Source organism: Nocardioides astragali (assembly GCF_024436375.1).
Taxonomy (GTDB): domain Bacteria; phylum Actinomycetota; class Actinomycetes; order Propionibacteriales; family Nocardioidaceae; genus Nocardioides; species Nocardioides astragali.
The window spans coordinates 224,451-282,121 of the sequence record NZ_JAFMZM010000002.1 but is presented as its reverse complement, the minus strand read 5'-3'; the positions used below and the strand labels follow the sequence as shown (position 1 = coordinate 282,121).

The window sequence follows — 57,671 nt, the reverse complement described above, 5'->3', positions numbered from 1 at the left end:
CGCACCCGGAATCGCGGAGTCCTGGGAGTACTCAGAGGGCAACACCGTCTTCACGATGACGATCAGGGAAGGTGTGAAGTTCGCCGACGGGACCGACCTGACCGCTCAGTCGGTCGTGGACACCCTGAACTACTACAAGTCCACCCCTGGCCTGAATGACGGCTACCTCAAGCCCATGACGGTGAAGGCCTTGGGCGAGGGCCAGGTGCAGGTGACCTACGAGGAGCCGTTCCGAGGCTTCGAGTCTCTCTTCTCGAGCACGCAGTGCAACAACGGCCTTGTCATCAGCGCAGCCGGACTGAAGGATCCCGAGAAGCTCAAGACGGACATGTTTGGCGCCGGGCCGTACATCTACGTTGCGGACGAGAGCGAGCCCGGGGACCACTACACCTTCACTCCCAACCCGAACTACTTCGAAAAGTCCCGCCAGAACTGGAAGAAGATCGTTCTCCGAGTCATCGGGGACCCCAACACCGCGTTCAACGCACTGGCGACCGGTGAGGTCCAGGTCGACTGGACGGGCGGGGAGGCGCTTCTCGCGCAGGCGGAGTCCAAGGGTTTCGACGTCACCGAAATGGCCCCGTGGGGTGCTGGGATCTTTGTCTGGGACCGCGACGGCGAGGTGTCCGAGCCGCTCGCCGACGTTCGCGTGCGAACCGCTATGGCGCTCGCTCTGGACCGGGAGAACCTCGCCAAGGCGGTCGGGCCGGCGACCGAGCCGCTCGACCAGTTCGGACTGCCCGGCTACGTAGGTGCCGACCCGGATCTGCCGTCGAAGTACACCTATGACGTGGAGCAAGCCAAGAAGCTGATGGCCGAGGCGGGGTACGCGGACGGCTTCTCGGTCACGATGCTGGTGAACTCCGATGACGTCGAGTCAAAGAACGCCTTGATCGCATCCGTCGACCAGTTCGCCCAGATCGGCGTGAACGTGGAGCTCAAGAATGCACCCGAGACCACCTTCTTCACCGACATCGCATCGAAGAAGTACCCCTTGGGCGCAGCGTCGTGGGCGATCCTGGGGGACGTGCCGCTCAACTCCAACCGCCTCTACAAGCTCCCGTTCTCCGCGGTTCTCAACCCCTTCCTGTCGGAGGACCCCGACCTCGAGAAGGCCTACGCCGAGCTGCAGTCCGCCGACGACGCGACATACGAGGAAGCTGCGCGACAGTTCAACGAGGTCATGACCGAGAAGGCGTGGTACATCCCGCTCACCTACTCGCCGCGCTTCCTCTACTCCAAGGGCGTCGACATCGGCGAGTCCGACGCGAACGGAAACTTCGACGTACCTTCGTGGAAGCCCGCTGATTGAGGTCCCGACACTGCCGGGGCGGGGCGGGGTCCACGCCCCGCCCCGGCGGTCTTCACGAGAAGCAGTGCCATGTTGACAAGCCAGGCCGCGAGATTGACACCTAGGAGAGTCGAATGCTCGGAGTGATAGTGCGTCGGCTCCTGCTTGCTGCTCCCCTGATGGTGATCATCTCGCTCATCGTTTTCGTGCTCGGCTCCTTGGCTCCCGGAAGCGTCGCCGAGTCGATGCTGGGGTCGAGCGCGACACCTGAGGCGGTCCGCGAGTTGAACCGCCAGCTCGGAGCTGATCAACCCGTGCTCGTCCAGTACTGGTCGTGGCTTCAGCGCGCCGTCGCCGGCGACCTCAGCAGCTCGATCGTCAGCGGTCGACCGGTCACCGAGCTTCTGGCCGCACGACTCCCGGTGACGCTGTCCCTGGCAGTGGGAGCACTCCTCCTCGTCATCGTGATCGGCGTCTGCAGCGGGATGGTCGCCGCCGTCCGTGGCGGTTTCGCCGGCCGCGTCGTCGAGGTGCTCGCCGTCCTGGTCCGAGGCCTGCCGACGTTCTGGCTGGCCATGATCGCCGGCGTGATCTTCGGGGTGAACCTGATGTGGGTCCCGGTGTCGGGCTACGTGCCGTTCGGAGACTCGCCGAGCGATTGGGCGCTTTCGCTCGCCCTCCCCGTTGGCGTGCTGGCCTTCGGCGAGGCCGCGCTGGTCGCCATCGTGACGCGGGCGGAGATGCTCGCTGCGATGCGCAGCGACTACGTGCGCAGTCTGCGGGCCAACGGCTATCCGTGGAAGCGGATCGTGTTCAAGCACATCGCCAAGAACGCCGCCGGTCCGGTGCTGACCATGATCAGTCTCGTCTTCGTCGGCTTGCTCGGGGGCACCATCCTCATGGAGCAGATCTTCGCCATGCCGGGGTTGGGCTCGCAGATGGTGACCTCGACGGCAAACCACGACCTGCCTGTCATCCAGGGGTTGGCGGTCTTCTACACAGCCATGGTCGTGGTGGTCTTTCTGCTCACGGATGTCGCTCATGGACTCCTCAACCCGAAGGTGATGGCCAGATGAGCGCGGTCATCGAGGGCGCCTCCGCCGACGCGGAACTGCGCGCCGCAGCCGAACGGGATGCCGGTTTCCTGCGCCGACTCGCGAGGCAGCCCTTGACGGTCGGGTCCGCGGCCGTCCTGTTCCTCGTGGTGCTGGCCGTGGTTTTCGCGCCGCTGCTGTCGCCCTCCGGGCCGATGGAGCAGGACCTGCTCAACATCTATGCCCTGCCCTCCGCGGACCATCTACTCGGCACGGACCAGCTGGGACGCGACATCCTCAGCCGCATGCTCCACGGCGGCCGCGTGACGCTACTCGGTGTCGTCCAGGCCACTACCGTCTGCACCCTGATCGGGATGACGCTGGGTCTATTGGCCGGGACCCTGCAGGGTGGGGTCGAGGTTCTTGTGATGCGGGTATGCGACGTGCTGCTCGCCGTCCCGGGGCTCGTTCTCCTGCTGGTCGTGCTGGCAATCTTCGGCCAGAACGAGACCGCGGCCATGATCACCCTGGGCATCATCATGTCGCCGACGCTGATCCGTGTCGTCTACTCGGCCACGGTCGCCGTGCGCGAAGAACCGTACGTCGCAGGAGCTCGGGTGGCCGGACTGAACAGCCGGCAGATCATCATGAGACACATCCTGCCTGCCGTCGCCGGTCCGGCGCTCACGCAGATCAGTCTCGTCGCTGCCCTCGCGTGCCTCGTCGAGGCCGCGATCGGTTTCCTGGGTCTGGGCGTCGTCCCGCCGAACCCGAGCTGGGGGAACATGGTCACGGACGCGCAGCAGGCGATCGTCCTTGCGCCGTGGATGCTCGTTCCGAGCGGCGGGATCATTGCCGTCGTCGCCTTGTCGCTGACCCTGATCGGCAACGGCATCCGGGACGCCTACGCCGGCCGCGCGAGTGGTTCGGTCAGTGCCTACAGCTGGCGCGCGTTGACCCCTGTGGTCGAGCGCGAGGACCGGCGCCCGGCGCCCGCCGAGGTGAAGGGCGTCGAGTTGGAGACCGACAGACCCGCGCCGGTGCTGAGCGTGAAGCGCCTGTCGCTCGACCTGCCCCGAGGGAGGTCCCACGTGCGCATCGTCGACGGCGTGAGCTTCGACGTCGGTCCGGGGGAAGCGCTGGGGATCGTCGGAGAATCCGGCTGCGGCAAGTCCATGACGATCTCCGGGGTCCTGCGGGTGGTGCCCATGGGCGCGCGTGTCGTCGCCGAGTCAATCGGTTTCCGCGGGGTCGAGCTGACGACCCTCGGGGAGAGCGAGATGAACGCCGTCCGCGGAACCGGGATCGCCTTCATCTCCCAGGAGCCGATCTCGAGCCTCAACCCTGCATTCACGGTCGGACACCAGCTGCAGGAGGCCGTACGACTGCACCGCGGGACCGGACGCGCGGAGTCCAAGGCGGTGGCGCACGACCTGATGAGCCGCGTACGTCTGCCCGAAGCCGAGGTGGTCGGCCGCAAGTACCCGCATGAATTGTCCGGCGGGATGGCGCAGCGCATCGCCATCGCGCGGGCACTCGCTGGGGAACCCGACCTGCTCGTCGCCGACGAGCCAACGACCGCGCTCGACGTGTCGGTCCAAGCGGAGATCCTCGACCTCCTCCGCGACCTGCGCGAGCAGAGCGGCATGGCGCTCATCCTGGTGACCCACGACTGGGGTGTGGTGGCGGAGGCGTGCGATCGCGCCATGGTGATGTACGCCGGGGAAGTCGTCGAGACAGCACCCGTCCGTGACCTCGTGAGCAACCCGCACCACCCCTACACGCAAGCACTGTTGAGGTCGTCCTCGGTCGGCGCGGAGCCGCGACAGCTCCTCCCGGTCATCTCAGGCAGCGTTCCGGCCCCCGGCTCCTGGCCCACCGGGTGCCGGTTCGCCGCACGGTGCGGCCTGGTGCAGGACCGCTGCCTCACCGCGCCGGTGCCACTGGTGCCTACGACCGGCGGTGTGTCCGCACGGTGTGTCCTCGTTCCGTCAACGCTGGAGGCCGTCCGGTGAACAAGCTCCTGCTCGAGGTCAATGATCTCGGCGTCGTCTACCGCGGACGGGGCCGGCGCAAGGACAAGGTTGCACTGGACGGGGTCTCTGTCGCGATCGGCGCTGGCGAGACGCTGGGCCTGGTCGGCGAGTCCGGTTCCGGCAAGTCGACACTGGGGGGTTGTGTGCTCGGGTTGGTCCGACCGGAGCACGGTTCGATCACGTTCGACGGCCGCGACATCACTCGCCTCGCGGCCCGGGACCGTCGCACGCTCAGCACGCAGATTCAAGCGGTGTTCCAGGATCCCTACAGCTCATTCAACCCGCACCGCACCATTGAGCAGACAGTCAGCGAGACGCTGACGAACCTCCCCCGCATGTCGCGCCAGGACCGACGTACCCGCGTCGTGGCGATGCTGGAACGGGTCGGCCTGGACGGTTCGGCGCTCGAGAGGTTCCCCGCGCAGTTCTCTGGCGGCCAACGGCAGCGGATCGCGATCGCCCGTGCGCTCCTGCCCGAACCACGGCTGGTCGTGTGCGACGAGTCCGTGTCAGCTCTGGATCTCTCAGTCCAGGCGCAGGTTCTGAACCTGCTCCTCGAACTGCAGGCTGACAGTGGTGTGACATACCTCTTCATCACCCACGACCTGTCCGTAGTGCGTCACATGAGCACCCGGGTCGCCGTCCTCGAGCACGGCCACCTGGTGGAGGAGGGTGGGGCCCGAGAGGTGACCGACCACCCCACGCATCCCTACACCCGCAAGCTGATTGCGGCGTCGCCGGGCTCAGACGCTGAGGTACAGGAGGCCAGGCGAGAAACGCGTCGGGCGATGGCGCGACTGGAGGCAGGTGGGACGGATGCGGACGTGCACGCGCTGCACGCGCTGGAGATCCAAGCCGTCATCGAAGCGCTTGCCGAACCGCTCAGTGGCGCGACGGGAGGCTTTGCCCGTGTCCTCAACGAGTTCACACACGAGCCTGTCGCGCTCGACAAGCTCGTTCGGTTGCGTGCCGCAATCCTGGACTTGGCTCCCCGCACATCGGCCGCGATGACGTCCGAGGTCGTGAATCGCCGCGTGGCCGACGCACGAGAGCGGCTCTGTCGATCGCTAGCGGAGAACGATCGCGCATTGCACTTCGCCGCCCAGTGCCGAGAGATCCTGGTGGCCATCGACAGCCGCCAACGCGAACGTGCGGTCTCCGTCGTGGCGTCTTTCGACGACACACGTGTTGCCGAGCACCGCGCCACGACCGGACGACCGTGAGGGAGCAGGACGCGGCTCCGGTCATGCTGGTGGCCGACACGAGGGATGCACATACGCGCGACGAAGAAGGGTACGCAGCATCCTTCGCGCTCAAGAGCTCCGGCGGGGACAAGGCGGGCCCACACTCGACCTGACGTCGCTTCGCCGCGTCCCGCGATGGTGGGTACGGGTTTGACGTCGAGTCATCAGGGATCTCTGCGAGCAGGAGCGTGCTCGGTGGGTCCACCCCGTTCACGTCCGCGAGCACTTCGGCTTGCTTCACGGCCATGAGGTTCGGCTTCATGACGGACAGTTGCCGGGCTCCTCTGAGCCCTCGGATGCCGCCTTCTCGTAGCAGGGGGACACGACAGAGCACCGACGATGACCGTCTCGGCGCTCGTCTCGCTCAGTACTCGTCGACTGGACGCGTAGCGCCTCGAGCGACCTCAGCCGGGACCGGCGGTCACTCGGCCTCGGCGACCTCCATGAGCGACTCGAGAGCATCGCCGTACTCGTTCAGCATGCGCTCGATCTCGCGGCGCACAGTGGTCGTCCCCTTCATGTCGCCGACGACCTGCCCGACGGCGTAAGTCCAGTAGTCCAGGTTGCGTCCGCGCTCGGCGCGCTTGTAGGAGTAGCCGTTCAGGATCGACTGCATGGGCCACGTGAGCGGTGCCGGAGCGTCTGGCGCATTCCAGTTCTTGACGTACTCGGTCGACAACATGCGTCCTTGCTTGCCGGTCATCACTCGCGCAATGACGGCGTCCTCCGACTCTGCCCTGTACAGACGTTCGCGCATCTCCTCGCTGAGCTCGCCTTCGACGGTTCCGAGCCAGAGCGACCCGAGCCACACGCCCTGGCATCCGAGAGAGAGCGCGGCCAGGAGGTGGGACCCTCGACTGACGCCGCCGGCAGCGAGCACCGGCACCCCTCGAGCGGCTTCGACGACCTGAGGCCACAGGACCATGGAGGCGACGGACCCCACGCTGCCGCCGGCTTCAGTCCCTTGTGCCACCAGCAGGTCGACGCCTGCATCGCGTTGCTTCGCCGCATGGCGACCGCTGCCAACCAGAGCGCCCACCTGCACACCCTTGGCGTGCGCCTCGTTCACGACGTACGACGGCGTGACGCCGAGGGCGCCGACGATCAGCTTGACCGACGAACGCCCCAGCGAGACGTCGAGCTGGTCACGACTCTTCTTGTTCGTCATGGCCATCTTCTGGGCGTTCTCGATCATGAAGTCGCGGCGGTCCTGCTCGGACAGGTCGGCCACGCCGGCTTGGTCGAGCATGCCGGACACAAAGGACATGTAGTCCTCAGGGATGGCGGCCAGGTACTCGTCCGGGCTCTTCTCGACGTCGATCGACGTTCCAGGGAAGACGAGATCGACCCCGAAGGGCTTGTCGCCGACTTCGTTCTCGATCCACTCGATGGACATCTCGAGCTCTTCGGGGGTCATCCAGGCAGCACCTAGCACTCCCACTCCCCCAGCCTTCGTGACGGCCGCGATGACGTCCCGGCAGTGGGAGAAGGCAAAGATGGGGAGATCGGCCCCGAGCGCGGCGACGGCAGCGGTCTTCATGTGGTGTCACTTTCTCGATGTTTTGGGCGCCAGCGTCACTCTGGGCTGCGCGACAGCAGGACGACCCAGAGACCTTCTTGGCACACGACGCCGTTCTGGTTGACCACCTGGACCTTCGTGGTGACGATGCCCCTGTCCGGCTTCGAAGACGATGGCCGCACCTCAACGACTTCCTCGCGGACACTGAGGGTGTCTCCGATGCGCACCGGACCCAGAAGGTTCCACTCCTTGATGCCCAGGAACGCGATCGCCGAGCCCATCTTCCAGCCCAGGCTCATCTCGAGCCCGAAGGCGATGGCAAGGGCACCTGGCCCTTGGAAGATGCGGCCTCCGAACTCGGTCCGACGCGCGTACTCCTCGTCGGTGTGCAGCGGGTGCATGTCCCCGGACCACGTGCCAAACGTGACGAGGTCGCTCTCCGTGATGGTCCTTCCGCCTGTCCGCCAAGCGTCCCCGACCGAGATCTGGTCAAGGTAGCGGACCGCGGGGTGGCGCTCGATGGTGTCAGTCACTGGCGTCCTTTTCGTAGCTGTCGGGCCGGCTTTGCTGAGACGAGCCGCCACGGCGATTTCGGCAATGAAGGTGTGCCCACCACTTTCCGGTGCGCAACCCTCAGGGGCCACTGTGAGGATCACGAAGAGAACGGCGAGGCTTGGGATCGAGGACAAGGACCGGCTGGCCGGCTGGCCGGCTACAAGCTGACGCACACTGCCAGCGAACTCGGTCCTGTTGCGCTTCCTCCGAGGTCGGCCGTGCGAGGTTGCGCCACTTCGCCCATGCAGGACACGGCGGCTGGCATCACTTCCTGCCCGATGCCCCAGAGATGACGTCGATCGAGTAGGTGCGGGTCATGTGCGAGCCCTCCAGTCGACGGGAGAGATCGAGAGCAGCAACCGCGTTCCCACGGCTCCGCCGTATCGAACGGTTGAGCCCTTGGGGAGAACGATGAGTTCCCCTGGCGCTGCGCGGAGCTCCTTCTCGTGACCGCCATCGTCGACGTAGAGAAGGGCTTGTCCCTCGATGACGAAGATGGTCTCCTCGTACTGCAGCGTCCACGGCTCAGAGTGATGGTCGGCGTTGAAGACCATGAAGTAGGTGCCCAGCTCGTGCAAGCCTGCGTGGGCGGTTCGGTGCTCGATCGTGGCCGGCCCGAACTCCTTGTCGTTCGCGGCGTCGTACGTGGGCATGGATGCGGGTGCAGGACTCACAGGTCTCTCCTGAGTGATGGTCTGGTTGGACGCCAGTGGCGTGCGGGTTCGGGAGGAGGGCCTACTGGTTCTGCGCAGCGTGCAGCGTCTCGTAGAGATCCATACGACGCAGATCCAGTCCGGGGGCCTCAGGGTTGGCCCGTGAGGCCAGGAGGAGGTCGTGGTCGAGCTCCGCCACAAGAACTTGTTCCGAGTCGTCCGGCGCGACGGCCAGGATGCCGTCGTTGATCCCGATCGTCTTGTCGACCGGAGTGCAGATGAGAGCACGACCCACTGCGTGCATCGGTGCATCCAGCGGCAGTCCGCTGTGGCCCACCAGCGGAGACATGACGACGAACAGCTGGTTCTCGATGGCTCGAGCCGCACAGCCCGTCTTCACGCGATGGATCCCCCGCCGGTTCCACGTCAGCGAGGGGCAGAAGATCAACTCGACTCCGTTGTGCACAAGGTGTCGCGACAGCTCCGGAAACTGGATGTCGGCACAGATGAGCACACCCGCCGTAAAGGGCCCGATCTTGGTCACGAGCAGCTCGTCCCCGCCGCGCGCACCGAGCGCATGCTCCTGCGGCGTCAGGTGGATCTTGTCTTGGGTCTCGACGCGACCGTCGGGGTGGATGACGTAGGCCGTGTTTCGAAGCGTCCCGTCCTCCGCTAGACGGTTGTGACTGCCCCCAACGATGACGACCTGAAAGCGGGCTGCCATGTCGATGAGCGCGTTGACGATGGCTTCGGTGTGCTGCGGGAGGCTCTCCCAATAGTCCGCGGCGATGGTCGACGTCGTGACGTCATGATCGTCGATCGCACCCAACAGCCCGGTGCTGGCCAACTCGGGGAAGAGGACGACTTCAGCTCCCGCGTCGACTGCCTGTCGCAACAGGACCTCAAAGTGTGCGGTGTACGCCTCGAGCGTGCCCTCTGCCCGTAGGGCGAACTGGACGCTTGCGACCGTGAGAGTAGCCATGGAGTTCCCCTTCGAAGTGCCGGCGGCCGCCACGCTAGTGCTCGGCCGGGAGCCGCCCCATTGGTGAGTTAACGCAGATGGCGGCACTTCGTCGTGGCTTCTACAGGGCAACGATCAGACGCGATCCCCCAGTGTGGGTCGGTCGGGACTCAGCCCTGCGGCGAACGGGTTCGACTCGCCTGCGACGACTGCAGCGATGACTTCCCCGCAGACGGGGCCGCTCGCGACTCCCCATGTGTGGCCGACGTTGACATAGGCCCCGTCGATGCTTCCGACGATGGGCAAGTCGTCGGGCGTCTCGCTGCCCAGCCCTGCCCACAGACCCGTCACGCCGAAGTTCTTGTACCGGGCATACCGATCACGGGCGAGATCGACCATCACCTGCGTGGCATCCAGGCTGATGTGTGGGTTCAGCGACCCGCGCCCATCGACGCTGTTGCCGATGTAGAGGGAGCCGCCCCGGTTCAGCACTGCAGTGTCAGCGAACTGCAGACCCTCCTCCTCGTCACCTCCATGGCGGGCGGGACCCTCGAAGAAGGTGGGGTCGAACGAGGGGAGGTCGGTCAGGGCGCCGCACCCGTAGACGCCACGGGGACCGTGCAAGGCTGGACTCTCGCCGCTCTCGACCGGTTGCATCATCAGTTGTCCGACGCGTGCAGTCTCGACGGGAACGTCGATGCCCTCGGCCCGAAGTGTCGTGGCCCAAGCGCCGGTCGCCCACACCACACCCGACGCCGAGATCTCGCCGCGTACGGTGCGCACCCCGGTGACCCGATCGCCCACGCGGCTGGTGGACAACACCGCGGTGTTTCGGAAGAACTGGACCCCGGCTCTGACGCACGCGGACTCCATGGCAGAGACAAATGCCAAGCAATCGACCTGTGCGTCGTCCTTGCAGTAGGCCGCCCCGATGGCGCTGTCGGGGAGGATGGGCGACAGGCTGGCGGCGTCCTTGAGGCTGACCATCTCGATGTCGAGGCCAGCCTGTTGACGCTCCTTGACGTAGGCGTCGATGATCGAGCCCTGCTCCTCCGACTCGAAGTAGAACAGACCACCAGCCGCGTGGTAGTCGAACACGTCTCCGAGGACGTCCAGGTAGTCGCCGAACTTGGACTTGCCGGCTCGGGCGAGGTCGAGCTCCAGACCAGTGCGCCGGGTCTGTAGCCACAGGGCGCCGGGGTTGCGGCCGGAGGCGCCGTAAGCAGCGAACCGTTGCTCGACGAGAGCGACACCGAATCCCCGCTTGCGCAGCTCCCAGGCGGTGCAGAAGCCGGCGATACCAGCTCCGACGACGACCACATCCGCTGTGGCAAGGGTGTCCGCGTGGTTCATCGGCACGCCTCTCCTCTGGTCCGGGCGTGGCTCGCACTCGCGTGCCACGTGTTCCACGGACAGCTGTTGGAGCAACCGTAACGGTTGCTTGTTGAACGCCCGGTTTCTGTGCGTCCGAGTCTCATCGGAGACCTCTGGTCTGCACGCTAGACACTGGCATGATCCGCGACGAACTGGAATATTTACCATGTCCAGGTTCGATCTTCGTCCCTCCGCTAGGAGACCGGATGACGGTTCACCTCAAAGGTGGAGGGGTTTGATGCCGGAACTCGTCTGGAAGTCCCCTGATGACAGCTGAAGTGCCCGGGACCACCGTCGGGATGCTCGTGGCTGAGCTGGGTCCGACCACGCGCCTGCTCACGGCCGGTCAGGACCTCGACCGTCTAGTTTCCGGCGCCAGCATCCTCTCCTGGGGCGAGCCCTCACCCGTGCCCGAGGTTGTCCTGATCTCCGTACAGGAAGCGGATCGCCAAGAACTCAAGGCGACGATCGAGCGACTGGGCTCCGACGTCAGCCGCGTCCTCGTTCTCACGCACCCGGCGTCGATGAGTCCTGCCGCCCTGCGAGAGATTGCTGGATCCCACGTGATCATCGAGGCCGCCGAGGTCGATCCCGCGGAGATCGTCCTGCTCTTCGCTGGGGCGCGAACACTGGGGAACGATACTGCCACGCGAAGGCTCACGGCGCTGCAGAGGTCACTGACCCAGGTGCTCGGAGAGGAGGATCCTCTCGTTGCGTTGCTCCATCGCCTCAAGAGCACGTGCAACGCAACGGCCGCGCTGGTGGACAAGCACGGCCGGACGGTGCACGCCACGGGCCCCTTGCCGCTGAGCTCCCTGTTCCAAGCGATAAGTCACACGGCCGCGGAGACCCAGCTGATTGACGTCGACGGTTGGACTGGAGTCGCGGACAGGATCCACGATGCTGGTCACCAGGGTGGCTACTTCGGATGGCTCGTCGTGACTGCGAGGCGCGATGGGTTCCCCAACGCCTATGACTCGTCTGCCGTGCACGTGGCGGCATCGTTGGTCGAAGCCAGCCAGCGGATGTCAGCAGTGACGCGTCAGCAGGAGCGAGCTGTACGAGCGGCTGTCCTGGAAGAGGCTTTGGCGCTGGTCCCCATGCCGGCCGCTCCGGAACTGTCGGGTCGCGTAGCGAGCCTTGGCCTGTCGTGGACCGAGGAGATGCGGGCCGTGGTGGTTCGCGTAGTACGCCAGGGCGCCGCCGGCAGGGCCAAACCTGCGCTGAAGGAGGCGACTGACCTGATGACCAGTTCCCTCGAGGACGCAGCAGTTCCACATCTGGTCAGCAAGCGGAAGCGCTTCACCGTGCTCCTGGTGCAGGCGTCGCCGGCAGCCTTGCGGCGGGCGATAGTCAGCACCAGCAACACGATGCCCAGCGTCCTCGTAGGCGTCGGACGCCAAGTTGCCTCCATCGAAGATGTCGCAACGTCGTTCCACGATGCGCAACTCGCGGTCCAGACTCTGCGTCGGGCCGGGCGCCGGACTGGGCTCATGAGCTATGAGGACTTCGACTTCGCCACTCGACTCTTCTCCGACGTCGGTTCGGCCCGCATGACTCGATGGGCACGGGAGTTCTTGGGCCCTCTCGAGAACCGAGAGCCGCTGCTCGAGGGGTTGCGCCAGTTCTTTCAACACGGTCAGAACATGAACGCCGCCGCCGATGCCTTGAACATCCACCACAACTCGTTGCGCTACCGGTTGGCGAAGGTCGAAGAGCTTCTGGAAGTCAACCTCCGGGATCCCGCGGCGGTCGCCTCCGTGTTCTTGGCGATGGCTGCGCTCGAGCTCGAGCAGGTCAGCGCCCCGGATCTGCCAACCAAGCGAGGACCGGGGGACCAACCTGCAGACATCGCGGCTCCCCGCTCCGTGCGCGATGCCGCTCCCCCTACGCTCGACAGCCTCGGCGTCGTGTTCGGGCCAGACCGAGGCTGACCGTCAGCTTCGCTCGTCACTCCAAGCGTCGCAGACCTCGGACAGGGTGGGGAACCAGATCCCGTCGCGAGAGCTGACGTACTCGATGAACTGCTCCAGCATCACGAGATTGTGGGCGCGACCGATCGTCTGGGGGTGCAGGGTCCACGTGATGACGCCTCCGGGACACCGTTCATATGCGAAGTCGAAGCTGTCCTTCCACCGGGCCAGGACCGTCTCGTTGCTCTGCATGAGTGGGCTGCCCTTGAAGCTCTCCAGCTCGGGAAAGTCGTCGAGAGCCCACCCGACGGGTATCTCGAGGACGCGGCTCGGGGGTCCGAACGAGTTTCCCCGCTCGACGTCGAAGTCGACCACCATGCGCGGGTAGTACGGCACGAAGTCCCGCCCCATCAAGGACGAGTCCCAGTCGAACCCGAACTCGTCCAGTAGATCGAGGGTGTGAGGAGTCACGTCGAGCGCGGGTGAACGGTAGCCACGTGGCCGTTGACCGGTAAGGCTGACGTGCTGGTCGACCTGGAGCTGCATGAGCCGTCGCTCTTCGTCGGCGTCGAGGGCCGGAATGTACTCGTGGTACACGCCGTGGGCGGCCACCTCATGGCCGGCTCCCACGATCGCCTCGAAGGCGTCCGGGAAGGTCTGCATGGTGTGGGTGGGCACGCACCAGGTGGTGGTGATCCCGAAGCGGGCGAAACAGTCGAGCAGCCGTGGCGTGCCGACCTCCGCACCGAACTCTCCGCGTGACATGAGGCTTTGTGAGTGCGAACGGAAGGTGCTCATCCACACGCTCTGGGCATCGAAGTCAGGACTCAGGCAGACCGCGAGGCGCTTGCCCGGCGGCATGCTCAGGCTCACTGCGGCTCCGAGGCAGTGCCGGACGGAGCTTCCCAGTCCACGCCTTCAGAATCCATGTGGAAGTCGCGCTCAGGCACCTCGTAGTCGACCTGGTCACGCGGAATGATTCGGATGGGTCGACGGGCCTGCAGCTCTTCGGAGATGTGGGCCACGACGCCTGGCATGGTCGAGAGGATGGCGATTCCGGTGCCTTCCTCGGGCGAGAAGCCGAGACCCACCAGCGCGGCGGCCATGACCCCCACGTCGTTGATGGGAATGTCGGCCTTGCCCGGCAGTCGTGTGAAGGCTGCGTGGAGGGCCTCGTAGACCTCCGCCTCTGCCGGCCAACACCCTTCCTTGACGGCGAGATCACGCAGCACGGCGGCACGCGGATCGACCCTCTTGAAGACGGGGTGACCCAATCCAGGGATGCGTTGTCGCGCCTCGCGCAGCCTGGCGACTTCCTGCTCCGCGAACTGTTCCAGTGGCAAGACCGAGGCCTGATATCGCTCGTGGGCCTTGATGATGAACCGGCTGGTGTCCTCGGTCGCCAACGTGTGCGGGCCGACAGACAGGCAGGCGGCGGCCAACCCCGCGGCCATGCTCGGGTTCGCCGAGACGGCGAAACGCGCGGCCGCCGTACCCGGCTTCTCCAGGCCGTAGTCGAGGACTGCGCTCAGGACTCCGTCCAGCACGCGGACCTGGGACGGGTTGGGCAGGTCCCCGCGAATCAGCAGGAATACCGCCGATGTGAAGGACAGGTTCCCGATGAGCTGCTGCAGGTCGTACCCACGGATGAGAACCTTGTCAGCGCTGGGCTGGCTCACGGACGTGCTCCAGTACCGGTTTGATGGCGTGGACTCGCTCAAGACAGGCTCCGATTCGTGGGGGCTTCGTTGGGTCAGTCGCGCGCGGCCGTCGAGGCGGCGTCGTCCAAGCGAGCCGCCAACGCCCGTCGGTCGACCTTGCCGGTGCTCGTCACCGGGAACTCGTTCACCACGACGTACTCGCTCGGACGTTTGTAGGCTGTGAGGGTCTCCTCAGCGTGGGCGCGGAGAGCGTCGACGTCGAGGCCTTCCGCAGCCACCACGGCTGCCACGACACGCTCGCCGTACATGTCGTCCTGCAGCCCGACGACAGTCACGTCCAGGACGTCCGGGTGCATGCGCAGGGCCCGTTCCACCTCTCCTGGAGAGATGTTGATGCCGCCGCGGATGATCACGTCGGAGAGGCGCCCGACCACGAAGACATAACCGTCCTCGTCCATCCGGACGAGGTCCTTCGTGCGGTACCAGCCATCGGGAGTGAGAGCCTGCTCCGTCTGGTCAGGGTCTCGCCAGTAGCCGAGCATGAGACCTGGGCCCGTGGAGAGCCCTTCGCCTACCTCACCCGCGGCAACGTCGTCGCCGTTCGCGTCGACGATCCTCAGCTGCGCCCGGGGGACGAGCTTGCCGGCGGACCCCGGTCTCGGTTCGGGGTCGACCGTGGGGTCGTAGGTCACCAGCGGGAGACACTCCGACGAGCAGTACGCATCGAGCACGGACACGCCGCTGACCGAGGTCCAGCGCTCGAACGCAGCCTCGTTGCGCGGTTCGCCCCCGGAGATGCACAGCCGGAGAGCACCGAAGGTCTCCTGCCCCAGTCCTTCGTCCTTGGCGTGCATCGCGAGCTTGGCGAAGGTGGTCGTCACGCCGGCGATGAAGGTGGCTTGGTGCCGGCGCATCGCGGCTGCCAACAAGTCGGGCCGCGCCCGTCGTACGACGATGGTGGTGGCGCCCCGCAACAGAAGAGCCAGCGACGTACTTGCCAGTCCGTACATCCACGCCATCGGCAGACAGACGATGCCGCGATCGTCCGAGCTCAGGTGCCACACCTCGCCGTAGGTCTCGGCACAGTTGTGCACGGCAGTGGCCGTCAGCATGATCGCCTTCGGCCGGCTCGTGGTTCCGGACGAGAAGCAGATGAGGCTGAGGGGTTCGCGCAGGTTCGCTGGGTTCGGCTCAGTGTCAGTGCGAACCGACGTGGGTTGAAAGAGCTCGATCGAGGCGATGGGCGTCGTGGTCAGTGCGGCAGACACGGCTTCCTGCTGCGCCTCGCCAGCCACGACCAGCACGGGCTCACTGCTCTCCAGTGCGTACTGCAGGTCGTCATGACTTGAAGACGGGTAGACGGTCACGAGAACCCCGCCGGCGCGCCACACCGCCAGAGCCGTCGACAGGAAGTCTGCGGAGCTCTCGGCCACGATCGCGACCCGACCACCCGGTTCGAGCCCGGCTGTCAGCAACGCTTCGCACCTGAACAGCACGTCCAGGTGCAGGTCACCGAAGCTCACCACCAGGTCGCCGTCGATGACGGCAGGGTGGTGCGGTCGGGACGACGCGACGCGTTCGAAGGCACCGACTGGATCGTTGAAGGGGTTCATGAGCTCCTGCTCAGCTTCCGGGGCGCGAGTCGCGTGAGAATCGCTTCAGCTTCGTGGACCGTCGCTCGAACGATGTCGCCCGCAGGCGTGATCTCGTGGACCAGCTGCAGCGTCTGCCCCACAGGCATCATCCCCTTCCGGAGGTCCCCGTCCTGGTAGCCCGTCTCAACGGTCGTGCCGGCGACGGCGTACTGCGCCGGGAAGTCAGCGGGGCCCTTGTCGCCCTGCTCCCACTGGGCCGTCCACTCGTTGGCGAACGCACGCATGCGCTTCCCGCTGTAGGAATGAGTGATCGTCGTGTCCTTGAACCCCCCGGCAAGGACGCGCTGCTTGAAAGCAGCGTGCCCGAAGGCCTCTGGACTGGCGATGAAACGTGTCCCCATCCACACGCCGGCCGCGCCGAGGGCTAGGGCGGCCGCCAGTCCGCGCCCGTCGGCGACCCCTCCGGCCGCGATGACCGGGGGCTCGACCTCGTCGATGACTGCCGGGACGAGTGTCATGGTGCTTGCGTAGCCGGTGTGACCGCCGGCCTCGGTTCCCTGCGCCACGATGAGGTCCACACCTGCCTCACTTGCCTCGCGCGCCTTGCCGACGGAGCCGACGAGAGCTGCCACCCGGATGCCCCGCTCGCGGCACTCGCGAAGGAACCACTCCGGCGTGCCGAATGTCAGCACGACGACGGCCGGCTTCGCCTCGAGCACGACGTCGACCTGTCCGGCTACCGCGCCGGGTGTCAGAAGGGCTTCGACGCCGGCCAGCTTCGTGCGATCGGCCGGGTCAAGCCCGCCCCACAGCTCGCGAACCGGTCCCCAGCGCTCCTCGTCCTGCGTCGTCAGCGAGTCAGGCAGCAGCAGGTTCACCGCGAACGGCTTGTCCGTGCGTGACTTGATCTTCGCGATCTCTGAGCGCAATGCGTCGGGCATGAAGCTGACGCCGCCGAGGCAGCCCAGCCCGCCCGCCTCACTGACGGCCGCGGCCAGGTCGGCCTGGGCCACCCGGGCCATTCCAGCTGAGCAGACCGGGTGCTCGATGCCGAGCATCTCGGTGAGGGCCGTGACGAGCATGCGCTTCTCCTTCATCTCAAGGGCAGTGCGTGAGCCGGATGCTTCCGGCTCCGCTCTCAGGTCGCGGTCCACCCGCCGTCGACGGCGATCACCTGACCGTTGACGTAGCTCGCCCCGTCGGAGGCCAGGAAGAGGACGACGCTCGCTACCTCCGAGGGCTCGGCGGAGCGCCTGGCCGGGATGAGGAAGTCCATGATCTCCGGCGAGACCCCGATGCCTCGCTGCTGCGACGACACCAGGTCGCCGAGGATCTCCTCCGATGTGGCGCGTAGGTTCGTCTTGATGACGCCGGGAGCCACGACGTTGGCGGTCACGTTGTGCGGTCCGACGTCGATGGCGAGCCGTCGGTGCATTCCTTCGATCCCGGCCTTCGACGTCACGTAGGAGAGACCGTCCGCCGCGCCACGCTGGCCGGCGACCGAGCCGATCGTCACGATGCGACCGGACTTCTGCGTGATCATGCGCTCGGCGGCAGCCTTGCAGCCGTAGAACACTCCGGTGAGGTTCACGCCGATGACCTTGTTCCAGAGCTCTGGAGTCGTCTCCCCGATGTCGGCGTAGCCGTCGAACACGCCGGCGCAGTTGACGAACACGTCGAGTCGTCCAGATCGTGAAGCAGCGTCGTCGACCAAGCCCTTGACCGACTCGAAGTCACTCACGTCGACTGTCCTGGTCCGAAGGTTCGGGGGTGACCCCAGCTCTTCAGCGGTCTCCTTGACGCGGGCATCCGAGACGTCGCTCGCCAGCACGTCGTAGCCCGCATCGACGAAGGCGCGCGCGATGGCTCGACCGATTCCGGACCCTGCACCGGTGATCGCGACGGTGCGGCTCGTTGTGTTGTTCAAGACAATCTCCTTTGTGTCAGCGGTTGGCCGTGCGGGATGCCCGGCGATGGCCGCCGTGGGTTCAGCTGGAGGCCGCGCGACGAAACATGACGAACCACTGGCCTTCATGGCACGTCTCGTCGCGCTGGTTCTTGACCAGGACGTCGAACGTGACGACGCCGCGGTCGGGCTTGGAGCGCGATGGCCGGACCTCGGCGACGGTCTGGAGGACGTGAATGGTGTCGCCGATCGCCACGGGCCGGATCAGGTTCCAGGTCATCCCCAGGAATGCGATGGCTGTCTCGTCCTTGATGCCGAGTCGCGACTCCAACCCGATCGCCACCGCGAACACCCCGGGACCGTGGAAGATGCGGCCTCCGAACTGCGTACGGCGGGCGAACTCCTCGTCCATGTGCAGAGGGTTGAAGTCCCCTGACAACCCGGCGAAGTTGACCAGATCGGCATCGGTGATGGTGCGGGCCTGCGTCACCCATGCCTGACCGACGTCGAACTCATCCAGGTAGAGTCCAGTCCTCGTCGCGGGGCCGCGGGATGTCGATACGGTCATGGGTGGCGCTCGTTCCTTAAGTGCGTGCTGAGCTTCGGGTGTAGAGAGGGTCGGCCGTCGGCGCGACCATGTCGCGGCTAGCCGTTCGGCCCGCGCGGCCTCTGCCGCACCGCGCGCCACCAGGACACCAGTCGATCACGCAGACGCTGGAGCGGAGAGGGCTTCGGAGCCACCTCTTGTCCACCGACGACAGCCACGAACTGCTCGATGGCGTCAGCCAGGATCGCCTTGATGACCGGTCCGCCCATGGCCGCCAGGCTGCCGTCGATCCGAAGGTTGGCCACGTAGTCGAGCAGCGAGGTACCTTCCTCCGCTGGCTTCACCTCCACCGTCGCGTCGCCTCCGAGCTTCATGTTGAGCTTGGGGTCCTCGCCCTCCAGCAGCACACGCAACACCCGACGACTGGAGTCGGGCTCGATGGTCGCCCGCAGGTCCCAGTTGGCGCTGATGCCCATGACCGTGTTGGTCATGCGGGCACGGAACACGTTGTCCGACTCCGCCACGAGTGTGGTCGGATCGAGACCCGGTAGGCACGAAGCCACCAGCGGCACGTCTTCGAGTCGGCTCCAAGCGCGGTCCGTGGTCACCGGGACGATGACGTGGTCGTTGAGGACGACAGTCGTACCGGCCGTCTTCTTGGCCGTCCGCTTGCTCCAGTCCACCTTGCGTGTCGTCATGCGTGCGCCTTCCCTCTGGTCTCGTGGTCAGCCGAGGCTCACCGAACGGGCCATGCCCTCGGTGATCGCGGGTCGGTCGTAGCGGAACGGCGAGGCGTCCAGGCCGGGCACACGGCCCAGGATGATGTCCGCGAGAACTCGGGCACTGCCCGGCCCAACGGTGGCACCGTAGGCGTGACCCGAACCCACGAACAGTCCGGGCACGGACGGGACGTCCGACATCACGGGCAGGCCGTCACCGGTCTGCGGGGCGATTCCGCCCCACGTGCGCTCCACCGGAATGTGCTGGAGGGCGGGCACGTGGTCACCCAGGACACCGAAGGTCTGGGCCATACCAGCGACCGTAGGGTCGGGTGATGCGTCCGGCCCGTCGACGAACTCGATGGGGCACCCCAGCCACAAGCGCCCGTCGGCCCGCTGACAGATGAGCTCAAGAAGGCCCACCTCAGGCATGATGTGCTGCAACGGGTGAAGGACGATGTCGTCGTCGTAGCCGGGCAGCTCGCGGACGAACGCGTACTCGTGGAAGAGACTGGGACCGTAGGCGGCCACGTTGAAGCGCTCCTCGATGGGGGCGGTCTCAGCCATCTGCATACGCATGTGCAGGACGTTGAAGGGCAGGCCCGCCTTCTCGAGGATGGCTGCGGTCCACGACCCGGCCGTCACCGCCACGACGTCGGCGCGGATGTCAGTCCGTGCTGTACGCACCCCTACGCATCGTCCATCCTCGACCACGAGCTCCGTGACGTCGGCATCGATGAGCTCAGCCCCCAGCTTGATGGCTGCGTTCATGAGTGCATCGACGAGCTTTCCGGGATGCAGGTAACAGTCGCTCTTCGAGTGGATACCGCCTACGACGTCCTCGGGGAGGAGTGGGCAGAGCTCGCGGGCGCGATCGCCACTCACGATCTCCATCGGAAGCCCGTCCTCCTGGCGCTTCTTGACGAAGCCCTCGATGAGGGGCAGCTGCTCCTCGTAGTAGTAGACGAGAGCGCCGTTGGGCTGGAACTCGAAGTCGTCCAGCTCCTCTGCGAGCTGGGAGTACAGGGACCGCGAGAGATTGGCGAGCTCCAGCTGCGGCCCTCCCGACCGGGTGATCATCGAGATGTAGCCGGCGTTGCGACCGGAGGCCCCCCACCCGGCATGCTGACGCTCGACAATCCGCACGGCGACGCCTTCGCGTGCCAGGAAGAGCGCAGTCGCGGCACCAAGAATGCCCGCACCAACGATGATCGCGCTGGCGGGTGCGGCTGCTTCGTTCACGGTGGATGAACTGTTGCTCATGGATAGGTCCTTCGTCCTGCGCCGAGCACGGCGGCTGGCGTGGTGGTCGCTCGTTGTGGTCACCACTCGTGAGAGTGCGCGTGATCTGCACCCGGCGCGGCTCCTTGCGGACCCGCCCCGAGTACTCCTCAAGGATGTTCCCTGTGCCTCCCGAGAACCATTGGTTCTCTCCAAGAGGATTCAAACCCTCGTTGGTGAAGTTCCAACTATGACGCCGGCGCGCCACTGCTTGCGTCCCCCCTCAGGCGTGCCGCAACCTCGTCAGGGAGTGGTCGGGCGACAGCCTGGGTGGCGTCCACGTTCACATAAGTGAGAGCGAGGTCTGCCACGAGCTCACCCTCGAGCAAGACCTCAGTGTGGAGCTCGAAGCTGGAGGTGCCGACGCGGACACAGTCGACGCGGACGTCGAGCTGGTCCTCGAAACGGGCAGGCCGCTTGAAGTCCAGGACCGCCCGGACGACGGACGGGTCCATGCCCCCAGCAACGAGGTCGAGGTAGGGCAGGCCGAGGTGCCGGAAGTACTCGGTCATGCCGACATCGGCGAGCTCAAGGAACCTGCTGTTGAACATGAACCCTTGCGCGTCCGCCTCGTGGTACCGGACCCTGTGCCGGAACACCGGTGCCATCGCGTCCCCTTCCGTGCGGTTGTGGCTTGCAGTCGACCTGCGAGGGGCTAGTTGTTGTCCGGCGCTCCGTGAAGCTCGAACAAGCGGTCGAGGTGTCGCCCTCGGTCTTCGACGTCATCTCCACGCGGGCGGCTCCGCGGACCCCATTCGGGCGGTCGGCGCCCAACACTCGACGCCTTGTGAGTGACCTCCTCGGTCGGGACATCTGGAGCTGCGTTCTCAGCCATGGGGGATCTACGGAGCATCAGAGGCGCATCCCTACTGACGTCCGATCTTGGCGTACACCTCGGGACGGCTGCGCTTCAGCACCATGGCCATCGCGACTCCGGCCAAGAAGATCGCCGCCGTCAGAACAAGGATCGTGTTGGCGAGCGACCGAGATCCGCCGATGATGAGGTCGAAGTTCAGCACCGCGAGAATGAGGCACGACAGGAGCCCGACGAACGCGATCGCAGGGCACACGACGGTGGCCCACACGGAGGAGTGATCGCCGCCGTTCTTCTTCATGTATCGCACGACGGCGACGTCGGTCAGCAACAACATGAACAGGAACCCGATGCTCAGGATGCCGAGGATCGCGGCGTAGTAGAGGATCGGGTCCACCCCGCTGATCACCACAGGAATGCTCACGACCAGTGCACCGAGGCTCGCCGCGACAGACGCGCGGTGCGGCGAACCGTGGCGTGCGTGCACCCCACTCAGGCCGACGGGAAGGATGCGGTCTGCACTCAGGTTGAAGGCGTAACGGCTCACGATGTTGTGTCCAGCAAGGATGACGGCAAGCGTGCTGGTGTTGACGAGGACGATGACGAGGTCCGCGAGGAACTTGTTGCCGAACTGCTCCATCGTCACACTGACGATGCCGGCCGGGTCTGCCGCAGCTGCTGCCACGGCATCGTCCACGCCGAGGGCGTTGACCAGGAGGAACGACGTCACGGCATAGAAGAGCATGGCGAACACGACCACTGCATACGTCGCGCGCGGGACGGTGCGGTTGGGGTCTCGAACCTCATCGCGGAACAGCGCCGTGATCTCGAAGCCACCGAACATGCCGATGGCGAACATGAGGCCGATGCCGAACGATCCGTCGAACCAGTGCTCGGGCGCGATCGGGGCGACACTCAGGCCGGACGCACCACCCTGTCCGGCGATGAGGAGGTCGAACACCAGGATCACCAGGACCTCCGCGGCGAGGAAATACATCAGGACCTTGGCAGAGAGGTCGATGCTCAGGTAGCCCAGGATGCCGACGAATGCCCAGAAGGCCAGGGCCCAGACCCACCACGGAGCTGACGGACCGTGCATGGTGTCATGCACGAGCGAGCCGAGGACCACACCGCCGAAGGCGAAGGTGCCCGTGTATGCGCAGAAGTACATGGCCAGAGCCAGCAGACCGGCCCCGAGTCCGGCTTCGCGGCCTAGGCCGGCGGTGATGTAGGCGTAGAAAGCTCCAGGGTTGGGAAGCACGCGCGCCATGCGAGTGAAGCCGACGGCAAAGGCCAAGATGATGAGGCCGGCCACCAGAAAGACGAATGGAGTGCCGACCCCATTGCCGACGAAGAACATCACCGGGATGATGCCGACGACGATGACGAGCGGAGCGTTCCACGCCATGACGCTGAAGAACAGGTGCATCACTCCGAGGTTGCCGTGCAGCCTCCGCTCAGTGTCGACAGGGGCCGACTCGGCGAGTGTCATGAGTGTTTCCTTTCGGGCAAGCTCGTCAACAAGGCTCTACGAGCTATTGCGGGAGTGAGCCAAGAATGTGGCCCGGCACACACTCCGGCAATCAGTCGAATCACCAACTCCGTCACTGCTGATCGTGAAAAGGCAAGTCCGAGCGCCAGTGCCCGAGCTGCGTCCGAAGGGCTCAGCACCTGAGCCCTTCGCTGTGCTCTACCGAGGGCGGACGGTGATCTGCTCGGTGGCGGCGGGCAGCACGGTGTGCAGGTCGCCCACGACGCCGAAGTCGACCAGCTCGAAGATGGGGGCTTCGGGGTCCTTGTTGACCGCGACGATGGTCTTGGAGGTCTGCATGCCGGCGCGGTGCTGGATCGCACCGGAGATGCCGTTGGCGACGTAGAGCTGCGGTGAGACCGTCTTGCCGGTCTGGCCGACCTGGAACGCGTGCGGCATCCAGCCGGAGTCGACCGCCGCGCGCGAGGCGCCGACGGCTGCGCCGAGCGAGTCGGCGAAGCCCTCGACCGGCTCGAAGTTGCCGCCGGTGCCACGACCGCCCGAGACCACGATGGCGGCCTCGGTCAGCTCGGGTCGACCGGTGGACTGCCGCGGCTGGGTGGCCACGATCTGCGCGGTCCTGGCGGCGTCGGAGATGGTCGCGTCGAACGTCTCGACCGTGCCGGCACCATCGGCCTCCTCGGGGGCGGCGGAGTTGGGCTTGACCGTGATGATCGGCGTGCCGTGGGTGACCTTGGCCTGGACGGTGAAGTTGCCGGCGAACACGCTCTGCGTCGTCACCGGGCCACTCTCGCCGGCCTGGACGTCGACGGCATCGGTGATCAGGCCCGAGCCAAGCTTGATCGCGAGGCGACCGGCGACCTCCTTGTTCTCGAACGTCGAGGGCAGCAGGATCGCGGCCAGCCCATCTCCCCCAGAGCTCTTCTCGGCGAGCTGCTGCAGGGCCTCGGCCTTCGGCGCGACGAGGAAGCCCTTGGTCTGGGCGTCGTCGACGACGTAGACCTTCGCGGCGCCGTACGCCTTGACCTTCTGCGCCACGGCGTCGGCCTGGTCGGGCGAGCCGAAGAACACGGCCGCCGGCTCCCCGAGGCGACGGGCGATGGTGAGCAGCTCGTAGGTGGGCTTCTTGACCTCGCCAGCGACGTGGTCGATCACAACCAGAACTTCAGACATGTCTACGCAGCTCCTCAGATGAACTTCTTGGACGCGAGGAACTCGACCAGCGCGCCAGCGCCCGAGCCGTCCTCGTCGGTGACGATCTCGCCGGCCGTGCGCGGCGGACGCTCGGTGGTGTCCTCCACCTGCGACCAGGCGACCGACAGGCCGACCTCGCCCGCGTCGACGCCCAGGTCGGCCAGTGCGAAGGTCTCCAGCGGCTTCTTCTTCGCCGCCATGATGCCCTTGAACGACGGGTAGCGGGCCTCGCCCGACTGGTCGGTCACCGAGAGCACGATGGGCAGGGTCGCACCGATGACCTCGGTGGAGCCCTCGTTGTCACGCTTGATCCGGACCTGGTCGCCCTGCGACTCGATCACCGACGCGAGCGTCACCTGCGGAAGCCCCAGGCGCTCGGCCAGCATCGCCGGGATCACCGATCCGGCCGCGTCCGTGGACGCCATGCCGCAGACCACCAGGTCGGCTCCCCCGGACTCGGCACCGATCTTCTCGATCGCCTTGGCCAGGACCAGGGACGTCGCGACGTAGTCGGAGCCCGCGATGGCGTCGTCGAGGACGTGGACGCCCTTGTCGACACCCATCTGCAGCGCCTTGCGCACCGCGTCGACCGCCTTCTCCGGGCCCACGGTCAGCGCGGTGATCTCGATCTCCTCGCCCTCGCGCTTCTCGCGGAACTGCAGGGCCTGCTCGACGGCGTACTCGTCGAGCTCGGACAACAGGCCGTCGACCCCGACTCGGTCGACCGTGAAGTCGTCCTCGAACTTGCGGTCGGCCGTGGCGTCCGGCACGTACTTCACACAGACAACAATGTTCATCGCTCTCGACCTTCGTGTTGGCTGGCAGTGACAGGTGATTCGCGCGCGGTCACGATCCAGGTCCAGGCGAGGCATCGCGTGTCGCGGCATGACAGGTGGGACAGACAGGACCCGTCGCGCTCGGGAAAGGGACATCCCACCACTTCGTCCAGCTCTGGCACGAGATGCCGCATGCTGTGCGAAGGGATCCCCACGTCTGCGCGTGGACGAGGGACGCCGGGACTCGCTCCGCATACGTACGGTGCTCGACCAAGCGGCTGAAGTTCGCGACGACGAAGTACTTGTGCGGGGGATGCGACGCCATGGGTATCACCAGCCGCGCTCGGACAGGCGGTGCGGCTGGGGGATCTCGTCGACGTTGAGGCCGACCATGGCCTCGCCCAGGCCGCGGGAGACCTTGGCGACCACGTCGGGGTCGTCGAAGAACGTGGTGGCCTTGACGATGGCCTCGGCGCGCTGGGCGGGATTGCCGGACTTGAAGATGCCGGAGCCGACGAAGACGCCCTCGGCACCGAGCTGCATCATCATCGCGGCGTCGGCGGGGGTGGCGATGCCACCGGCGGTGAAGAGCACGACCGGGAGCTTGCCGGCGGCCGCGACCTCCTTGACCAGCTCGTAGGGGGCCTGGAGCTCCTTGGCGGCGAGGTAGAGCTCGTCCTCGGCCATGCCGTGCAGCCGGTTGAGCTCGCCGCGGATGGTGCGCATGTGGGTGACGGCGTTGGAGACGTCGCCGGTGCCGGCCTCGCCCTTGGAGCGGATCATCCCGGCGCCCTCGGTGATGCGGCGAAGCGCCTCGCCGAGGTTGGTGGCACCGCAGACGAAGGGGACCGTGAAGGCCCACTTGTCGATGTGGTGGGTGTAGTCGGCCGGGGTGAGCACCTCGGACTCGTCGATGTAGTCGACGCCGAGCGACTGCAGGACCTGCGCCTCGGCGAAGTGGCCGATGCGGGCCTTGGCCATGACGGGGATCGAGACGGCCTCGATGATGCCGTCGATCATGTCGGGGTCGCTCATGCGTGAGACGCCGCCCTGCGCGCGGATGTCGGCCGGGACGCGCTCGAGGGCCATCACGGCGACCGCGCCGGCGTCCTCGGCGATCTTCGCCTGGTCTGCGGTGACGACGTCCATGATGACGCCGCCCTTGAGCATCTCGGCCATGCCGCGCTTGACGCGGCTGGTGCCGATCGAGACAACCGGGCGGGCTGCGCAGGCGTCGCCGGCAGCGTACGCACCCGTGTACAACGGGGACAGGATCTCTGGAGCATTCGGATTGATCACGTGCCATCCCCCGCCACTGGTGTGGACGAGCGGACGAGACTCAGGGACAAGGCCCCTCGTGATGGCACCCAGGTCCATCCCGCAGCCTGGGCCAAGATGATCCCGCCCGATCCCGGCCGGCCCTCTCCCCTCAGCGCCGCTCGGTACTCGACCGCGTGACAGGACCCTCGTTCGTCAACCAAGGTCGCCGTCACCCTCACGGGACCAGCACAAGGCAGGCCGATGAGCTCGGCGTTCAGCTCCAGTGCGTCGAAACCCAGCAGCACGCCGTCTTCGTCGAACTCGCGTCGGGCCAGGGCGATCCTCGCCTCGTCGAAGGCACGCAGGATCCACGCGTCCGTGAGGTCGAGGGTCGCCTGCTGGTAGGTCTGCTGAACGGACGGCAGCACTGACGGTTCAGCAGCCCCGTGGGTGGATGTCATCACTAGTCCGACCAGTCCACGCTGAAGTACTGCGTCTCCTGGTACTCGGCCAGGCCCTCGCGGGCGCCCTCTCGGCCGAGACCACTCTGCTTGAGTCCGCCGAAGGGCGCGGAAGGGTCGGAGACGAGTCCTCGGTTGATGCCGACCATTCCGGCTTCCACCTTCTCCGCCAGCTGCATCGCCCGCTTCAGGTCGGAGGAGTACAGGTAGGCAGCGAGCCCCAGCTCCGTCCCATTCACCATCCGCAGCAGGTCGTCCTCAGTGCGCCAGGTCACCACCGGCGCTACCGGCCCGAAGATCTCCTCCTGCACAACCCGCGCGTCCGGCGGCACATCGGCCAACAGCGTGGGCGCGAGGTAGTGACCGGAGAGGTGCGAGGGCAACTCAGCGACCGCCGCGCGGCGGGCACCTCGATCCAAGGCGTCATCGATGAGGTCGTGGGTTGCGGCAACCGCTCGTCCACTGATCATGGGCCCGATCTGGCTCGCAGGTTCCGAAGCAGGCCCGACAACCAGCGCGCTCACGCGATCAGCCATCCGCGCAACGAACTCAAAGGCCACGGACTCGTGCACGTAGAAGCGGTTGGCGGCGGTGCACGCCTGCCCTCCGCCCCGGAACTTGGCGGTCATGGCGCCATCCACGGCCGCGTCCAGGTCGGCGTCGCTGGTCACGATGAAAGGCGCGTTCCCCCCCAGCTCCATCGACGCGTTCAAGACGCGACGAGATGCCTGCGCCAAGAGAACGCGTCCTACCTCGGTGGATCCCGTGAACGAGAGCTTGCGCACCCGGGAGTCTTCCAGCCACGTTTGGACGACGTCGGCTGACCGCAACGTCGGGACGACGTTGACGACCCCAGCGGGGAGCCCGGCCTGCTCGAGGAGCCGAGCGATGGCCAGGGCGGTGAGCGGCGTCTCGCGTGCCGGCTTCACCACGACCGTGCAGCCGGCAGCGAGCGCCGGCGCGATCTTTCGCGTCGCCATCGCGGCCGGGAAGTTCCACGGCGTCACGAGAGCTGCTACACCCACGGGACGGTGAGTCACCACAGTGCGGACACCTCCTGCCGGAGACGATCCGTAGTCACCGCCGGCGCGGACCGCCTCTTCGGCATACCACCGGAAGAACTCCGCCGCATAGGTCACCTCCGCCCGGGCATCGGCAGCCGCCTTGCCGTTCTCCTGCGAGATGAGGGTGGCCAGCTCATCGGCGTGGTCCAACATGAGGCGGAACGTCCGCATGAGGACGTCGGAGCGTCCGCGCGGACTCACGTCCTGCCACGCAGAGGCGGCGAGAGCGGCGGCGTCCACCGCCTGGGTTGCTTGGACGAGGTCAGCGTTCGCCACGACGCCGACGATGGACTTGTCTGCGGGATTCTCGACGTCGAACGTCCCGTCGTTCCCCGCAAGCCACTGTCCGCCGATGAAGACGCCTTCGGACGGGGAAAGTCGATCGGTGAGCGTCGGTGCGTGATCCACGGGTAGAGCCCTCTCTGCTGATGCGCTTCGGGTAGCGGAAACGGCTGGCGCGCTCACGAGGCCCCCGAGGTTGCGAAGGCGTCCTCGACGACATCGAAGGCCTCACCGAGCTCGGCATCACTGATCGCGAGAGGGGGAAGGAACCTCAGCACGTTGCCGTAGGTCCCGCACGTCAGCACGATGACTCCCTCACGATGGGCGTAGGTCGCGACGGCCTTCGCCAAGGCGGGAGCCGGCGTCATAGAACCCGGCTCCACCAGCTCGACCGCGATCATGGCTCCTCGCCCACGGATGTCGCCGACGCGGTCGTCCTTCTCCTGGATGCTCCGCAGCCGTGCCTTCACGACCTCTTCGATCCGACGTGCCCGCTCGACCAGCTTCTCGTCGGCGATGGTGTCCATGACTGCGAGAGCAGCAGCACAGGCCAAGGGGTTGCCCCCGTAGGTGCCGCCGAGCCCTCCAGGGTGCACGGCATCCATGAGATCGGCGCGTCCGGTGACCGCCGACAGAGGGAGCCCGCCGGCGATGCCCTTGGCTGTGACGATGAGATCAGGGACGACGCCCTCGTGGTCGCTGGCGAACATGTCGCCCGTGCGAGCGAAGCCGGTCTGGACCTCGTCCGCGACGAAGGCGACACCGTTGGCCCGGCACCACTCGGCCAAGGCAGGAAGGAAGCCTGGAGCGGGGACGATGAACCCGCCCTCGCCCTGGATCGGCTCGATCACGACGGCAGCCAGGTTGGTGGCGCCGACCTGCTTCTCGATCTGGTCGATGGCGCGAGCGGCGGCCTCGGCGCCGGAGAGTCCGCCGTCGCGATAGGCGTAGGAGAGCGGGGCTCGATAGACCTCGGGGGCAAAAGGTCCGAAGCCGTGCTTGTAGGGAACAGACTTGGCCGTCATGGCCATGGTCAGGGTCGTACGCCCGTGATAGGCGTGGTCGAAGACGACGACGGCCTGTCGGCCCGTGGCGGACCGAGCGATCTTCACGGCGTTCTCCACCGCCTCCGCGCCCGAGTTGAACAGCGCCGTGCGCTTGTCGTGGTCGCCAGGGGTCAGTCGGTTGAGTCGCTCGGCGACCTCGAGGTAGGACTCGTACGGAGTGACCATGAAGCAGGTGTGGGTGAAGCGCCCGGCCTGATCAGTGACCGCCTCCACGACGCGCGGCGCGCTGGACCCCACGGTCGTGACGGCGATCCCGGAGCCGAGGTCGATGAACACGTTGCCATCGACGTCCTCCAGCACACCTCCGTGCGCAGCGGAGGCGTACACAGGGAGCGTCGTGCCTACTCCCCCGGCGACCGCATCGAGCTTGCGCGCGGCCAGCTCGCGTGAGCGAGGGCCCGGGATCTCTGTCACGAGTCGTCGGGCCGTGGCAATGGGTGAAGTGCGAGTGCTGGTCACGCGTCAAGGTTCACCCGCTCACATGTATGTCGTCCAATGCCAGTTGATCAACGAGCCGATGCCCCCAGGACATGACCTGGCGTTCACATCGACGTACGGCGCAACGACCCGACAGTGCTAGCTCGCAAACGGTGCGTCGCCCTGGCAGCCGTACCTGGTTGCGCAGAAGGCACGGAGTCGGCGTGCCAGGTCGTCCAGGGTGCCGGCCGCGTGGTGTTGCGGATCCCACCCCGCGTGCAAGGTGAGTGTCAGTGCTCCTTGCGGCGTGCTGATCGGCAGCCCGGTCAGTCCGAATCGCGCGTCGTCTGAGAGCACCGCGACGCCCCTGCGTGCCGCAGCCAGCGCTTGTGCAACCTGCGGGTTGCGACACTCGATGAGGTCGGCCGCGGCGACGCCGTGCTGGACCAGTGACTCGTCGAGGAGCTGACGAGCGCGGGCCGTGCCTTCCAGGACGATCAGCCGGTGGGCGGCCAGCTCGGGGACCGACACACGTCCGGACGAGGCCATGGGGTGCCCGGGGTGGACGTAGGCCCAGATGGGAAGGACCGCAACGCGCCTGCTGTGCAGGAACCTCGGAGGCGGGGCCGTGAAAACTGCGAGATCCACGCCGGAGCGCAGCCCGGTGACAGCAGTCGCGTAGGTGGCTTCCTCGACGGTGATCAGCGGATCGTCAGTCAGGAGCTCGGCCAAGAAGGGTGCCAGCACGTCGGTGAGCGTCGTTGTGGGAGCAGCCATCCGAACGCGGGCGAGACGTCCCGCCGCAAGCGAGTCAGCGACGCTCCGTGCGGCCTCGGCGCTGGCAAGCACGGTTCGAGCAGCATCGACGAACTTGAGCCCCGCGGCTGAGAGCTCGAGCCGGCCTTTGTGGCGCACGAAGAGCTCGAAGCCCAGCTGACGTTCCAGCTGCTGAATCTGGCGCGTCAGGGCTGGCTGGGTGATCATCAGCTCGGCGGCCGCCTTGCTGACCGTCCCGACGGCAACGACGGTCGTGAAGCTGTTCAGCAACCGGAGGTCCATTCCTCAGCCCCTCACGGGTCCAGACGCTGTCGCGACGCCGGACGTCAGCCGGCGGAGTCGGGCGTGGGGACGTAGATGGCGCCGCGCTCGCGGACCGGAGCGAGCAGGTCTTCGGAGTAGCGCTCCTCGGCGGTGGCCTCTGAGATGGGCCGGCGCACCTGTCCGGGGTAGCCGAGCGCTTCAAGCACCTGGGGAGCGATGTAGTAGGCGGACGTCAGCGCGAACACCGCCGATTCGACGTGCGCGCCCACGCGGACCACGAGGTCCGCGAGCGTGCAGGACTCACTCTCGGCAGCCGCGGATCCGACCGCGACCACCGCTGGCACGAGCCGAGGGTCGGCGTCCAGCACGCGATCGAGCCAGGACTCATGCGCCCCGACACTGCGACCGGAGGGCAGTCTCGTCGTGCCGGGGAGGATCACGTCCACCAGTGCGGCCAGCCCAGACCGCGTCTGGTCGTCGACCACCTGCGTCCTCTCGTCGTTGATGGTCATGCCGGCACCTTCTGGTCGCCGGCCGTCTCCAGCATGTGCTCGGTCGCCCGGGCAGCGAAAGCGACGATGGTCGGCGTGGGGTTCACGGAGGACGAGGTGACGAAGACGCTGCCGTCGAACACGTACAGGTTCGGGACGTCGTGGGATCGGCCGTAGGGATCAACCACTGACGTCGCTGGGTCATCACCGCACCGTGCGGTGCCCAGCAGGTGCCATCCGATAGCCGGCATGTACGGAATTTCCTTCGTCTCGATCGCGCCGGCAGCGCGGTGAGCCTCGTGCATCCGCTCGAGGTTCCACTGCATGTTGCGCACGCTGTCCTGCGACAGCCGGTAGTTCAGCTTCGGTGCCGGGATGCCGGAGCCGTCCACCATGTCCGGACTCAACGTGACGGTGTTGTTCTCGTCGGGCAGGTCCTCGATCTCGGCGCCCCACTCGAACGACCTTCCGAGCGCTCGCTCGACGATCGCCTGTCCGGCCGCTCCGGTTCGCTGCTCGAGTGGCAGGTCGGAGTACCGCATGAGCAGCTCCATGGGTCCCGGGATCGGGTTGGCACACCACTTGGCCCCACGGGCGAATCCGCGGTCGAGATCGGTCTCGGCGAACTGCAAGGACTGCAGGACGGAACCGAAGGGTCCGAGCCAGCTCTCCATGTCTTCCTCGTAGACGCCGACAACGCCCACGTAGGGATGCATCATCAGTCGCTTGCCCACCAGTCCGGACGAGTTCGCAAGGCCGTCAGGAAAGAGGTTCGATGTCGACAGCTGGAGCAGACGTGGCGTCCCGATGCCGTTACCGCAGACGATGACGGACGAGGCGCGAGTGTGGTGCTCCTTGCCATCGACGTCGAACCAGGTCGCGCCGTTGGCAAGGCCCGACTTGTCCACCGTGATCTCACGGACGCGGGCCTCGGTGACCAGCGTGGCCCCGGCCGCGAGAGCTGCCGGCCACATGGCCACGTCGAACGATGACTTGGCGCCCTCGGGACATCCGGACATGCACGTCGCCCAGCGCGCGCAGGCTCCCCGGTCGCCATGGCTCTTGGTGTTGATGGCGAGTGAGCTCGGCCACCAGTGCCATCCGAGCTTGTTCATGCCTTCGGCTGCCTTGCGGCCGATGCGACCGATAGGCACTGGAGGCATCGAGTGCTCGAGGCCCGGAGGGAGTGCTGGGTCGCCGGCCAGGCCGGAGGTGCCGACCATCTCGCTGAGCAGGTCGTAGTACGGCGCGATCTCCTCGTAGGTGAAGGGCCAGTCATCAGCGACGCTGTAGAGGCTCTTCACGCGGAAGTCGGACGGGACGAAGCGTGGCCACTCCGCGCCCCACAGGACGGTGCTTCCCCCGACCCCGTTGTAGTTGAGCGGGTGCATGTCGGAGTCCACGACGTCGCAGGGATAGTCCCAGCTGTTGTTCCGCACATTGGGGTCCGGGGACCACGAGCTCGCGATGAGCACGTCACGCTCGGGCTTCTGGCTGGGAATGTCCGTTCGCCTCACCCAGCCGCCTTGCTCGAGACAGATGACGCGGATTCCGCTCTCCGCCAGGATGCGTGCTGCTGTGGCGCCTGAGGGGCCGGCACCGATGATCAGCACGTCAGTCTGGGTCGCGTCGGCCGGACGCCCGATCTCTGTCATGAACTTCCTCCGAACTGCTTCGCGAGAACCACTCCTGCTGGCCGACGAGAGACCAGTCATTGATGTATGTCACGTTAGGGACGCCGTGACGAGACCTGAACTGGAATGCTTCCAACGAGTGGCTGGCCGGACCGTCGCATGTCCAAGACGTATCGGGATGCTGTCGAAAACAACCTCGACGTCGGTCGGAGCACCTCGTGTGACGCCGTCGCGGGGGCCGAGCTCATGCGGCATTCTCGTCCGCGGTGGGAACTCCGAGGCCCATCACCACAGCGGTGGCGTCGACGGTGCCGACGATGACCCCGTCGTCGTCGCGGACGATGACGGCGTTGCCAGTAGATGTCATCTGGCTCATCACGTCCCAGAGCTTGGCGTCGGGACTCACCACGGCGAACTGTCCATCACGCAGGTCCTGGAGTGAGCGACCAGTATCGACGTGCCGCAACCGTTCTCCCGAGATCACGAAGGGGGTGCTTCCATGGACGACGACCGAGGTGCTCCCCTCCGCGACGAGTTGCGCCCTGGCCTCATCGATGGTCTCCGTGGCACCCACGACCGTTGCCCGCGTCGCTGCCGTGCGGGCCGTCACCACCTTCGCTCTGGGGGCATCGAGTGCGAAGCGCCGGACGTAGTCGTCCTTCGGCCGCAGGACGATGTCCTCCGGCGTGCCTACCTGGACGAACTGACCGTCCCTCATGATGGCGATCCGGTCCCCCACCTTCAGAGCCTCTGCAAGGTCGTGGGTGATGAACACCGATGTCTGCTTGACGATCTTGGCGAGCCGAAGGAGCTGGTCCTGGAGGTCGGTGCGGATGAGGGGGTCCAGAGCACTGAAGGGTTCGTCCAGGAGCAACAGCCTGGGGTCGACAGCCAGAGCTCGTGCGAGCCCGACGCGCTGCTTCATCCCACCACTCAGCTCGTGTGGGTACTTGTTCTCGACACCACGCAACCCAACGAGCTCGATCACCTCGCGGGCCTTCGACTCACGCTCTCTCCGACCGACGCCGCCGACCTCCAGGCCATAGGCCACGTTCTGCAGGACTCGGCGGTGGGGCAGCAGGCCGAAGTGCTGGAACACCATTGCCCAGTCCTTGCGTCGTGTGTCGCTGAGCTGCCGTCGAGTCATCGCCCGGACGTCGACGCCGTCGATGTCGACGACCCCATCCGTGGGCTCGACCAACCTGGTCAGACAACGGACGAGCGTGGACTTGCCACTTCCCGACAGGCCCATCACGACGAAGGTCTCGCCGGGCTCGACGTCGAACGAGACACCTTGCACCGCGCTGGTGCACTCGAGACGATCTGTGTCCTCGCCGGCGCGCACGGCCTCCAGGTAACGGCTGGCCTGGGACCCGTAGACCTTCCACATGTCGTGGACGCTGATGCTGGCTCCGCCACTTCGTGTGTCTGCGCCAGAAGTAGTCATGGTGGTCATGCTTCCGCCTCGATCCGTTCCTCTGAAGTGTGAGTGACTGTGCTGAGCATCCGTGCCGCGCCTTGAAAGACTCTGTCGATGATCACGGCCACCAGGAGCATGGCCAGGCCACCCTCGATGCCCCGCGCAAGGTCGAAGCGCTGCAGCGAGTAGAGAATGTCCTGTCCCAGGCCGGGCGAACCGATGAAGGCGGTCACGACCGCCATCGCCATGGCCAGCAGCACCGCTTGGTTGAGGCCGACCATCAAGGTGGGCAGGCCGAGGGGGATACGCACCTGGGTCAGGACTTGCCACGGTGAGGCTCCTGCCATGACCGATGCCTCGACGACCTCGGGGTCTACGTTGCGCAGGGCGGCATTCGTGTAGCGCATCATCGGAGGAGACGCTGCGATGAACGTGGCGATCGTTCCTGCCACCTCTCCGGTCCCGAGGAAGATCACTGCAGGGATGACGAAGAGATACACCGGCAAGGTCTGCATGACGTCGAGGATGGGCTTGAAGCACGCCTCCACGCGATCGCTCATGCTCATGAGCACGCCGAGCGGGAAGGCTACGACAAGGACCAGGCCGATGGCCGTGGTGATGACGGCCAGAGTCTCTGCGGCGGACGTCCACATGCCTAGGACACCGATAAGGAGCACACCCACGCCGGCGACGACCGCCGCGAGTCTCCCCACCAGGACCGCGCACGTGAGCGCGACGCCGGCCACCACGACGTACCACGGGACGCTGGTGAAGAGGGTCCCGAGAGGGTTCAGGCCCAGCTCCTGCACAAAAGCCTGGAAAGCATCGAACTGCTCGCCCCACGTGGTGTTCAGCCACTCGATCAACGATTCGATCGGACCCCGGAGGGAGATGACCTTGTCCCAGGGCGGGTCATCGAAGTCCTGCCACGGACCGCGCAACGCGACGGTGGCAGCGACCGTTCCGACGGTGAGCGCGGCGGCTGTGGCCGCGCGCACCACCAAGCGGCGTTTGGACCTCGAGGGGCGGAAGCCGGACCGGTCGCTCCCTGCTGGGTGGACGGCGCTGATCCGGTCCAGCAGGATCGCGACGAACACCAGAGCGATTCCACCCTCCAGGGCGTCGCCGAACGCGAGACGCCCCAACCCACCCCACACTGGCACCCCGAGGCCCGAGGCACCGATCATTGCTGCCATGGTCGCCATGGCAATGGCGTACATGATGGTCTGGTTGAAGCCGGCCTGGATGCTGTGCGAGGCCATGGGAAGCTTCACGCCGAAGAGGACTCGTCGTCGACTCGCCCCCGTCGCGACTGCTGCTTCGACCGTGTCGGGCGAGACACTTCTCAGGCCGACGCTGGTCATGCGCGCGAGGGGGGGTGCAGCCCAGATGATGGTCACCACCAGGGCTGCGGTGTTGCCGATTCCCAGCAACACGATCACGGGCACCATGTAGGCGAAGGACGGGAAGGCCTGCATGACGTCCACAAGCGCCCGCACGGCCGCATCCGACTTCGAGTTGACCGACCCGAGGAGTCCCAGCATCAGTCCCGCTGCCGCGCTGAGGGCCACCGCGACGATCATGAAGGCGATGGTCTCGAGCGTCGGCTGCCACAGATCCGTCAGGAGGATCCAGGCGAAGGCGGCAAGAGCCAGCAGTCCGAGCTTGAAGCCGCGGAGCAGGATGACGGCGGAGATGACAAGAGCGACCACGACCGGCGCCGCGATGAGCGTCAGCGAGTTCAGCAACGTGTCGAACAGTGTCGTGAGCTGAGTTGCGATGGGCTCGTAGAGCCAACGCCCACTGACCACGAACTCGTTGTACTGACGCGAGAACCAGCTGCCCACCTGGATCCGAAGTGCATCGGGGAAGGCGGTTTGTCCGACTAGAACGGCTGACAACAGCGCCACGAGGACGACGAGCGGGAGGAGGTGCCACGACTTGGGCCGCCACGGACTCGTCCGTCGCGAGGTCGTCCTCATCTCGGGCCGGGAGCCGATGGCACCGCGAGCGTCCGCGGTGCCATCGGCGGTCTCAGCCGTCGGCGTTCGAGCTGGAACAGTTTCGTGGGTCATGTCATCGTCCAAGTCTCGACGTGGCGGTCCGGCACTCCGAACTGAATGGTTGGACATCTCGTACTCGCTCCAGCGCGACATGAGGTTCGTCTGAAGGTCAGACGTCTCCCCAGGCCTGCCAGACCTCGGGGTTCTCGTCCATCCACTTCTGGGCAGCGTCAGGGAAGTCCATCCCGTCATCCACCACGTAGCTCATGAGCTCCTTGAGACGCTCGTCCGGCATTTCGTAGTTCTGGAGGATCTTCCAGGCCGTGGGGTACTTCTCCTCGAAGCCGGACGACGCGAGCTGGTAGATGACGGTCTCCGGCCACTGGCAGGCGTACGTGGTGCCCCAGCACTCGTCCGAGTAGGGAGGGAACTCCACTCGGGTGAGGTCCATGATCTGCGTCATGTAGTTCGGACGCCACATGAGGCCCAGCCAGGGCTCGCCGCGCTGGTAGGCGGACTTCAGCTCCGCGAACAGGGCGGGCTCGGAGCCGGCGAAGACCATCTCGTAGTTGAGCTTCAGGTTGTCGATGCGCTCCTGGTCGCCGTAGAAGGGCGCCCACGACTCGGCACCTTCCATGTACTGCCCCTTCGGAGCCGTCTTGGCGGTGGCGAAGACGTCAGCGCAGTCGTTGAGTGCCTTCCAGTCCGGCAGGCCAGGACACGTCGGCTCGATGTCGCGCTCGGGGTCGCCCTCGATGACGTAGGTCGGCACGTACCAACCCTCTTCGCCCTTGTAGTCGGTGGTGCCGAGCTCGACGATCGTCTTGTCCTTCTCGACGAACTTGTCCCAGATGTCGGGAGCCTGCCAACGCCAGAAGTCGAAGACGGCCATGTTGTCCGCCTTGGACATCGCGGTCGCCATGACGGTGTAGTCGGTGATGGGCTGCAGTCCTGCCTCGCCGCCGAGCTCCTCGATCACCTTGGCCATGAGATTGGCCTGGAGGCCGTTCTCCAGCTGGCCATCCGAGCTCATGAAGACGACCTCCCCCTCCTTCTGAAGGGCCTCGGCCACATCGGAGCCGGCAGCCGAGGCCGATCCGCCCGTGTCCGTCTGCGCGCATGCCGCGAGCAGGGTGACTGAGACTCCAGCGACGAGCGCCGTGACGCTCCGACCCCTGGCCCCGCGCTGCGCGGCGCGGCTGACAACGAACCGACTCATGTTGCTGCTCCTTAGGTAGGTGCGACGCTCGGATGCAGGTCCTCATCCGCAGGTGGTCCGGGGCTTGTGCCTCGCAGGGGTGCTCCACCTCACATCGACCTCACCAGTGAACTGGCAACCGTGGCTGTCGACCATCGGTGCATTTACGAACGTGAGCAGTGCTTGTGGTGCCGGCGCCTAACGGTCAGCATCCCGCTGATGAGATGGGCCGACAGGGCCAGCTGCGGGGTCAGAAGGAGCGTCGCCGCCACGATCGCGGTGGCAGCGTCCACCCCGGCGACCGACGGCGTCGCGCTCCGAGCTAGGGCGTCACCACGTACTTGCCGACATGCGTGCGCTTCAGCATGGCGGCCTGGGCCTGGGCGAGCTCGGCCAACGGATAGGACGCGTCGAGCAGCGGTCGCAGCTTGCCAGCCTGCACGAGCGAGACCAGACGCGCGAAGGTCTCGGGCGTGGGGTTCGTGATCCCGTACATCTCGAGGTCCTTGTAGATGAGGTCGCGAAGATCGATCGTGGTCTCAGGACCCCCGATGGCGCCGGCGGTCGCGTATCTGCCGGCACGCGCCAAGACCTTCAGCAGCACGTCGAACATGTCACCTCCCACGACGTCAGCGGCCACGTGCGCGCCCCTGGGCCCGATCTTCTCCTCGACGGCGGCCTGCAGGTCCGGCACATCCCTGGGGACGAACTCGTGAGCGCCCAGCTTGAGCAAGCGCTCGCGCTTGGAGGGACTCGCGATCGCCACGACGCGAGCACCTCTCACGAGTGAGAGCTGGATCAGGGCAGTGCCGACCCCACCCGCTGCTCCGGTGATGACGATCGTCTCGCCCGACTCCAGGTGAGCGCGCTCCAGCATCTCCTCCGCAGTGTCGTACGAGCACGGAAACGTCGCGAGCTCGGCGTCGGACATGTGGCTGTCCACCACATGAGCATTCTCGTCTGGGACCGCGACGAACTCCGCGAAGCCACCATCTCGTTCGCTTCCGAGGTACTGCGAGATCTGCGCATGCTTCGGGAGCGAGGCATCGCGTACGGCGGGATCGACCATCACGCGCTGTCCGACCCGGGTCGGGTCGACTTCTGGGCCTGTGGCGATGATGGATCCCACGACGGCGGCGCCCTGGATGCGTGGGAAGGTCACTGACGACTGGTTCCACGAGGACGCCGGATCGTCGTCGCGTCCGTGAAGGCCGAGGTCCTCGGACAGGCTCGTCTTCACCGCTGTGTCGTACCAGCCCGTGCGCGTGTTGATGTCGGTGTTGTTCATGCCGCACGCGCCCACGCGAACGAGCACTTCGCGCTCCCCCGGTGACGGAGTCGTCACGTCGTCGCGGTAGACCAGCCTGTCGAGCCCGCCATGCCCGATGAGCACGGTCGCGCGCATCGTGGAGGGGACAGGTGTCTCTTTGAGATCAGTCATGCTGCGCCTCTCTGCGACGAGTGTGGCTAGTTGTCGAGGTCGGGCTTGACCATGACGTGCTTGAACTGCGAGTACTCGTCGATCCCGTGCCCCGACAGCTCCTTGCCGTAGCCGGAGTCCCTGAAGCCGCCGAACGGCATCTCCGAGGCGGTGAAGATCTGCTGGTTGACCCACACAGTCCCGAAGTCGAGCTCGCGTGTGAGCCGCATGGTTCGGCCCAGGTTCGTCGTCCAGATGCTGGCCGAGAGCCCGTAGTCGACGTCGTTGGCCATCTCCAGCATGTGGTCCTCGTCCTTGCCCCGCTGGATGGTGACGACGGGGCCGAACACCTCTCGCTGGATGATCTCGGAGGACTGCTCGACATCGGTGACGACGGTCGGAGCGTAGAACCAGCCCGGTCGGTCGAGGCGCTCTCCTCCGATGCGGATGGTGGCACCCGACTCTCGTGCGCGGTCGACGAAACCGCTGACGCGCTCCAGGTGGCGCTCGGAGACCAGAGGTCCCATCGTGGTGTCGGCGTCGGTCGGGTCGCCGACCTGCAGCTTGGACGCTGCGGCGACGAACGCGTCGACGAACTCGTCGTACGCCGTCTCCTCGACGATGACCCGACAGGCTGCCGTGCAGTCTTGGCCGCTGTTGGCGAACCCGAACTCGACAATGTCGCGAGCGGTCTCGTGGATCGGGTTGTCGGCGAAGACAAGCACCGGAGCCTTCCCACCCAGCTCCAGGCCCACTCGCTTCAACGTGTTGGCGGCAAGTGCTGCCACGGCCCTGCCCGTCGAGGTGTCACCGGTGATGGCAACCATCTTGACCTTCGGGTGGGCGACAATGGCCTTCCCGGCCGTGGAGTCGCCCAGGACGAGGTTGAGCACGCCTGGCGGGAGGAACCGGTTCGCGAGGTCCACGAGCTTGATCGTCGTCTGCGGCGTCAGCTCCGAGGGTTTGAGCACGACCGCGTTGCCGGCGGCGATCGCGGGTGCGATCTTCCAGGCCGCCATGAGAAGCGGGTAGTTCCACGGGGTGATCAGGCCGACCACGCCGAGCGGTTCGCGCCGAAGCCAGGAGGTGCTGCCGTTCGCGTACTCCCCCGCGGCTGGCGCGTGGGACGTGCGAGCGGCACCGGCATTGAACCTGAACACGTCCCACGCCCACGGCATCTCCTCCCGGGCGAACGTGATGGGCTTGCCGATGTTCTCGCACTCCAGCCGAGCGAACTCATCTGCCTCGGCCTCGATGGCGTCGGCGATCCTGATGAGGATGTCGGCTCTCTCCGAGGGCGGGGTCCGCCCCCAGTCCCGTGCCGCTGCAGCGGCCTTAGTCACCGCGTCGTCCACGTCTTCCTCGGTCGCCCGACGGTACGCCGCGATGACCTCCTCGGTGACCGGGTTGACCACCAGCGCGGCGTCAGGCTCGTGGGGGTCGATGACCCAAGGAGCCGCCGCGCTGTCGGGACCGAACTGAGAGGTGTTCATGGTGTCTCCGTCTTTCTCAGGACTAGAAATGCTCATGCACGACGCTAGTGCGGCCATGTCGCACGGAATACTGAACAACCGACGAGAAGTGGCTACGTCCTCCGTAACTCTCCCAACAAGGATCCCGGCGACTCGTCGTCCGGCCCCACAGCGGAACACGATTCCCCGCTGCGCGTCGTCGCTTGGTGAGGGCGTCGTCAGCGCGCACGCCATTTCGTGAATCCGCCAAGTGCTCGGCCGTCTTCGATGGGGTTTGATCGACAGATGAGCCTTGGAAGGGAGTTCAGCGCACCGTGAAGCGACGTCATGTCACGCACTTCGGGGTGTTCGAGGCCCGCTCCGACGGCACGGCGCTGTCAGACGTGACCGGGTGGTCAGGCGACTCCGACCCCCGGCACATCATCCACAACGTCGCGTCGAGCCAGCACCACCCGGCTCGCGTCGCGCGTCCTGCCATCCGGCGAGGATGGCTCGAACGGGGGCCCGGGGGTGCGGGTCGCGGCGACGAGCCGTTCGTGGAGGTCGACTGGGACTCTGCGCTCGAACTGCTCAGCGCCGAGCTACGCCGCGTCTACAGCACCTACGGATCGTCAGCCGTGTACGGCGGCTCGTACGGCTGGGCCAGCGCCGGACGCTTCCACCACAGCCAGAGCCAGATACACCGGTTCCTCAACACGCTCGGCGGGTATGTCGCCGGCGTAGCCGACTACAGCTACGGGACGTCGGGAATCCTGTTGCCCCACGTCCTGGGGTCGTCGCCAGCCGCGGTCATGGCTGACGGGACGACGTGGGCTGTGATCCGCGAGCACACCGAGCTCTTCGTGTCGTTCGGAGGACTGTCGGCGAAGAACACCGCGGTGAACTCGGGTGGCATAGCCGATCACTCCGCCCGCGAGGAGGTGCGACGCGCACGGGAGGCCGGCTGCCGCTTCGTCGACATCACTCCGATCCGAGACGACGCGTTCGCCGAGGCGGGGACCGAGTGGATCGCACCGGTTCCGGGCTCGGACACCGCCCTGATGCTGGCGCTCGCCTTCGTCCTCGACCAGGAGGGCCTGGTCGACACGGCGTTCCTCGCGAGCCACACCGTCGGGTACGACCGATTCATCGACTACGTGAATGGGCGCACCGACGGAGTGCCCAAGACGCCGGCGTGGGCAGCCGAGCTGAGCGAGGTCCCAGCCGACGTCATCACCGGTCTCGCGCGCCGGATGGCCGGAGCTCGCACCATGATCAACGTGAGCTGGTCCATGCAGCGTCAGGTGCACGGTGAGCAGCCCGTGTGGCTCGGAGTCACCCTGGCAGCGATGCTGGGACAGATCGGACTTCCTGGCGGTGGGTTCCAGCATGGCTATGGCGCGTCGGCAGAGATCGGCCTCGCAAGACGGGTGGTCAGCCCTCCCTCACTGCCACAGGGCGTCAACCCCGAACCGGCTTTCATTCCCGTCGCCCGCATCGCCGACATGCTGTTGGACCCCGGTGGGGTCATCCAGTTCAACGGTGCGGAGCTGACGTACCCTCACATTGAGCTCGTCTATTGGGCAGGTGGCAACCCGTTCCATCACCACCAGGATCTCGCTCGCTTGAGGCGTGCGTTCTCTCGGCCCTCGACCGTCGTGGTGCACGAGTCCTTCTGGACCAGCACGGCGCGTCATGCCGACATCGTCCTTCCGGCCACCATGTCGATCGAGCGCGACGACTTCGGGTCAGGACGCAACGACCCGCACTTCTTCCCGATGCCCGCTCTGACGAAGCCGGCTGGAGAGGCTCGTGACGACTACGCGATCTTCGGCGACGTCGCCAATCGGCTCGGACTGGGCGAGGCCTTCACCGAGGGGCGCTCGCCCATGCAGTGGCTGCACCACCTCTACGAGGGCTGGCGGTCTCGGCTCGGCGAGCTGGGGCACCACGTGCCCGAGTTCGCCGAGTTCTGGGCCAGCGAGCACATCATGATCCCCGTTGCAGACCCGCGGCAGGTGCTCCACCAGTCGTTCCGCGAGGATCCCGACGCGCACCCGTTGGCGACTCCGTCGGGGCTGATCGAGATCTTCTCCGAAACCATCGAGTCCTTCGGCTACCGGGACTGCCGGGGTCATCCCGTGTGGATGGCCCCCGCGGAGTGGCTCGGGAAGCGCGATCGCGCCTACCCGCTGCACCTGATCTCGAACCAGCCGCGGACGAGGTTGCACAGCCAGCTGGACGTCGGTTCCACGAGTCAGGCGAGCAAGATCCACGGACGCGAGCCGATCCGCATGAACCCGGCCGACGCCGAGTCGCGTGGGTTGCAGACAGGGGACGTCGTCCTGGTACGCAACAGCCGGGGTTCGTGTCTTGCCGGGCTGCAGGTGTCGGACGCGTTGCGTCCCGGCGTCGTCCAGCTGTCAACCGGTGCGTGGTACGACCCGGACCCCGAGGACCCGTCCTTCTGCCGACATGGCAATCCCAACGTCCTTACTGCTGACGTTCCCTCATCGACGCTCTCGCAAGGCACGACGGCGCAGCACACGCTCGTCGAGGTCGAGCGTTGGGAAGGTCCACTGCCTGAGTTGTCCGTCGGACGGCCGCCACCCTTCGCGTGAGGTATGCGTTCAGCAGGTGTCTCGGCCCGCAGACCGCCGACATACGACATTACTTGGACGTCCTAGTATCTCCTTATGACTATCTCCTCGGAACAGCAGGTCTCTAAGGTCGGTGTGGTCGGCGGTGGGCTGATGGGCTCAGGGATCGTCGAGGTGAGCGCCCGCGCGGGCCAAGACGTCGTCCTGGTGGAGTCGGGCGTCGATTCCGCGAGAGCCGCCAAGGCCAGGCTGGCGGCGTCACTCGAGCGCGCGGCAGCGAAGGGACGCATCGAGTCGGCCGAGGGCGTGCTGCAGCGTGTCCATGTTGTCAGCGATCTCGGCGCTCTTGCCGACCGGGAGATCGTCGTCGAGGCGATCGTCGAGGACGAGACTGCCAAGGTCGCGCTCTTCAAGGAGCTCGACGCCGTCGTCGAGGACCCGAGAGCGATCTTCGCGTCCAACACCTCCTCCATCCCCATCATGAAGCTCGGGGTCGCGACGTCGCGTCCCGGTCAGGTGGTCGGAGTGCACTTCTTCAATCCTGTGCCTGTCCTGAGGCTGGTGGAACTCGTCCCCTCCTTGCTGACCTCGCCCGAGACCCTCGAGCGTTCTCGCTCATGGGCGACCGGGCTCGGCAAACAGCCGATCGACTGCCAGGACCGGGCCGGATTCGTGGTCAACGCGCTCCTGATCCCGTTCATCTTGTCAGCGATCCGAATGTACGAGTCGGGCTTCGCGTCGGCTGAGGACATCGACCGTGGCCTGGTGCTCGGCGCCGCACATCCGCAGGGTCCCCTCGCCCTTGCAGATCTCATCGGCCTCGACACCACCCAGGCCGTCGCAGAGTCGCTCTACGAGGAGTTCAAGGAGCCGCTCTACGCCGCTCCCCCGCTGCTGCAGCGGATGGTCGCGGCAGGTCTGCTGGGCCGCAAGAGCGGGCGCGGGTTCTACACCTACTGAGCGGCCGCGCCCTTCCGACTCGACGAAGACCAGGTGCACGCCGGCGGCGTCAGTGCAGGCCGCCGAGATTCAGAACCACCACGCCCGCGACGATCATCGCGATGGCGATCACCCGTGCCATCCCCATCGGTTCGCCGAGGAAGACGGCTCCAATGACGGCGACGGCGGCCGTGCCAAGCCCCGCCCACACCGCGTACGCGACCGACACCGGCAACGTGCGCACGACCAGAGCCAGGAGGGCGAGCGAGACGGCGTATCCCGCAAGCACGAGCGCCGTCCATCCCGGTTCACGGAAGCCGTTCGTCCGAGGCATGAACGACGTGGCCGCCACCTCCACCGCCACGGCGACCAGCAACAGTCCCAATGAGCCCAGCATCACGTGCCCACAAGGCAGTCGGGCGGCTCGCGCAGGGGGAGGTCATCGGTCGTCCTCGTGTTCATCGCGTCGCCTGCTCGAGCAGGATGAGGACGTGGTGATAGGTGGAGCCGACAGCACGGGTCATACCGATCTCGCAGGTCCGATTGCAGGAGACATGGACGTCAGCGTCGAAGGTGCGCACCTCCGCCGCCTGGGCACTCGTGGCGGAAGCGGTCAGTTCTGGATGCAGGAGCCCTCGGTCGCCGGCGAAGCCGCAGCAGCCCCACGACGGCGGCACGAAGACCTCATCCGCCACAGCCGCTGCAAGGGCGCGGAGGGCTTCATCGGTTCCCGATCGAGTGGAGGAGCAGGTCGGATGCAGCGCCAGGCGCCCCGCGACACGTTCGGGCGACAGGCGCGGAAGCAGAACGCGAGCCGCAAATGCAACCGCGTCTTCCACGAGGTACGGACTGTCGTCGAGAGACTTGGCGAATCCCTCGCTGCAGGAGGCAGCGTCGGAGACGACGGTGATGCTTCTGCCGGCGGCGGTTCGGTCGAGGACGCTCTGGACTTTCTCGGCCATCGCAGACGCCCCCTCAGCGAGGCCCTTGGAACTCCAGGGCATCCCACAGCACAGGGACGCGATGTCCTCCGGCACCGTGATGGGCACCCCCGCGCGCTCGCACAGCTGGCGGAAGGCGTCGGACGCAGAACCGTCACCTCCGAACATCGTTCCTGTGCAGCTCGGCACGAACACCACCTCGGCTGCCGGGCTCACCAGCGCACGGCGTGCGTTGCCGCCTCGCGGCAGGTCGGGGGTCCATCGCGGCACCCGTTCGTCCCCGACCACTCGGCGCCCGAGCGTCGAGAGCGACGCGGCGACTCCAGGCATCTTGTGGGCGGCGGTCAATGCGCGGCTCGACACGGCCGTCGCGCCCGCCCAGTGTCGGGCTGCTGATCGTCCGCCCGCCTGTGCCATCCGACCTTGCTGTTGGCTGCGCAACCGGCGGACCAAGGATCCTGTGTCGATCCCCACCGGGCACATGGTCTGGCACATGCCGTCCGCGGCACAGGTCTGCAGTCCCTCGTAGTCGTAGTCGGCGGCGAGCTCATCGGCTTGCTCGTGGGCGCCAGTGGTTCGCAGCGCCTGCTCGGCTCTGCGAGCCACGATGCGCTGCCTCGGTGTCAGCGTGAGGTCCTTCGAGGGACAGACTGGTTCGCAGAAGCCGCACTCGACGCACCGGTCCACCTCCGTCTCGACCGTGTGCACCGTCTTGAGGTTCCGCAGGTGGGCTTGGGGGTCCTCGGTGAGGACGACACCGGGGTTGAGAACGGACTGTGGGTCGCACAGCCGCTTCAGATCGCGCATGACGGTCGTAAGCGCTGGACCATACTGGCGTTCCACGAACGGGGCCATGACGCGTCCGGTGCCGTGCTCGGCCTTCAGCGTCCCACCGAGATCCAGCACTGCGTCGACCATATCCTCGGTGAACCCGGCGTAGCGCGCGACGCCCTCGGCCGAGCCCAGGTCTTCGGTGATCATGAAGTGGAGGTTGCCGTCCTTGGCGTGTCCGAAGACGACAGTATCGGCGACGTCGTAGCCGTGCTTGACGAACAGGTCGTCGAGGCGGGTACACGCGTCGGTGAGGGCACCCATGGGCACGGCCACGTCTTCGAGTAGCGCCGTGGTGCCGCTGCGCCGGGCACCCGCCACGCTGGCGTAGAGGCCCTTGCGGATGTGCCACAGGTCCGCTCGTGTAACGGGGTCCGACGTAGGCCCGGCGTCGCGGAGCAGCGGGGATGCGCCGGCTACGAGCTCGTGCAACTCCTGCTCCGACTCTGCCTGGTACTCCACGAGCAAGGCCGCTTGCGTGTGGAGCTCCAGCTCTGTCAGAGCCGGTCCGGCGCGCAGGTCACGAGCGGCTACCTGGAGGGAACGTGTGTCGAGCAGCTCGATAGCGGCGGCCTCCGACGCCACCAGCTCAGGGAGCAACCCCGTGGCGGACACCAGTTCGGGAAGCACGAGAAGGGTCGTGGCGGCGTACGGCTTGGCCGCGACCGTGCGAAAGGTGGCGGAGGACACGAATCCGAGCGTCCCTTCGGAACCTACGACGAGGTGCGCAAGGATCTCGGACGGGGCGTGATGGTCGATCAGCGAGTTGACGCCGTATCCCATGGTGTTCTTGAGGGAGAACAGCCGCTCGATGTCGGATCGCATGACCGGGTTCTCGCGAACTCGATCACGGAGCTCACGCAGTCCAGTGTGCAGGGCGGGTTCGTCGTGCGCGAGCCGGGCATCCGCGTCCCCTGCTCCGGTGTCGACCACCGTGCCGCTTGGCAGGACCAGCCGGATGGATTCCAAGGTGTTGTAGGCGTTGGCGGCGATGCCGCAGCTCATCCCGCTCGAGTTGTTGGCGACGACGCCGCCGATGGTGCACGCCGCCTCGCTGGCGGGATCGGGACCGAGCTTGCGCCCGTATGGCGCCAACGCCGTGTTGACTGCCCGCACCGTGGTGCCGGGACCCACACGCACACGCCCCCCTTCGTCGAGGACCTCGATACGCCGGAACGCGCGACGCACGTCGACGAGCACGCCCGCCGTGCCGGCCTGTCCGGACAGGCTCGTGCCGCCCGACCGGAACGTCATGGTGAGACCTGCCTGGGAGCAGGCCCACATCACTCGGGAGACCGCCGCCTCGTCCTGTGCGACCACATAGGCCGAGGGCGTGAGCAAGTAGTGCGAGGCGTCTGCGGCGTTCGCGGCGAGGTCGATGGCTCGCGAGCGCACGGACGTGGGCTCGACGCCGAGGTCGGTCAATCGCGCCGAGACGCTCACGGCGGGTCCTCCGGTGTGGCCTCGGTGAGGACGAGCTCGTAGGTCATGGCCACCGGGTTCTCGCCCGGGATGACCCGTCCGCTGAACACGGTTGCGTTGCGGTCGACGAGATGTGCGTCGAGGGTGGCGGTCATCCTGCCGTCGACACGACGGACCGTTCCTTCGAGGAACATCACCTCCGTGGCAGGACCGGCCGCGCTCAACACCGTCCCGCCCGGCTGCGCCAGCTGACCGCCGATGAGGGACCCGACCTGTCCCCGCACGTGAGCGCCGGCCCACCCCTGCTGTTCAGTCAAGATCTCGATGGTCCGGACGAGATCGACATTGGGACGGACCCTGCACACGAGCGCACGCACCTTCCCCGTGCCGGCGTGCGCGACACGGCGAGGCGTGAACAGCGGCATCTGCGTCTCAGGGTCGAGCTGGACTTCGTTGAGAACATCGGGTCCACCCCACACCTGCGCTCGCACACCGTCTCCTAGGACGACCTCGTCCGGAATGAGGTGACCGGCCCGCTCGGAGCCTTCGGCGTCGACGAACAAGGAGTGGCTGTGACACCACACCCGCCCGTCCCGACGTCCGATGGTGATGCCTCCACGCACCATCCACCCCGGCGCAGAGCCGGCATATGGTCGGCTGAAGTTCGCCACCGGCCCGCCGGCGGGGCCGACATCAGGGATGTAGTAGGAGAACCGCGCGAGCTCGCCCCCGACCAGTTGACCGTTGGCGGACACGCATCCCGTCTCGTCGAGCAGCCATTCGAGGGCCTCGAGGAGCGGAGTCCCAGCAGGCAGCGCGACGTCGAACCCGTTGAGTCGTGTCTCGAGGCTCACGACTCGGGTCTCGGCGACCGGCCCTGGATGGACCAGCCGGGCAGCGGACGGTGAGAGGCCGTAGGCCTCGGTGACTGTCACCGCGCCGACGCCTCGGGCCACCGTCCGGCACTCTTGAGGAGGTCTCGCAGGACGGGTGTGGTCACCTTGCCGTAAGCCGTTGTCGGGAGCTCGTCGACCAGGTGGACCACCTTGGGCGCCTTGTATCGAGCCATGTGGTCGCGACACCACGACAGCAGCTCCGATTCGCTGAGGCCCCCGTCGGCGACTACGACTGCGTACCCGACTTCACCCCACTCGCGATCGGGCGCGCCGACCACCCCGACGGCCTGAACGTGGGGGTGAGCGATGATCTTCTCCTCGACCTCGCGCGGGTCGATGTTGGAACCGCCCGAGATGTACATGTCCGAGGCACGGCCGGTGATGTAGAGCAGTCCCCGCTCGTCGAGGACGCCGAGGTCCCCGGTTCGGAACCATCCGTCTCGGAACGCGTGGGCATTGGCGTCCTCGTTGTCCAGGTAGCCGGCGAAGACAGCAGGCCCGACGACGCAGATCTCTCCTCGTTCGCCAGTGGGCAGTCGGTTGCCGTCCGAGTCACGGATGGTGATGGTGATGCCGGTCCGCGGATGTCCTGCCGTCACGATGCCCTCGTACGTCGGGACGTCGTCGTGGGCGTGCGGCGGCAGGACTGTGATGGCGCCGGTGACCTCGGCCAACCCGTAGTACTGCTCGATGACGGGCCCGAGAACCTCGAACGCGCGGCGTTGGTCGTCGCGCGTGATGGGGGCACCTGCGTAGATGACGTAGCGCAGTGGCGTCGGGTCGGTGCCTTCGTCGACAGCGTCGACCAACCTGTTCAAGATGGTGGGAACGGTGAACATCGTGGAGACGCGGTGCAGACCGATCAGACGCCACGCCTCGGAGGCGTCGAAGGAGTCGCCGGGCATCAACACGATGCGTGCTCCGCGCGCGACGTGGGTGAGCACGTGCACGCCGGCACCGTGCGACAGCGGTGCCAGCACCAGGGCGGCGTCGTCCGGCGAGAGTCCGGGCATCAGGTCGGCGATGTGGTTTGTGACTATGAAGACCAGGTGGTCATGGGTCAGCACCGCAGCCTTGGGCCGGCCAGAGCTGCCCGAGGTGAAGAAGAACCAAGCAGGATCGCCGCTCATCACGTCGGCGTCCTCGAAGCGTGAGCCGAGGTGCTCGTCGATCATGTCGCCCACCTGGGGTCGCGTCTCCGGTCCGACAATGTCGGAGATGATCCATGCGGGTATGTCGCCCAGGGCCACGGCATGGTCCTCGGACTTCTCGTCCACGACGAGCAGGGTCGGCCTGACAACCTCGGCAAGGGACGACAGCTCGTGAGGCGTGAGCTTGCTGTTGGTCGGAGTGATGGTCGCCCCGACCCGCCAGGTAGCGAAGACGACCGTGAGGTAGTCCCGACTGTTGGCAGCATGGAGCATCACGACGTCGCCGCTTCCGATGTTCGCCTCGTCGAGGGCGATCGCAAGCGCGTCGACGCGCGCGTCGAGGTCGGCCCACGTCCAGACGACCTCTCCCCGCACGAGCGCAACCTCCCCGGCCAGCCGTGCGGCCGTCTGCCGCAGCAAGGTCGAGAGGTTGGTCGTGGCCTTGGCCACCTGCGGGGTCCGGGGGTGCGTCACCACGCCTCCAGGATGCTCGCATAGTTGGCGACGGCAGAGCCGCCCATGTTGAAGACCCCTGCCAGGTCGGCGTGGGGAAGCTGCATGTCGCCTGCGGCTCCAGTCAGCTGCATCGCTGCCATGGCATGCATCGAGACGCCGGTGGCGCCGATGGGGTGGCCCTTTGCCTTGAGTCCGCCACTGCGGTTCACCGGAAGCGCACCGTCCGGGGCCACGAGCCCCTCTTCGAGGACCCGGTGCCCTTGGCCGTTGGGCGCGAGGCCGAGGGCTTCGTACTGCAGCAGTTCGGCGATGGTGAAGCAGTCGTGGGTCTCGAGGAAGTCGAGGTCCATCGTCGAGATGCCGGCCTGAGCCGTCGCCTCTGACCATGCGCGGCGCGCTCCGGCGAATTCCAGCGGGTCGCGCTTCGACAGGGCCATGAAGTCGTTGGCTTGGGTGCGAGCCCTGAACGCGACGCGGCGCGGCGCGGATCGAGCTACGTCGGCGGACGCCACAACGACGGCGACCGCACCGTCGGAGATCAGCGAGCAGTCGGTACGTCGCAAGGGCGTCGCGACCATCGGGTTCTTCTCCGAGACCGTGTTGCAGAACTCGAAGCCGAGATCCTTGCGGATCTGGGCGTAGGGGTTGGTCACGCCGTTGCGGTGGTTCTTGGCGGCGATCTGAGCCAGAGTCCGGCTCGGGTCGCCGTAGCGGTCTGCGTACGCGCGCGCGATGCCGGCGAAGACTCCAGCGAACCCACTCTCGACAGCCGATTCCTCTGGTCCGTAGCAGCCGGACAGCAGGATCTCCCCGGCGCGTGACGAGGTCACCCCGGACATCTTCTCCGCGCCGACGACGAGCGCGACCTTGCCGCGGCCGGACTCGATGTAGTCCAGCGCCGCATACAGCGCCGCGGACCCGGTGGCGCAGGCATTCTCCAGGCGGGCGGCGGGCACCTCAGCCAGGGCAGGGACTGCCATGGAGATGAGGCCGGCCTGGAAGTCCTGTGTGGTGAAGCCGTTGTTGTAGACGCCGACGAAGATGCCGTCGACGTCTTCGGTCGTGAGCCCCGCGTGGGCGATCGCTCCTGGCACCACGCTGCCCATGAGCGACATGGTGTCGGGGTGCTCGAGCTTGCCGAAGGGCGAGTGCTCCCAGCCGATGATCGAGGTCCGGGCCGCACTCATCGGCGTGCTCCTCGGGCTCGACGCAGGACAATTGCGACCCGACCGGGCTGGGCGGCGCGCGGGTCCAGAGTGGATGTCATGACAGTCTCCTGATCGGTCACGACGGTGCAGGGCAGTCGCCGTGGGACGTTCACACCGAGGCACAATCAGACGCCTCGTACGCCTACCACACTGCTGCGGGGCGGCCAGCGACGACAACCGCCGACTGCCGAGTTCGGCAGCGGGCGATTGCGACAGTTGTATGAACGTCAGCGGCACAGAGGGTCGGGCTGCGCCTCTTACGACACCTGTCGCGAGATCTCTGTCCGGATGTTCGTCAGCAGACGGTGGCTCGTGCTGCGCCGTGGCGGTCACGCTCGTCACATGCGCGCAGTCATCAAAGCCGCCCCGGGACGCGGGTGCCAGTTCGTGCTCGACCGTGGCGAGCCGGACCTCGCGCGAGACCATGTGCGGGTCGAGGTGGCTGCGGCGTCGGTCTGCGGCTCCGATGCAGCCTTCTACGAGTCCGGGGACGCAGGCGGAGATATGGGCATGACCTATCCCCGAACCATGGGCCACGAGGTGGGCGGCGTCGTAGTGGAGGTCGGGGCAGGCGTGACCGGGCTGTCGGTCGGCATGCCTGTGGCGATCGAGACGCACCTGCATTGCGGAGAGTGCTTCAACTGCCTCAGCGGCAACGGGCACAACTGCTCGCGGTTGGAGCTGCTGGGCGTGACGGTCGACGGCGCGTTCGCCGAGCGTCTGGTCGTACCGGCCCGGAGCTGCTTCGTCGTGCCCGAGGGTATCGACCCCGCAGCCGCCGCGCTGCTGGAGTCCGCCGGCAGCGCGATGCATGGCGTTCTCCGCTCGGGGGTGAATCTGGCGGGCGCTTCGGTGCTGGTGTCGGGTGCAGGCCCTGTCGGGCTCATAGCGATTCAGGTCGCCCATGCGTTAGGTGCACGACAGGTCACCGCTGTCGAACCGAACGCCTACCGGAGATCCTTGGCCGAGTCATTCGGCGCAACCTCGGTCGGCGCCGACGAGTCACCCCTCGACGCCGCAGACAGCGCGACGCGGATACGCACGGGATTCGACCTGGTGCTCGAGTGCTCTGGGTCGCGCACCGCGCTGGAGAGCGCGGTCCGCGTCGTCCGACGCGAGGGGACGGTCGTCGCGATCGGGCTGGTCAAGGGACCGGTGAACATTGATGTGACTGAGACGCTGATCACTCGCGGGGTCACCTTGCGAGGCAGTTGGGGCAGATCGATCTGGGAGACGTGGCACCGGCTGTCCGCCCTCATCGTCGCCGGAAGGGTTGACCTGGAGGGATTGATCACTCACCGCCTGCCTCTGAGCGCTCTGCCGGAGGCGCTCGAGCTGATGAAGGGGGAAGCCGGGAAGGTGCTGCTGGACCCGGGCTTGGTCGACACTGCAGGACCAGGTGGGACGGCTGCGCTCACGCGCACCGGCTGAGCCCTCAAGCTCCCCGTGCGGCCGAGTGCGGAGTGCCGCTCACGGCCGAGGGGTGAACTCGCCGTCCCGATGACGTCCGGCCAAGTCGACATAGAGCCGGGCCGCATACAGATTAGCCTGCACCTCGTCCTCGTCGAGCGTGCGTCGCACCTTGGCAGGGATCCCGGCGACCAGGGTGCCCGGCGGCACCTTTGTCCCGCTCAGGACGACGGCGCCTGCAGCGACCGTGCTACCCGCCCCGATAACGGCACCGTTCATGATGACCGACCCCATCCCCACCAGCACACCGTTCTCGACCGTGCACCCGTGCACGACCGCAGCGTGACCGATTGACACGTCGTCCCCGATGCGCAACGGGAACCCGGGGTCCGCATGAAGGACGGCGTTGTCCTGGATGTTCGTACGCCCGCCGATGCTGACGTCTTCCTGATCGGCCCGGACAACCGCCCCGAACCAGACACTGCTCTCCGGGCCGAGCCGGACCCGGCCCATGACGCGTGCGGTCTCGGCGATCCATGTCGTTCGATCAGTCATTGTGTGTTCCCAGTCGTCGGGTTGCCGGCAGGCGGAGGTCACCCGAGCATGCGACATGCCTCCACGATGTAGCCATGGCAGCACGATGGAACCGTGGCTTCCTTCTTGCTACGTCTGTCGATGCCCCGGGGCGCTGTCGAGCAGTGCGATGCCGAGATGGAGGGTGAGCCGGGTGCGTCCGTCCGACAGGTCGACTCCGAGAAGCTCCTCGACGCGCGAGAGCCGGTAATAGAGGGTGGTGCGGTGGATCTGCAGGGCTGCCGAGGCCGCAGAAGCAGCGCCTGCGACATCGAGGAAGACCCGCAAGGTCTCCAGAAGAGCCCCGTCCCGGTCGACCTCCAGCAGCCTCCTGACCTCCGATGGGAGCGAGCCGGCACCGCGCTGATGCGGCGGTATGCGCATCAGCGGGCCGTACGGACCGAGATCTTCCCACTGGGCAGCGACGTCGACGACGCCGACTTCCGCGGCGGCGACGGCCAGCCCGGCCAGCTCGGCCGATTCATGCGCCCTGTCGATCCCCGTCACGGCCGGACCGATGCCTGCATAGGCTCTGAATCGCCCGGAAGACAGGTCGTCCACGCGAGCGATCATGCGTTGCGCATGATTCTGTGCTGCCCCGTGCGTCATGGCCCGACGGCCCCCAATGATGACGACACCTCCCGGTGCGGTGACCGCGGCCAGATGAAGCGTCGATCCTGTCGGGCCGGGGAGCGCGAGCGCGCTTCGCAAGGCGACGGTGACGTGCGCTGACGACGCTTCACCCTCGCCAGACCCGACCAGTAGGCGTATGGCCGTGACGTGCTCGGCGACCAGTGCGGATCCAGACTGGCTCAACTCCCCCAGGGCCTGGCGACGCAGAGTCGGGTCACTGCTCACGAGACCCAGCACGAGCTGCTCGCCCGGTTGGTCTGCCGGCTTGAGCTCAGTGACCAGGAGCGGGGCCACGCGATCTGCGACGTCCGAGATGCGTCGCGTCTCTGCCGTGGTGAGGCTCCCGTCCGAGTCCATCACCATGATCAGCGCGACGAGCTCTCCCTGCCAGCGGACCGGCACGCACACCCGCGAGTGCAGTCCTAGCTCGTCGCTGGGCGAGATCATTCCCGGGCGTGTCCACGACAGCACGCCGTGGGCAAGCACGTGTCCTATGACCTTGCTGTCGGTGCGCCTGTTGAGCATCGAGTCGATGCGAACGGGGTCCTCGTCGCCGAAATGCGCGCTGCTGTAGAGCAGGCCAAGCCCCGGGTCGTCGATGACCACGGAGCGCTGCAGCTGTTCGGCGAGCTCGTCGACGAGGGACTGGATCTCCGGGCTTGCCATTCTCACATCCTAGGATCGCGGCCCGCGATGACCGTCATGCCGACCGCACTGCGCCACCTGACCTGCACATGTCGGAAACGCCGGACGATGCCTTCGACAACGGAGGGACGCGCCGCCAGACGAAACGGTGCACCATCGCAGACGTGGATGAAGCAACAAGTCCGGTAAAGCTGGTACCCGTCGACAGCACGGACGCCCAAGCGTCTGAAGACGAAGAGTGGGCTGCGTTCCTGCTCGGTGGCAGACAGCCCACCGTGACCACTGCCAGTCCGAAACGTCGCGTCGCCCCACGGCGCCTGGCCAAGGTGTGATGACAATGATCGGATCGTTGAAGGACCGCGTGGCGATCGTCTTCGGGGGCGGCGGAGGCGCCGACGGGGTCACCAACGGGCAGGCGACGGCCATGACCTACGCCCGAGCTGGTGCGCACGTCGCGGTTGTTGACCTTTCTGCAGAGGCCGCCGATCGAACGGCCGCCGCTATCGAGGCTGAGGGAGGTCTGGCAACCCCCATCACTGCCGACGCGACCGATCCGGACTCTGTCGAGTCAGCCGTCGCGCAGGCGCTAGACGCCTACGGAACCGTCGACGTCCTGCACAACAACGTTGGGGTGACCGTTCTCGGAGGGCCGATCGACCTCGAATACGCCAGCTGGCAGCGAGCGTTCGCGCTCAACGTCGACTCGGTCTTCCTGACGACCAAGTACGTCTTGCCCGTGATGATCAAGCAGCAGAGGGGCGCGATCGTGAACGTGTCCTCCATCGCCAGCTTGCGCGACGTCGGCTATCCCTACCCGGCCTACATGGCAAGCAAGGCGGCGGTCAACCAGGTGACCGTGTCACTCGCCCTGACTCACGCTCGCGAAGGGATCCGGGCGAATGCCGTTGCACCGGGTTTCATGGACACCCCGATCGTGCGTCATCAGCTGCACAGCCAGGCTGACACCATCGACGAGCTGTTGGAGCGCCGCCACGCCCTGAGTCCGACCGGCCGGATGGGTACGTGCTGGGACGTCGCCAACGCGTCCCTGTTCCTGGCGAGCGATGCCGCCGCCTACGTGAACGGAGTCTGCCTGCCCGTCGACGGCGGCCTCACGATGCGTTGCGTATAGGTCCGTACTGGTGCAAGAAGGGTGAGTCTGGCAATGACCGGTGCTTCTATCGAGTACGACGTACCCGTGCCGATGCGCGATGGCACAGTGCTTCGTGCCGATGTGTACAGGCCGAGTGGGGACGGGCCGTGGCCTGTGATCGTGGTGAGGACGCCGTACGGCAAGGCCGATCCCTTCGAGAACATGTTCCTCGAGCCACTCACAGCCGTGAAGCATGGGCTAATCGCCGTCGTGCAGGACGTGCGCGCGAGGAATGCCTCGGAAGGGGACGACTGGGTGCCGCTCGCGACAGAGGCGCAGGACGGTGCCGACACCGTCGCGTGGGCGGCGCACCTGGACGGGTCGACTGGGCGCGTCGGAATGTGGGGGTCCAGCTACATGGGCAACGCCCAGTGGCAGGCCGCATCAGAGCAGCCCGAGGCACTAGGCGCCATTGCTCCTTCAATCACGTTCCGCGATGGCGAGGGCCTGACCACCAGGGGTGGTGCACGCGAGCTCGGCCTGGGCCGCGCGTGGAGCGTCGTGGCCGGCTTCGACGTGGCCGTCCGCCGTCACGCGGCCGACGAGGACGCGATGATGCGCGCCGTGCGAGAGTTGGTGGCCGCAGTGGACGCTCTGCCCGGCGCTACGTACGACGAGCTGCCGACGGGTCGCACTCCGCTGACCGACCCGGTCATCACGCGGCACCGCCTACCCTCGTTCGACGTCGACAGCGGTGACGTGTCGCGCCGGCAGGAAGCGGTTAAGGTGCCCGCCCTCAACATCGGCGGCTGGTTCGACATCTTCCTCCAGGGCACGATTGACAACTTCGTCAACGGCGGTCCGCAGGATCGCCTCGTCATCGGCCCGTGGAACCACATGTCCTTCATGCCGCAGCAAGGCGAGCTGAACTTCGGAGCCGCGGCGAGTGGCGGCGCCGTCGATCTCGGCCCCTCGCTCGCGAGCTCGACCTTCGGATGGCTGCACGGCCACCTGTCCGGCGACGCGCTCCCAGATGAGCCGCCGGTCCGGATCTACACGATGGGCGCGAACAGCTGGCGGCACGAGGACGCGTGGCCGCTCGAACGCGCCGAGCCGACCAAGCTGTTCCTGCAGCCTGACGGTCGTGCGGGAGCAGCACCAGTAGCAGGAACGTCTGGAGTGTCGTACACCTATGACCCTGCCAACCCGGTGCCGACCCTCGGTGGCAACACCCTCCTCGGCCACGCACCTGCAGGCAGCTTCGAGCAGTCTCGAACCGAGAGCCGCGACGACGTCCTGGTCTTCACCACCGAACCCCTCAAGGACGACGTCGAGGTCACGGGCCGCATCAGCGCCGAACTGACCGTCGCCACAGATGCCACGACCACCGACTGGGTCGTCCGGCTGTGCGACGTGCATCCGGACGGCGCGTCGTACAACGTCGTGGACGGGATCACTCGAGTCGTCACTCCCCCCGGGAAGGCCAGTGTGGTCATGGTCGACCTCTGGTCCACCAGCATGTTGTTCAAGAAGGGACACCGGATGCGCGTGCACGTCACCTCGAGCTCCTTTCCCCGTTGGGACCGCAACCTGAACACGGCGGACGGCGCGGAGACCGGAGAGATGCGGACCGCCAGGCAGACCGTCCACCTGGGTGCGGATTCTTTCGTCACCCTTCCCGTTATCCGATCGGGAGCCACGACCTGACGGTCAGGGCAGCTGCCTGATCGGGCGATGTATCTCGCAAGCTCACGGGCGGCGTGGCTCGAGGGGCCGAAGCCGGCGCGGCAGTGAATCCACCACCAGCAGGTAAGCGTTGGTGACAAGCTCGCTCACGAGACCTTCGGTGATGCCGGCACCGGTGCCGATCGAGATCCAGTGACGCTTGTTCATGTGGTAGCCCGAGACGATCGACGGGAACTCGGTCCTGAGGGCGAGGGCATCGTGCGGGTCGCACTTCAACGTCACGACCATCCGCCCCGGCACGTCCGTGGTCATCATGAACACCTTGCCGATCACCTTGAACACTTCGTAGCCAGGACCGAAGTACGGCCCTCGAGTCACGCCCGCCAACGGAGTGGCCGTCCTCCACGCCGCCGCCTCGAGCGCCTCATCGTCACTCACCCAGTTCTCCTGCTCCACGACTGAAGTCTCGCAGCCGTCCGAGCACGGCGTCAGTCTGACCAGTGCGTTGCGAGTGGCCGGCGCCAAATGACAATCAACGTCAAGGTCTTACGAGAGACTCCGAAACTCTTCGTTAAACGACCAATTCTTGCCGCAATGAGCATCTCCTAGTGTCACGCGGGTCGCAGGGCGGTGTCCAGCGAGCCGAGAGGTACCGCTGCGACGGACAATGAATTGGAGTATCTACGGATGACAAACTTGGGAACCGGCAATCCCGCGATCCGGCTCGAGAACGTCGAAAAGAGCTTTGGAGACCACGTCGTACTGCAGAACGTGTCGCTTTCCGTGGGAGCCGGGCAGGTATTTGCGCTCATTGGTCCGAGCGGTGCCGGCAAGAGCACTCTTCTGCGCTGTATCAATCTGCTGGAGCGGCCGACCTCAGGATCCATCACTGTTGACGGCGTCACCATTCAAACCGACCACACCATCAAACCCAAAGAACTAGCGGCTCTCCGCTCGCGGGTGGGGATGGTCTTTCAATCATTCAACTTGTTCCCACACATGACGGTGCTCCGCAACATTGCACTTCCGCAGCAGCGGGTGCTCGGCAGGAGTAGGGCGGACGCCGAGGACAGGGCTCACGCACTTCTGGGCCGCGTAGGTCTCGCGGACAAGGCGTCCCAGTATCCCGCTCGATGCTCTGGGGGTCAGCAGCAACGGATCGCCATCGCGCGAGCGTTGGCCCTAGACCCGAAGGTCATGCTTTTCGACGAGCCGACCTCCGCGCTCGACCCCGAGCTCGGGCTGGAGGTGCTCACTGTGATGCGGGAACTCGCCGACGAGGGCATGACCATGGTCGTTGTCACGCACGAGATGCAGTTCGCGCGCGACGTCAGCGACCACCTGGTCGTCATGAGCGATGGAGGCATCCTCGAGGAGGGCGACCCGCACGACATCTTCAGCGGGCCGCGGCAT

Annotated in this window: 48 protein-coding genes (2 of these 48 cut by a window edge); 11 read left to right on the top strand and 37 right to left on the bottom strand. The window is 66.5% G+C overall.

The window, feature by feature from the left end; translation table 11 throughout:
• The 4 genes from J3P44_RS06425 to J3P44_RS06410 form a co-directional block, all read left to right on the top strand.
• Window positions 1-1,312: the 3' portion of an ABC transporter substrate-binding protein gene (locus tag J3P44_RS06425; protein WP_255889430.1), read on the top strand. 488 nt of this gene lie to the left of the window's left edge; only the last 1,312 of its 1,800 coding nucleotides appear in the window; its start codon lies beyond the left edge, outside the window; the stop codon is at window positions 1,310-1,312.
• Window positions 1,313-1,425: 113 nt separating this feature from the next.
• Window positions 1,426-2,367, top strand: coding sequence for an ABC transporter permease (locus J3P44_RS06420; protein ID WP_255889429.1), 942 nt, complete (start codon window positions 1,426-1,428; stop codon window positions 2,365-2,367).
• Complete coding sequence (locus J3P44_RS06415) at window positions 2,364-4,340, top strand: dipeptide/oligopeptide/nickel ABC transporter permease/ATP-binding protein (RefSeq protein WP_255889428.1); 1,977 nt, start codon at window positions 2,364-2,366, stop codon at window positions 4,338-4,340. Before J3P44_RS06420 ends, J3P44_RS06415 begins: the two co-directional genes overlap by 4 nt.
• Window positions 4,337-5,584, top strand: a complete 1,248-nt coding sequence (locus tag J3P44_RS06410; RefSeq protein ID WP_255889427.1) for an ATP-binding cassette domain-containing protein — start codon at window positions 4,337-4,339, stop codon at window positions 5,582-5,584. Before J3P44_RS06415 ends, J3P44_RS06410 begins: the two co-directional genes overlap by 4 nt.
• A 442-nt stretch (window positions 5,585-6,026) precedes the next feature.
• On the opposite strand, the gene J3P44_RS06405 is transcribed toward J3P44_RS06410, so the two are convergent.
• The 5 genes from J3P44_RS06405 to J3P44_RS06385 form a co-directional block, all read right to left on the bottom strand.
• On the bottom strand, window positions 6,027-7,145 hold the full coding sequence (locus tag J3P44_RS06405; RefSeq protein WP_255889426.1) for a nitronate monooxygenase: 1,119 nt from the start codon (window positions 7,143-7,145) through the stop codon (window positions 6,027-6,029).
• A gap of 35 nt (window positions 7,146-7,180) precedes the next feature.
• Window positions 7,181-7,780: a MaoC/PaaZ C-terminal domain-containing protein gene (locus J3P44_RS06400; RefSeq protein WP_255889425.1), complete on the bottom strand. Its 600-nt coding sequence runs from the start codon at window positions 7,778-7,780 to the stop codon at window positions 7,181-7,183.
• A 213-nt stretch (window positions 7,781-7,993) separates the two neighbouring features.
• The gene (locus J3P44_RS06395; protein WP_255889424.1) at window positions 7,994-8,353 is read right to left on the bottom strand and encodes a EutQ-related cupin domain-containing protein; all 360 of its coding nucleotides are present in this window, start codon (window positions 8,351-8,353) and stop codon (window positions 7,994-7,996) included.
• 61 nt (window positions 8,354-8,414) lie between these two features.
• Entirely contained in the window at window positions 8,415-9,314 is a 900-nt protein-coding gene (locus J3P44_RS06390) for a nitrilase-related carbon-nitrogen hydrolase (RefSeq protein WP_255889423.1), read from the bottom strand.
• 114 nt (window positions 9,315-9,428) lie between these two features.
• A complete protein-coding gene (locus J3P44_RS06385; protein ID WP_255889422.1) occupies window positions 9,429-10,646 on the bottom strand; it encodes an NAD(P)/FAD-dependent oxidoreductase in 1,218 nt (405 codons plus the stop codon).
• Between the two features lie 287 nt (window positions 10,647-10,933).
• Between J3P44_RS06385 and J3P44_RS06380 the strand changes: the two genes are divergently transcribed.
• Window positions 10,934-12,601 carry a PucR family transcriptional regulator gene (locus tag J3P44_RS06380; protein ID WP_255889421.1) on the top strand — a complete coding sequence of 556 codons (1,668 nt, stop codon included), beginning with the start codon at window positions 10,934-10,936 and terminating at the stop codon, window positions 12,599-12,601.
• Between the two features lie 3 nt (window positions 12,602-12,604).
• Here J3P44_RS06380 and J3P44_RS06375 read toward each other — a convergent pair whose 3' ends face one another.
• The 24 genes from J3P44_RS06375 to J3P44_RS06260 form a co-directional block, all read right to left on the bottom strand.
• Window positions 12,605-13,345, bottom strand: coding sequence for a polysaccharide deacetylase family protein (locus J3P44_RS06375; RefSeq protein WP_255889420.1), 741 nt, complete (start codon window positions 13,343-13,345; stop codon window positions 12,605-12,607).
• 104 nt (window positions 13,346-13,449) lie between these two features.
• Window positions 13,450-14,301 carry a citryl-CoA lyase gene (locus J3P44_RS06370; RefSeq protein ID WP_255889419.1) on the bottom strand — a complete coding sequence of 284 codons (852 nt, stop codon included), beginning with the start codon at window positions 14,299-14,301 and terminating at the stop codon, window positions 13,450-13,452.
• Window positions 14,302-14,333: 32 nt separating this feature from the next.
• Window positions 14,334-15,854 carry a class I adenylate-forming enzyme family protein gene (locus J3P44_RS06365; RefSeq protein ID WP_255889417.1) on the bottom strand — a complete coding sequence of 507 codons (1,521 nt, stop codon included), beginning with the start codon at window positions 15,852-15,854 and terminating at the stop codon, window positions 14,334-14,336.
• Window positions 15,851-16,918 carry an NAD(P)H-dependent flavin oxidoreductase gene (locus J3P44_RS06360; RefSeq protein WP_255889416.1) on the bottom strand — a complete coding sequence of 356 codons (1,068 nt, stop codon included), beginning with the start codon at window positions 16,916-16,918 and terminating at the stop codon, window positions 15,851-15,853. Before J3P44_RS06360 ends, J3P44_RS06365 begins: the two co-directional genes overlap by 4 nt.
• A 56-nt stretch (window positions 16,919-16,974) precedes the next feature.
• Entirely contained in the window at window positions 16,975-17,763 is a 789-nt protein-coding gene (locus J3P44_RS06355; protein WP_255889415.1) for an SDR family NAD(P)-dependent oxidoreductase, read from the bottom strand.
• A 61-nt stretch (window positions 17,764-17,824) separates the two neighbouring features.
• The gene (locus J3P44_RS06350; RefSeq protein WP_255889414.1) at window positions 17,825-18,310 is read right to left on the bottom strand and encodes a MaoC/PaaZ C-terminal domain-containing protein; all 486 of its coding nucleotides are present in this window, start codon (window positions 18,308-18,310) and stop codon (window positions 17,825-17,827) included.
• A 77-nt stretch (window positions 18,311-18,387) separates the two neighbouring features.
• Window positions 18,388-18,987, bottom strand: coding sequence for an SRPBCC family protein (locus J3P44_RS06345; RefSeq protein WP_255889413.1), 600 nt, complete (start codon window positions 18,985-18,987; stop codon window positions 18,388-18,390).
• A gap of 27 nt (window positions 18,988-19,014) precedes the next feature.
• Entirely contained in the window at window positions 19,015-20,271 is a 1,257-nt protein-coding gene (locus J3P44_RS06340) for an NAD(P)/FAD-dependent oxidoreductase (protein ID WP_255889412.1), read from the bottom strand.
• A gap of 206 nt (window positions 20,272-20,477) precedes the next feature.
• Entirely contained in the window at window positions 20,478-20,897 is a 420-nt protein-coding gene (locus J3P44_RS06335) for an acyl-CoA thioesterase (protein ID WP_255889411.1), read from the bottom strand.
• A gap of 258 nt (window positions 20,898-21,155) precedes the next feature.
• Entirely contained in the window at window positions 21,156-22,595 is a 1,440-nt protein-coding gene (locus tag J3P44_RS06330) for an APC family permease (protein ID WP_255889410.1), read from the bottom strand.
• A gap of 198 nt (window positions 22,596-22,793) precedes the next feature.
• On the bottom strand, window positions 22,794-23,768 hold the full coding sequence (locus tag J3P44_RS06325) for an electron transfer flavoprotein subunit alpha/FixB family protein (protein WP_255889409.1): 975 nt from the start codon (window positions 23,766-23,768) through the stop codon (window positions 22,794-22,796).
• Between the two features lie 14 nt (window positions 23,769-23,782).
• Window positions 23,783-24,586 (bottom strand): electron transfer flavoprotein subunit beta/FixA family protein, encoded by an 804-nt coding sequence (locus tag J3P44_RS06320; RefSeq protein WP_255889408.1) that lies wholly within the window; start codon window positions 24,584-24,586, stop codon window positions 23,783-23,785.
• Window positions 24,587-24,895: 309 nt separating this feature from the next.
• The gene (gene pdxS / locus J3P44_RS06315) at window positions 24,896-25,828 is read right to left on the bottom strand and encodes a pyridoxal 5'-phosphate synthase lyase subunit PdxS (protein WP_255890007.1); all 933 of its coding nucleotides are present in this window, start codon (window positions 25,826-25,828) and stop codon (window positions 24,896-24,898) included.
• A gap of 32 nt (window positions 25,829-25,860) precedes the next feature.
• Window positions 25,861-26,286, bottom strand: coding sequence for a hypothetical protein (locus J3P44_RS06310; RefSeq protein ID WP_255889407.1), 426 nt, complete (start codon window positions 26,284-26,286; stop codon window positions 25,861-25,863).
• A gap of 2 nt (window positions 26,287-26,288) precedes the next feature.
• The gene (locus J3P44_RS06305; protein ID WP_255889406.1) at window positions 26,289-27,758 is read right to left on the bottom strand and encodes an NAD-dependent succinate-semialdehyde dehydrogenase; all 1,470 of its coding nucleotides are present in this window, start codon (window positions 27,756-27,758) and stop codon (window positions 26,289-26,291) included.
• A 53-nt stretch (window positions 27,759-27,811) separates the two neighbouring features.
• Window positions 27,812-29,158 (bottom strand): 4-aminobutyrate--2-oxoglutarate transaminase, encoded by a 1,347-nt coding sequence (gabT, locus tag J3P44_RS06300; RefSeq protein WP_255889405.1) that lies wholly within the window; start codon window positions 29,156-29,158, stop codon window positions 27,812-27,814.
• Between the two features lie 117 nt (window positions 29,159-29,275).
• Window positions 29,276-30,175, bottom strand: a complete 900-nt coding sequence (locus J3P44_RS06295) for a LysR family transcriptional regulator (RefSeq protein ID WP_255889404.1) — start codon at window positions 30,173-30,175, stop codon at window positions 29,276-29,278.
• Between the two features lie 44 nt (window positions 30,176-30,219).
• Window positions 30,220-30,669, bottom strand: a complete 450-nt coding sequence (locus J3P44_RS06290) for a hypothetical protein (protein ID WP_255889403.1) — start codon at window positions 30,667-30,669, stop codon at window positions 30,220-30,222.
• Complete coding sequence (locus J3P44_RS06285; RefSeq protein ID WP_255889401.1) at window positions 30,666-32,303, bottom strand: GMC family oxidoreductase; 1,638 nt, start codon at window positions 32,301-32,303, stop codon at window positions 30,666-30,668. Before J3P44_RS06285 ends, J3P44_RS06290 begins: the two co-directional genes overlap by 4 nt.
• A gap of 223 nt (window positions 32,304-32,526) precedes the next feature.
• Complete coding sequence (locus J3P44_RS06280; RefSeq protein WP_255889400.1) at window positions 32,527-33,672, bottom strand: quaternary amine ABC transporter ATP-binding protein; 1,146 nt, start codon at window positions 33,670-33,672, stop codon at window positions 32,527-32,529.
• 62 nt (window positions 33,673-33,734) lie between these two features.
• Window positions 33,735-35,549 (bottom strand): ABC transporter permease, encoded by a 1,815-nt coding sequence (locus tag J3P44_RS06275; RefSeq protein ID WP_255889399.1) that lies wholly within the window; start codon window positions 35,547-35,549, stop codon window positions 33,735-33,737.
• A 325-nt stretch (window positions 35,550-35,874) separates the two neighbouring features.
• Entirely contained in the window at window positions 35,875-36,924 is a 1,050-nt protein-coding gene (locus J3P44_RS06270) for a glycine betaine ABC transporter substrate-binding protein (protein ID WP_255889398.1), read from the bottom strand.
• Window positions 36,925-37,225: 301 nt separating this feature from the next.
• A complete protein-coding gene (locus J3P44_RS06265) occupies window positions 37,226-38,344 on the bottom strand; it encodes an alcohol dehydrogenase family protein (protein WP_255889397.1) in 1,119 nt (372 codons plus the stop codon).
• A gap of 26 nt (window positions 38,345-38,370) precedes the next feature.
• A complete protein-coding gene (locus J3P44_RS06260) occupies window positions 38,371-39,816 on the bottom strand; it encodes an aminobutyraldehyde dehydrogenase (RefSeq protein WP_255889396.1) in 1,446 nt (481 codons plus the stop codon).
• Window positions 39,817-40,109: 293 nt separating this feature from the next.
• Between J3P44_RS06260 and J3P44_RS06255 the strand changes: the two genes are divergently transcribed.
• Both J3P44_RS06255 and J3P44_RS06250 read left to right on the top strand, forming a co-directional pair.
• Window positions 40,110-42,395 carry a molybdopterin-dependent oxidoreductase gene (locus J3P44_RS06255; protein ID WP_255889395.1) on the top strand — a complete coding sequence of 762 codons (2,286 nt, stop codon included), beginning with the start codon at window positions 40,110-40,112 and terminating at the stop codon, window positions 42,393-42,395.
• Window positions 42,396-42,470: 75 nt separating this feature from the next.
• Window positions 42,471-43,334 (top strand): 3-hydroxybutyryl-CoA dehydrogenase, encoded by an 864-nt coding sequence (locus tag J3P44_RS06250; RefSeq protein WP_255889394.1) that lies wholly within the window; start codon window positions 42,471-42,473, stop codon window positions 43,332-43,334.
• Between the two features lie 49 nt (window positions 43,335-43,383).
• Here J3P44_RS06250 and J3P44_RS06245 read toward each other — a convergent pair whose 3' ends face one another.
• The 5 genes from J3P44_RS06245 to J3P44_RS06225 form a co-directional block, all read right to left on the bottom strand.
• Window positions 43,384-43,698, bottom strand: a complete 315-nt coding sequence (locus tag J3P44_RS06245) for a DMT family transporter (protein WP_255889393.1) — start codon at window positions 43,696-43,698, stop codon at window positions 43,384-43,386.
• Between the two features lie 73 nt (window positions 43,699-43,771).
• Window positions 43,772-46,528 (bottom strand): FAD-binding and (Fe-S)-binding domain-containing protein, encoded by a 2,757-nt coding sequence (locus J3P44_RS06240; RefSeq protein WP_255889392.1) that lies wholly within the window; start codon window positions 46,526-46,528, stop codon window positions 43,772-43,774.
• The gene (locus J3P44_RS06235) at window positions 46,525-47,442 is read right to left on the bottom strand and encodes a PCC domain-containing protein (protein WP_255889391.1); all 918 of its coding nucleotides are present in this window, start codon (window positions 47,440-47,442) and stop codon (window positions 46,525-46,527) included. Before J3P44_RS06235 ends, J3P44_RS06240 begins: the two co-directional genes overlap by 4 nt.
• Complete coding sequence (locus tag J3P44_RS06230; protein ID WP_255889390.1) at window positions 47,439-49,031, bottom strand: AMP-binding protein; 1,593 nt, start codon at window positions 49,029-49,031, stop codon at window positions 47,439-47,441. The genes J3P44_RS06235 and J3P44_RS06230 overlap by 4 nt, the downstream gene beginning before the upstream one ends.
• Complete coding sequence (locus tag J3P44_RS06225) at window positions 49,025-50,197, bottom strand: acetyl-CoA acetyltransferase (RefSeq protein WP_255889389.1); 1,173 nt, start codon at window positions 50,195-50,197, stop codon at window positions 49,025-49,027. The genes J3P44_RS06230 and J3P44_RS06225 overlap by 7 nt, the downstream gene beginning before the upstream one ends.
• A 363-nt stretch (window positions 50,198-50,560) precedes the next feature.
• On the opposite strand from J3P44_RS06225, the gene J3P44_RS06220 reads away from it, so the two are divergent.
• The gene (locus tag J3P44_RS06220) at window positions 50,561-51,649 is read left to right on the top strand and encodes a zinc-dependent alcohol dehydrogenase (protein ID WP_255889388.1); all 1,089 of its coding nucleotides are present in this window, start codon (window positions 50,561-50,563) and stop codon (window positions 51,647-51,649) included.
• A gap of 39 nt (window positions 51,650-51,688) precedes the next feature.
• On the opposite strand, the gene J3P44_RS06215 is transcribed toward J3P44_RS06220, so the two are convergent.
• Window positions 51,689-52,225, bottom strand: a complete 537-nt coding sequence (locus tag J3P44_RS06215) for a gamma carbonic anhydrase family protein (protein WP_255889386.1) — start codon at window positions 52,223-52,225, stop codon at window positions 51,689-51,691.
• A 66-nt stretch (window positions 52,226-52,291) separates the two neighbouring features.
• On the bottom strand, window positions 52,292-53,500 hold the full coding sequence (locus J3P44_RS06210) for a helix-turn-helix domain-containing protein (protein WP_255889385.1): 1,209 nt from the start codon (window positions 53,498-53,500) through the stop codon (window positions 52,292-52,294).
• A gap of 340 nt (window positions 53,501-53,840) precedes the next feature.
• On the opposite strand from J3P44_RS06210, the gene J3P44_RS06205 reads away from it, so the two are divergent.
• Together J3P44_RS06205 and J3P44_RS06200 are read left to right on the top strand one after the other, a co-directional pair.
• Window positions 53,841-54,611, top strand: coding sequence for an SDR family NAD(P)-dependent oxidoreductase (locus tag J3P44_RS06205; RefSeq protein ID WP_255889384.1), 771 nt, complete (start codon window positions 53,841-53,843; stop codon window positions 54,609-54,611).
• A 33-nt stretch (window positions 54,612-54,644) separates the two neighbouring features.
• Window positions 54,645-56,279, top strand: a complete 1,635-nt coding sequence (locus J3P44_RS06200; protein WP_308212224.1) for a CocE/NonD family hydrolase — start codon at window positions 54,645-54,647, stop codon at window positions 56,277-56,279.
• 42 nt (window positions 56,280-56,321) lie between these two features.
• Here J3P44_RS06200 and J3P44_RS06195 read toward each other — a convergent pair whose 3' ends face one another.
• A complete protein-coding gene (locus tag J3P44_RS06195; protein ID WP_255889383.1) occupies window positions 56,322-56,696 on the bottom strand; it encodes an MmcQ/YjbR family DNA-binding protein in 375 nt (124 codons plus the stop codon).
• Between the two features lie 249 nt (window positions 56,697-56,945).
• On the opposite strand from J3P44_RS06195, the gene J3P44_RS06190 reads away from it, so the two are divergent.
• Window positions 56,946-57,671, top strand: the 5' portion of a protein-coding gene (locus J3P44_RS06190) for an amino acid ABC transporter ATP-binding protein (protein WP_255889382.1). Its footprint extends 45 nt past the window's final position; 726 of the gene's 771 nt are visible here — the first part of the coding sequence; the start codon lies at window positions 56,946-56,948; the stop codon falls past the right edge of the window.

What these genes read in the sequence shown, in the direction of transcription:
- J3P44_RS06420 (WP_255889429.1), top strand. Translation starts at nt 1,426, where the DNA reads ATGCTCGGAGTGATAGTGCGTCGGCTCCTGCTTGCTGCTCCCCTGATG.
- J3P44_RS06415 (WP_255889428.1), top strand. Translation starts at nt 2,364, where the DNA reads ATGAGCGCGGTCATCGAGGGCGCCTCCGCCGACGCGGAACTGCGCGCC.
- J3P44_RS06405 (WP_255889426.1), bottom strand. Translation starts at nt 7,145, where the DNA reads ATGAAGACCGCTGCCGTCGCCGCGCTCGGGGCCGATCTCCCCATCTTT.
- J3P44_RS06390 (WP_255889423.1), bottom strand. Translation starts at nt 9,314, where the DNA reads ATGGCTACTCTCACGGTCGCAAGCGTCCAGTTCGCCCTACGGGCAGAG.
- J3P44_RS06385 (WP_255889422.1), bottom strand. Translation starts at nt 10,646, where the DNA reads ATGAACCACGCGGACACCCTTGCCACAGCGGATGTGGTCGTCGTCGGA.
- J3P44_RS06380 (WP_255889421.1), top strand. Translation starts at nt 10,934, where the DNA reads ATGACAGCTGAAGTGCCCGGGACCACCGTCGGGATGCTCGTGGCTGAG.
- J3P44_RS06375 (WP_255889420.1), bottom strand. Translation starts at nt 13,345, where the DNA reads ATGTCACGCGGAGAGTTCGGTGCGGAGGTCGGCACGCCACGGCTGCTC.
- J3P44_RS06365 (WP_255889417.1), bottom strand. Translation starts at nt 15,854, where the DNA reads ATGAACCCCTTCAACGATCCAGTCGGTGCCTTCGAACGCGTCGCGTCG.
- J3P44_RS06360 (WP_255889416.1), bottom strand. Translation starts at nt 16,918, where the DNA reads ATGCTCGTCACGGCCCTCACCGAGATGCTCGGCATCGAGCACCCGGTC.
- J3P44_RS06350 (WP_255889414.1), bottom strand. Translation starts at nt 18,310, where the DNA reads ATGACCGTATCGACATCCCGCGGCCCCGCGACGAGGACTGGACTCTAC.
- J3P44_RS06345 (WP_255889413.1), bottom strand. Translation starts at nt 18,987, where the DNA reads ATGACGACACGCAAGGTGGACTGGAGCAAGCGGACGGCCAAGAAGACG.
- J3P44_RS06340 (WP_255889412.1), bottom strand. Translation starts at nt 20,271, where the DNA reads ATGAGCAACAGTTCATCCACCGTGAACGAAGCAGCCGCACCCGCCAGC.
- J3P44_RS06335 (WP_255889411.1), bottom strand. Translation starts at nt 20,897, where the DNA reads ATGGCACCGGTGTTCCGGCACAGGGTCCGGTACCACGAGGCGGACGCG.
- J3P44_RS06330 (WP_255889410.1), bottom strand. Translation starts at nt 22,595, where the DNA reads ATGACACTCGCCGAGTCGGCCCCTGTCGACACTGAGCGGAGGCTGCAC.
- J3P44_RS06325 (WP_255889409.1), bottom strand. Translation starts at nt 23,768, where the DNA reads ATGTCTGAAGTTCTGGTTGTGATCGACCACGTCGCTGGCGAGGTCAAG.
- J3P44_RS06320 (WP_255889408.1), bottom strand. Translation starts at nt 24,586, where the DNA reads ATGAACATTGTTGTCTGTGTGAAGTACGTGCCGGACGCCACGGCCGAC.
- J3P44_RS06310 (WP_255889407.1), bottom strand. Translation starts at nt 26,286, where the DNA reads ATGACATCCACCCACGGGGCTGCTGAACCGTCAGTGCTGCCGTCCGTT.
- J3P44_RS06295 (WP_255889404.1), bottom strand. Translation starts at nt 30,175, where the DNA reads ATGGACCTCCGGTTGCTGAACAGCTTCACGACCGTCGTTGCCGTCGGG.
- J3P44_RS06290 (WP_255889403.1), bottom strand. Translation starts at nt 30,669, where the DNA reads ATGACCATCAACGACGAGAGGACGCAGGTGGTCGACGACCAGACGCGG.
- J3P44_RS06285 (WP_255889401.1), bottom strand. Translation starts at nt 32,303, where the DNA reads ATGACAGAGATCGGGCGTCCGGCCGACGCGACCCAGACTGACGTGCTG.
- J3P44_RS06280 (WP_255889400.1), bottom strand. Translation starts at nt 33,672, where the DNA reads ATGTGGAAGGTCTACGGGTCCCAGGCCAGCCGTTACCTGGAGGCCGTG.
- J3P44_RS06270 (WP_255889398.1), bottom strand. Translation starts at nt 36,924, where the DNA reads ATGAGTCGGTTCGTTGTCAGCCGCGCCGCGCAGCGCGGGGCCAGGGGT.
- J3P44_RS06265 (WP_255889397.1), bottom strand. Translation starts at nt 38,344, where the DNA reads ATGACTGATCTCAAAGAGACACCTGTCCCCTCCACGATGCGCGCGACC.
- J3P44_RS06260 (WP_255889396.1), bottom strand. Translation starts at nt 39,816, where the DNA reads ATGAACACCTCTCAGTTCGGTCCCGACAGCGCGGCGGCTCCTTGGGTC.
- J3P44_RS06250 (WP_255889394.1), top strand. Translation starts at nt 42,471, where the DNA reads ATGACTATCTCCTCGGAACAGCAGGTCTCTAAGGTCGGTGTGGTCGGC.
- J3P44_RS06225 (WP_255889389.1), bottom strand. Translation starts at nt 50,197, where the DNA reads ATGAGTGCGGCCCGGACCTCGATCATCGGCTGGGAGCACTCGCCCTTC.
- J3P44_RS06220 (WP_255889388.1), top strand. Translation starts at nt 50,561, where the DNA reads ATGCGCGCAGTCATCAAAGCCGCCCCGGGACGCGGGTGCCAGTTCGTG.
- J3P44_RS06210 (WP_255889385.1), bottom strand. Translation starts at nt 53,500, where the DNA reads ATGGCAAGCCCGGAGATCCAGTCCCTCGTCGACGAGCTCGCCGAACAG.
- J3P44_RS06200 (WP_308212224.1), top strand. Translation starts at nt 54,645, where the DNA reads ATGACCGGTGCTTCTATCGAGTACGACGTACCCGTGCCGATGCGCGAT.